Annotated in this window: 62 protein-coding genes, 3 pseudogenes and 1 other annotated feature (1 of these 66 running past the window's edge); of the genes and pseudogenes, 54 read left to right on the top strand and 11 right to left on the bottom strand. The window is 35.0% G+C overall.

The genetic code is table 11. From position 1 onward, the window contains the following. The 6 genes from AC1RNS_RS02495 to AC1RNS_RS02470 all read left to right on the top strand — a co-directional run. Positions 1-147 carry the 3' end of a ring-cleaving dioxygenase gene (locus AC1RNS_RS02495; protein ID WP_492990848.1) on the top strand. The gene continues 795 nt to the left of window position 1, outside the view, so the window shows 147 of its 942 coding nt (coding positions 796-942); the start codon falls outside the window, past its left edge; the stop codon is at positions 145-147. Positions 148-163: 16 nt separating this feature from the next. Then, positions 164-1,219, top strand: a complete 1,056-nt coding sequence (locus AC1RNS_RS02490; protein WP_492990549.1) for an LLM class flavin-dependent oxidoreductase — start codon at positions 164-166, stop codon at positions 1,217-1,219. A gap of 13 nt (positions 1,220-1,232) precedes the next feature. Next, positions 1,233-1,799 carry an NADPH-dependent FMN reductase gene (locus AC1RNS_RS02485; RefSeq protein WP_492990548.1) on the top strand — a complete coding sequence of 189 codons (567 nt, stop codon included), beginning with the start codon at positions 1,233-1,235 and terminating at the stop codon, positions 1,797-1,799. Between the two features lie 431 nt (positions 1,800-2,230). Continuing rightward, complete coding sequence (locus AC1RNS_RS02480) at positions 2,231-3,550, top strand: hypothetical protein (protein ID WP_492990547.1); 1,320 nt, start codon at positions 2,231-2,233, stop codon at positions 3,548-3,550. A gap of 264 nt (positions 3,551-3,814) precedes the next feature. Next, complete coding sequence (locus tag AC1RNS_RS02475) at positions 3,815-4,621, top strand: hypothetical protein (RefSeq protein ID WP_492990546.1); 807 nt, start codon at positions 3,815-3,817, stop codon at positions 4,619-4,621. A gap of 18 nt (positions 4,622-4,639) precedes the next feature. Then, positions 4,640-4,918: a YuzB family protein gene (locus tag AC1RNS_RS02470; RefSeq protein ID WP_492990545.1), complete on the top strand. Its 279-nt coding sequence runs from the start codon at positions 4,640-4,642 to the stop codon at positions 4,916-4,918. A 163-nt stretch (positions 4,919-5,081) separates the two neighbouring features. On the opposite strand, the gene namA is transcribed toward AC1RNS_RS02470, so the two are convergent. Beyond that, positions 5,082-6,092, bottom strand: coding sequence for an NADPH dehydrogenase NamA (namA, locus tag AC1RNS_RS02465; RefSeq protein ID WP_492990544.1), 1,011 nt, complete (start codon positions 6,090-6,092; stop codon positions 5,082-5,084). A gap of 45 nt (positions 6,093-6,137) precedes the next feature. Beyond that, positions 6,138-6,944, bottom strand: coding sequence for a pyrroline-5-carboxylate reductase (proC, locus tag AC1RNS_RS02460; protein WP_492990542.1), 807 nt, complete (start codon positions 6,942-6,944; stop codon positions 6,138-6,140). A gap of 345 nt (positions 6,945-7,289) precedes the next feature. Between proC and AC1RNS_RS02455 the strand changes: the two genes are divergently transcribed. The 3 genes from AC1RNS_RS02455 (at position 7,290) to AC1RNS_RS02445 (ending at position 9,929) form a co-directional block, all read left to right on the top strand. After that, the gene (locus AC1RNS_RS02455; RefSeq protein ID WP_492990540.1) at positions 7,290-8,279 is read left to right on the top strand and encodes an MBL fold metallo-hydrolase; all 990 of its coding nucleotides are present in this window, start codon (positions 7,290-7,292) and stop codon (positions 8,277-8,279) included. A gap of 8 nt (positions 8,280-8,287) precedes the next feature. Continuing rightward, a complete protein-coding gene (locus AC1RNS_RS02450) occupies positions 8,288-9,040 on the top strand; it encodes an SDR family NAD(P)-dependent oxidoreductase (protein ID WP_492990539.1) in 753 nt (250 codons plus the stop codon). Between the two features lie 94 nt (positions 9,041-9,134). Further along, positions 9,135-9,929 (top strand): MerR family transcriptional regulator, encoded by a 795-nt coding sequence (locus tag AC1RNS_RS02445; RefSeq protein WP_492990538.1) that lies wholly within the window; start codon positions 9,135-9,137, stop codon positions 9,927-9,929. Between the two features lie 297 nt (positions 9,930-10,226). Here AC1RNS_RS02445 and AC1RNS_RS02440 read toward each other — a convergent pair whose 3' ends face one another. Continuing rightward, the gene (locus AC1RNS_RS02440) at positions 10,227-10,679 is read right to left on the bottom strand and encodes an HAD family hydrolase (RefSeq protein ID WP_492990537.1); all 453 of its coding nucleotides are present in this window, start codon (positions 10,677-10,679) and stop codon (positions 10,227-10,229) included. 195 nt (positions 10,680-10,874) lie between these two features. Between AC1RNS_RS02440 and AC1RNS_RS02435 the strand changes: the two genes are divergently transcribed. The 10 genes from AC1RNS_RS02435 (at position 10,875) to AC1RNS_RS02390 (ending at position 22,756) form a co-directional block, all read left to right on the top strand. After that, positions 10,875-11,708, top strand: coding sequence for a CPBP family glutamic-type intramembrane protease (locus AC1RNS_RS02435; protein ID WP_492990536.1), 834 nt, complete (start codon positions 10,875-10,877; stop codon positions 11,706-11,708). A gap of 265 nt (positions 11,709-11,973) precedes the next feature. Beyond that, positions 11,974-12,429, top strand: coding sequence for a MarR family winged helix-turn-helix transcriptional regulator (locus tag AC1RNS_RS02430; protein WP_492990535.1), 456 nt, complete (start codon positions 11,974-11,976; stop codon positions 12,427-12,429). Next, positions 12,416-13,771 carry a serine hydrolase domain-containing protein gene (locus tag AC1RNS_RS02425; protein WP_492990533.1) on the top strand — a complete coding sequence of 452 codons (1,356 nt, stop codon included), beginning with the start codon at positions 12,416-12,418 and terminating at the stop codon, positions 13,769-13,771. The genes AC1RNS_RS02430 and AC1RNS_RS02425 overlap by 14 nt, the downstream gene beginning before the upstream one ends. 307 nt (positions 13,772-14,078) lie before the next feature. Beyond that, complete coding sequence (locus AC1RNS_RS02420) at positions 14,079-15,272, top strand: argininosuccinate synthase (RefSeq protein WP_492990531.1); 1,194 nt, start codon at positions 14,079-14,081, stop codon at positions 15,270-15,272. Between the two features lie 116 nt (positions 15,273-15,388). Beyond that, positions 15,389-16,762 (top strand): argininosuccinate lyase, encoded by a 1,374-nt coding sequence (gene argH / locus AC1RNS_RS02415; RefSeq protein ID WP_492990529.1) that lies wholly within the window; start codon positions 15,389-15,391, stop codon positions 16,760-16,762. Positions 16,763-17,015: 253 nt separating this feature from the next. Next, entirely contained in the window at positions 17,016-17,393 is a 378-nt protein-coding gene (locus tag AC1RNS_RS02410; protein WP_492990528.1) for a carboxymuconolactone decarboxylase family protein, read from the top strand. Positions 17,394-17,880: 487 nt separating this feature from the next. After that, a complete protein-coding gene (locus tag AC1RNS_RS02405; protein ID WP_492990527.1) occupies positions 17,881-18,258 on the top strand; it encodes a GntR family transcriptional regulator in 378 nt (125 codons plus the stop codon). A 7-nt stretch (positions 18,259-18,265) separates the two neighbouring features. Next, positions 18,266-19,348, top strand: a complete 1,083-nt coding sequence (locus tag AC1RNS_RS02400; protein WP_492990525.1) for a DUF1648 domain-containing protein — start codon at positions 18,266-18,268, stop codon at positions 19,346-19,348. Between the two features lie 13 nt (positions 19,349-19,361). Continuing rightward, positions 19,362-20,645 (top strand): alpha/beta hydrolase, encoded by a 1,284-nt coding sequence (locus tag AC1RNS_RS02395; protein WP_492990524.1) that lies wholly within the window; start codon positions 19,362-19,364, stop codon positions 20,643-20,645. Positions 20,646-20,782: 137 nt separating this feature from the next. Further along, complete coding sequence (locus AC1RNS_RS02390) at positions 20,783-22,756, top strand: ABC transporter substrate-binding protein (RefSeq protein ID WP_492990523.1); 1,974 nt, start codon at positions 20,783-20,785, stop codon at positions 22,754-22,756. Between the two features lie 76 nt (positions 22,757-22,832). On the opposite strand, the gene AC1RNS_RS02385 is transcribed toward AC1RNS_RS02390, so the two are convergent. Then, positions 22,833-23,321: a hypothetical protein gene (locus tag AC1RNS_RS02385; RefSeq protein ID WP_492990522.1), complete on the bottom strand. Its 489-nt coding sequence runs from the start codon at positions 23,319-23,321 to the stop codon at positions 22,833-22,835. Between the two features lie 249 nt (positions 23,322-23,570). Between AC1RNS_RS02385 and AC1RNS_RS02380 the strand changes: the two genes are divergently transcribed. The 12 genes from AC1RNS_RS02380 to AC1RNS_RS02325 all read left to right on the top strand — a co-directional run bounded on the left by AC1RNS_RS02380 (position 23,571) and on the right by AC1RNS_RS02325 (position 31,354). Continuing rightward, positions 23,571-23,999, top strand: coding sequence for an SRPBCC family protein (locus AC1RNS_RS02380; protein WP_492990520.1), 429 nt, complete (start codon positions 23,571-23,573; stop codon positions 23,997-23,999). Next, complete coding sequence (locus AC1RNS_RS02375) at positions 23,996-24,442, top strand: EVE domain-containing protein (RefSeq protein ID WP_492990518.1); 447 nt, start codon at positions 23,996-23,998, stop codon at positions 24,440-24,442. The genes AC1RNS_RS02380 and AC1RNS_RS02375 overlap by 4 nt, the downstream gene beginning before the upstream one ends. After that, the gene (locus AC1RNS_RS02370; protein WP_492990516.1) at positions 24,420-24,881 is read left to right on the top strand and encodes a MarR family winged helix-turn-helix transcriptional regulator; all 462 of its coding nucleotides are present in this window, start codon (positions 24,420-24,422) and stop codon (positions 24,879-24,881) included. The genes AC1RNS_RS02375 and AC1RNS_RS02370 overlap by 23 nt, the downstream gene beginning before the upstream one ends. Positions 24,882-25,056: 175 nt before the next feature. Continuing rightward, positions 25,057-25,194 carry a hypothetical protein gene (locus AC1RNS_RS02365; RefSeq protein ID WP_492990514.1) on the top strand — a complete coding sequence of 46 codons (138 nt, stop codon included), beginning with the start codon at positions 25,057-25,059 and terminating at the stop codon, positions 25,192-25,194. A 317-nt stretch (positions 25,195-25,511) separates the two neighbouring features. Beyond that, positions 25,512-25,928: a pyridoxamine 5'-phosphate oxidase family protein gene (locus AC1RNS_RS02360; protein WP_492990513.1), complete on the top strand. Its 417-nt coding sequence runs from the start codon at positions 25,512-25,514 to the stop codon at positions 25,926-25,928. Positions 25,929-26,138: 210 nt separating this feature from the next. Continuing rightward, complete coding sequence (locus AC1RNS_RS02355) at positions 26,139-26,861, top strand: ATP-binding cassette domain-containing protein (RefSeq protein ID WP_492990512.1); 723 nt, start codon at positions 26,139-26,141, stop codon at positions 26,859-26,861. Then, on the top strand, positions 26,858-27,607 hold the full coding sequence (locus AC1RNS_RS02350) for an ABC transporter permease (RefSeq protein ID WP_492990511.1): 750 nt from the start codon (positions 26,858-26,860) through the stop codon (positions 27,605-27,607). The genes AC1RNS_RS02355 and AC1RNS_RS02350 overlap by 4 nt, the downstream gene beginning before the upstream one ends. Positions 27,608-27,615: 8 nt before the next feature. Further along, positions 27,616-27,996, top strand: a complete 381-nt coding sequence (locus AC1RNS_RS02345; RefSeq protein ID WP_492990510.1) for a group-specific protein — start codon at positions 27,616-27,618, stop codon at positions 27,994-27,996. Positions 27,997-28,003: 7 nt separating this feature from the next. Then, on the top strand, positions 28,004-28,507 hold the full coding sequence (locus AC1RNS_RS02340; protein WP_492990846.1) for an RNA polymerase sigma factor: 504 nt from the start codon (positions 28,004-28,006) through the stop codon (positions 28,505-28,507). Beyond that, positions 28,500-28,748 carry a hypothetical protein gene (locus AC1RNS_RS02335; RefSeq protein WP_492990508.1) on the top strand — a complete coding sequence of 83 codons (249 nt, stop codon included), beginning with the start codon at positions 28,500-28,502 and terminating at the stop codon, positions 28,746-28,748. The genes AC1RNS_RS02340 and AC1RNS_RS02335 overlap by 8 nt, the downstream gene beginning before the upstream one ends. 121 nt (positions 28,749-28,869) lie before the next feature. After that, positions 28,870-30,516, top strand: a complete 1,647-nt coding sequence (locus AC1RNS_RS02330; protein ID WP_492990506.1) for a sensor domain-containing diguanylate cyclase — start codon at positions 28,870-28,872, stop codon at positions 30,514-30,516. Between the two features lie 487 nt (positions 30,517-31,003). After that, a complete protein-coding gene (locus tag AC1RNS_RS02325; RefSeq protein ID WP_492990504.1) occupies positions 31,004-31,354 on the top strand; it encodes a DUF2786 domain-containing protein in 351 nt (116 codons plus the stop codon). Between the two features lie 311 nt (positions 31,355-31,665). Here AC1RNS_RS02325 and AC1RNS_RS02320 read toward each other — a convergent pair whose 3' ends face one another. Beyond that, positions 31,666-31,845, bottom strand: a complete 180-nt coding sequence (locus AC1RNS_RS02320) for a hypothetical protein (RefSeq protein ID WP_492990502.1) — start codon at positions 31,843-31,845, stop codon at positions 31,666-31,668. Positions 31,846-32,026: 181 nt separating this feature from the next. Here AC1RNS_RS02320 and AC1RNS_RS02315 point away from each other — a divergent pair, with 181 nt between their 5' ends. From AC1RNS_RS02315 to AC1RNS_RS02305, 3 genes are all read left to right on the top strand, one after another. Continuing rightward, positions 32,027-32,347, top strand: coding sequence for a cytochrome C biogenesis protein (locus AC1RNS_RS02315; protein WP_492990501.1), 321 nt, complete (start codon positions 32,027-32,029; stop codon positions 32,345-32,347). Positions 32,348-32,563: 216 nt separating this feature from the next. Then, entirely contained in the window at positions 32,564-33,094 is a 531-nt protein-coding gene (locus tag AC1RNS_RS02310; protein WP_492990500.1) for a DUF3841 domain-containing protein, read from the top strand. Between the two features lie 53 nt (positions 33,095-33,147). Further along, positions 33,148-33,342 (top strand): hypothetical protein, encoded by a 195-nt coding sequence (locus tag AC1RNS_RS02305; RefSeq protein WP_492990498.1) that lies wholly within the window; start codon positions 33,148-33,150, stop codon positions 33,340-33,342. Positions 33,343-33,389: 47 nt separating this feature from the next. On the opposite strand, the gene AC1RNS_RS02300 is transcribed toward AC1RNS_RS02305, so the two are convergent. The 3 genes from AC1RNS_RS02300 to AC1RNS_RS02290 form a co-directional block, all read right to left on the bottom strand. Further along, positions 33,390-33,824, bottom strand: a complete 435-nt coding sequence (locus AC1RNS_RS02300) for a hypothetical protein (RefSeq protein WP_492990496.1) — start codon at positions 33,822-33,824, stop codon at positions 33,390-33,392. Positions 33,825-34,914: 1,090 nt separating this feature from the next. Beyond that, entirely contained in the window at positions 34,915-35,256 is a 342-nt protein-coding gene (locus tag AC1RNS_RS02295; protein WP_492990495.1) for a hypothetical protein, read from the bottom strand. A gap of 34 nt (positions 35,257-35,290) precedes the next feature. After that, entirely contained in the window at positions 35,291-35,893 is a 603-nt protein-coding gene (locus AC1RNS_RS02290; protein ID WP_492990494.1) for a DUF4879 domain-containing protein, read from the bottom strand. Between the two features lie 340 nt (positions 35,894-36,233). On the opposite strand from AC1RNS_RS02290, the pseudogene AC1RNS_RS02285 reads away from it, so the two are divergent. Both AC1RNS_RS02285 and AC1RNS_RS02280 read left to right on the top strand, forming a co-directional pair. Next, positions 36,234-36,815 (top strand): annotated as a pseudogene (locus AC1RNS_RS02285) (recombinase family protein). A gap of 46 nt (positions 36,816-36,861) precedes the next feature. Next, positions 36,862-37,035, top strand: a pseudogene (locus tag AC1RNS_RS02280) (MFS transporter); the annotation flags it as partial. 348 nt (positions 37,036-37,383) lie between these two features. On the opposite strand, the gene AC1RNS_RS02275 reads toward AC1RNS_RS02280, so the two are convergent. After that, complete coding sequence (locus tag AC1RNS_RS02275) at positions 37,384-38,121, bottom strand: hypothetical protein (RefSeq protein ID WP_492990492.1); 738 nt, start codon at positions 38,119-38,121, stop codon at positions 37,384-37,386. 276 nt (positions 38,122-38,397) lie between these two features. Here AC1RNS_RS02275 and AC1RNS_RS02270 point away from each other — a divergent pair, with 276 nt between their 5' ends. The 7 genes and pseudogenes from AC1RNS_RS02270 (at position 38,398) to AC1RNS_RS02240 (ending at position 42,898) form a co-directional block, all read left to right on the top strand. Continuing rightward, on the top strand, positions 38,398-38,745 hold the full coding sequence (locus tag AC1RNS_RS02270; RefSeq protein ID WP_492990490.1) for a hypothetical protein: 348 nt from the start codon (positions 38,398-38,400) through the stop codon (positions 38,743-38,745). A 52-nt stretch (positions 38,746-38,797) separates the two neighbouring features. Next, positions 38,798-39,505, top strand: a pseudogene (locus tag AC1RNS_RS02265) (ISL3 family transposase). A 186-nt stretch (positions 39,506-39,691) separates the two neighbouring features. Further along, positions 39,692-40,651, top strand: a complete 960-nt coding sequence (locus AC1RNS_RS02260; RefSeq protein ID WP_492990488.1) for an ETX/MTX2 family pore-forming toxin — start codon at positions 39,692-39,694, stop codon at positions 40,649-40,651. 94 nt (positions 40,652-40,745) lie between these two features. Beyond that, positions 40,746-41,162 (top strand): DNA polymerase beta superfamily protein, encoded by a 417-nt coding sequence (locus tag AC1RNS_RS02255; protein ID WP_492990486.1) that lies wholly within the window; start codon positions 40,746-40,748, stop codon positions 41,160-41,162. Positions 41,163-41,231: 69 nt separating this feature from the next. Beyond that, on the top strand, positions 41,232-41,384 hold the full coding sequence (locus tag AC1RNS_RS02250) for a YpzG family protein (RefSeq protein WP_283868410.1): 153 nt from the start codon (positions 41,232-41,234) through the stop codon (positions 41,382-41,384). A 284-nt stretch (positions 41,385-41,668) separates the two neighbouring features. Beyond that, complete coding sequence (locus AC1RNS_RS02245) at positions 41,669-41,833, top strand: group II intron maturase-specific domain-containing protein (RefSeq protein ID WP_492990484.1); 165 nt, start codon at positions 41,669-41,671, stop codon at positions 41,831-41,833. Between the two features lie 159 nt (positions 41,834-41,992). Beyond that, a complete protein-coding gene (locus AC1RNS_RS02240) occupies positions 41,993-42,898 on the top strand; it encodes an NAD(P)/FAD-dependent oxidoreductase (protein WP_492990483.1) in 906 nt (301 codons plus the stop codon). A 671-nt stretch (positions 42,899-43,569) separates the two neighbouring features. Here AC1RNS_RS02240 and AC1RNS_RS02235 read toward each other — a convergent pair. Then, positions 43,570-45,498 carry a sigma-70 family RNA polymerase sigma factor gene (locus AC1RNS_RS02235; protein ID WP_492990482.1) on the bottom strand — a complete coding sequence of 643 codons (1,929 nt, stop codon included), beginning with the start codon at positions 45,496-45,498 and terminating at the stop codon, positions 43,570-43,572. A gap of 521 nt (positions 45,499-46,019) precedes the next feature. Further along, a complete protein-coding gene (locus AC1RNS_RS02230; RefSeq protein ID WP_492990480.1) occupies positions 46,020-46,883 on the bottom strand; it encodes an IS110 family RNA-guided transposase in 864 nt (287 codons plus the stop codon). A 259-nt stretch (positions 46,884-47,142) separates the two neighbouring features. On the opposite strand from AC1RNS_RS02230, the gene AC1RNS_RS02225 reads away from it, so the two are divergent. The 11 genes from AC1RNS_RS02225 (at position 47,143) to AC1RNS_RS02175 (ending at position 56,271) form a co-directional block, all read left to right on the top strand. Next, complete coding sequence (locus AC1RNS_RS02225) at positions 47,143-47,340, top strand: hypothetical protein (RefSeq protein ID WP_492990479.1); 198 nt, start codon at positions 47,143-47,145, stop codon at positions 47,338-47,340. Between the two features lie 172 nt (positions 47,341-47,512). Continuing rightward, entirely contained in the window at positions 47,513-48,766 is a 1,254-nt protein-coding gene (locus tag AC1RNS_RS02220; RefSeq protein ID WP_492990477.1) for an MFS transporter, read from the top strand. Positions 48,767-49,022: 256 nt separating this feature from the next. After that, positions 49,023-49,544 (top strand): GrpB family protein, encoded by a 522-nt coding sequence (locus tag AC1RNS_RS02215; protein WP_492990476.1) that lies wholly within the window; start codon positions 49,023-49,025, stop codon positions 49,542-49,544. Positions 49,545-49,990: 446 nt separating this feature from the next. Beyond that, positions 49,991-50,446 carry a hypothetical protein gene (locus tag AC1RNS_RS02210; RefSeq protein WP_492990475.1) on the top strand — a complete coding sequence of 152 codons (456 nt, stop codon included), beginning with the start codon at positions 49,991-49,993 and terminating at the stop codon, positions 50,444-50,446. 154 nt (positions 50,447-50,600) lie between these two features. Then, complete coding sequence (locus tag AC1RNS_RS02205; RefSeq protein WP_492990474.1) at positions 50,601-50,864, top strand: hypothetical protein; 264 nt, start codon at positions 50,601-50,603, stop codon at positions 50,862-50,864. A 203-nt stretch (positions 50,865-51,067) separates the two neighbouring features. Then, entirely contained in the window at positions 51,068-52,003 is a 936-nt protein-coding gene (locus tag AC1RNS_RS02200; RefSeq protein WP_492990473.1) for a YolC/YozM family protein, read from the top strand. Positions 52,004-52,042: 39 nt separating this feature from the next. Beyond that, positions 52,043-52,288, top strand: a complete 246-nt coding sequence (locus AC1RNS_RS02195) for a VOC family protein (RefSeq protein WP_492990472.1) — start codon at positions 52,043-52,045, stop codon at positions 52,286-52,288. Positions 52,289-52,519: 231 nt separating this feature from the next. Continuing rightward, positions 52,520-52,735 (top strand) — a binding site (T-box leader). A gap of 122 nt (positions 52,736-52,857) precedes the next feature. Then, positions 52,858-54,138, top strand: coding sequence for a serine--tRNA ligase (serS, locus tag AC1RNS_RS02190; protein WP_492990470.1), 1,281 nt, complete (start codon positions 52,858-52,860; stop codon positions 54,136-54,138). Positions 54,139-54,540: 402 nt separating this feature from the next. Continuing rightward, on the top strand, positions 54,541-54,678 hold the full coding sequence (locus tag AC1RNS_RS02185; protein WP_492990469.1) for a hypothetical protein: 138 nt from the start codon (positions 54,541-54,543) through the stop codon (positions 54,676-54,678). 347 nt (positions 54,679-55,025) lie between these two features. After that, complete coding sequence (locus tag AC1RNS_RS02180) at positions 55,026-55,535, top strand: MepB family protein (protein ID WP_492990467.1); 510 nt, start codon at positions 55,026-55,028, stop codon at positions 55,533-55,535. Positions 55,536-55,770: 235 nt separating this feature from the next. Beyond that, complete coding sequence (locus AC1RNS_RS02175; RefSeq protein ID WP_492990466.1) at positions 55,771-56,271, top strand: hypothetical protein; 501 nt, start codon at positions 55,771-55,773, stop codon at positions 56,269-56,271. Positions 56,272-57,671 lie beyond the last annotated feature (1,400 nt).

Raw genomic sequence — 57,671 nt, 5'->3', positions numbered from 1 at the left:
AATGGTATTTTATTTGAAATGGCTACAGACGGTCCAGGATTTACAGTTGATTCAGCAGTAGAGGATCTTGGCAAGGAGCTTGATCTTCCACCATTTTTAGAAGAAAAACGCATAGAAATAGAAGCTATTCTAGAACCATTAGAATAAGGAGAGAAAACAAATAATGGAAAAATATCGTATAGATCAATCAAAGGGAATTGAATTTGGACTGTATTCATTAGGAGATCATATCCCAAATCCATTGACGGGTGATCGTATTTCTGCACAGCAGCGTCTTCAGGAGCTAATTGAAGCAAGTCAGTTAGCCGAGCAAGCAGGAATTGATGTATTCGGTGTAGGTGAAAGTCATCAATCTTATTTTACAACACAAGCACATACAGTTGTTTTAGGGGCAATTGCGCAAGCTACGTCAAAGATTAAATTAGCAAGTTCGGCAACCGTGCTGAGTGTTTCTGATCCAGTACGTGTTTATGAGGATTTTGCGACAATCGATCTAATTTCAGATGGACGCGCAGAAATAGTGGCTGGGCGCGGCTCTCGTGTAGGCGCATATCATTTACTGGGGGTTGACCTACAAAACTATGAAGAAATCTTTGAGGAGAAATTAGAGCTGCTGAAAAAAATCAATGAAGAGGAACTAGTAACATGGGAAGGACAATATCGAGCACCTCTTCACAATGCTCAAATTTTACCACAACCGAAAAATGGCTCTTTACCAATTTGGCGAGCAGTTGGTGGTCCTCCTGCAAGTGCCATAAAGGCAGGCTATATGGGCATACCAATGATGTTAACAACATTAGGAGGGCCTGCTATGAATTTTAAGCCATCCGTGGATGCGTACAGAGAAGCAGCAGAGCGCAGTGGCTTTGACCCTACCGAGCTACCGATTGCTACAACTAGTTTATTTTATGTTGCTGACTCGACGAAAGAGGCCTTACAAGGAATGTATCCACATCTAAATGGAGGATTCCAGGCAATTCGTGGCGGAGGCTATCCAAAGCAACAATTTGCACAAGCACCAGATACACGTGATGCGCTAATGGTTGGCAGTAAAGAACAAATCGTTGAAAAATTACTCTATCAATATGAACTGTATGGTATGCAGCGATTTATGGCACAAATAGACTTTGGTGGCGTACCATTCGAAAAATTAATGAAAAACATTGAAATCATTGGTAACGATATTATACCTGCAATAAAAAAATATACAGCAAAATAAGGAGATGTCCAACATGAAAATCGTCGCACTAGCTGGTTCAATTGTCGGCTCAAAAACGAAAACAGCCATTAGTAAAGTTGTTGACATTTTACAAGAAACATATCCAGCGCATGAGGTTACTTTACTTGATCTTGCTGAGTACAATATGGCGTTTAGTGATGGGCGTAATTATTTTGAGTATGATGGGGATACAAAATATGTCACAGAAACAATTATGGCTGCGGATGCCTTGATAATTGGAACACCTACATTTCAAGCATCTATTCCAGCAACATTAAAAAATATTTTTGACCTGCTCCCTGTGAATGCCTTTCGTGATAAGGTGGTGAGTATGGTTGTTACAGCAGGGACAGCTAAGCATTATCTCATGATTGAGCAGCAATTAAAGCCAATCCTAGCCTATATGAAGGCACATATCGTACCAACCTATGTATTTATAGAAGAAAAGGATTTTTTACGCAAGGAAATCGTCAATGATGATGTTCTTTTCCGCCTAGAACGTTTAGCGGAGGATACAGTAATGGTCACAGATGCATTCGCCGAAATTCGAGCTAAAAAAGATGCAGAATATGATTTCTAATTATCTATGAAGTTGCTTTATAAAGGGGGCGTTGCCTGTGAGGAATTTGGGCAACGTCCTGTTGTAATGTCCATAAAATGTTTTGTGGAAAACCATTATATTAAGTACTAATAGCCTCCTATCTAGTACAATTACTCGTCATTCGTGCATAAAATCCCATTAATTCAGCACTCTTCCCCTCAAAATGAAAATTTCCTTATGTAATTGACAATAAAAAAACTCACATGCACATCAATGAATTAAGATTTCCAGTATACTAAAACGGTAATCATCTTCGCATTGCCACAACACTATTTCGAATGCTGCTAGCGATTGTATAGTCATATCTTCTTGGCCGGTTTTACCTTTATATCAAAAAAATAGTATGATAGAATATTTTTTAACAAGCAATTTATTTAAAGTAGTTTAGAAGTAGAATTGGAGGGAAAAACATGAAGAAATATTTAATCGTATTGCTGGTCGTTCTTGCTTTTTTACTAAACCCTACAACCTCTAAGGCAGCAGAGGTAAAGTGGGATGGGGCACAGGTTGTTAAAGGACAAGCAGGTAAGATGACCTTTACTAAAGATGTAAAAGTATATAAAAAAAATACGGATGGTAGCTTTAGTTCGTTAACAGTGAAACGTAACAACTACTTCCGTGTTTACGATATTGAAAAATACGACAATATAACATTTTACTGGATGAGCTCAGGATACCGTGTACAGGCAACCGATTTAGTTGTTTTTAAGGAGGTACCACTCGATATTCGAGCTGCTTTTTATGATAATCCAGGTTTAATTTATATCAATCGTCAGAACGGAAAGCCTCTAGGATATGGGGATTATCTGTTAAGCAAAAATATACCTGGCAGCGCCGACTATAAACCCTACAATGATGTTGTACAATTTAAAATTGGGGAAAAATTATATTACTATTTCTACGCTGCTCCCTTTGAAGGTAATCCATTGGAGGTTTATATTGATAGCTCAGATATTCGCATTGTAGAAGCAATACCCCATGTTAAAGATTATTATACGTTAAATACTGATGCACAGCTGCTCAGTGGTCCAATGATGGGGGCAAGAGTGCTAGAACAAGCATCAAAAGGAGCAGCTTTTGAATTGCTAGGAAGCGAAATAAATGGCTATCTCATGGTGAAATCGCCAACAACCTTGAGATATGGCTATATCCCTATTAAAGCACTTCAGCCTGTACAAAAACAAGGTAAACGATTTATTCGTTATGGTGTTTATGTTGGAGGGAAGCACGGGGAATTAAAACGATTTGATGAAGTCACATTTTTATCAGAAGATACTACGACAGCTTTAATAGAATTCAAGGGAGAAAAATATACTGTACCTAAAAAAGCGTTAGCTACTATACGCCCAAACGAATCACCTGTCATTACATCTGGTTTTTTACCAAGTGATACGCTTCAGCAATTAACCTATAATATGGTATATACGAGAACTGGTAATCAGCGTTTTGACACGGATTATGATTTCCAATATATTACTTATCATGAAACAGATCAAGCCTTTTATTATGAGAAGGATGGCACGCAATATATATTTGAAAAACCAATTACAGAGGGATCTAAAGTTACGATAAGAGATAAAAATGAGTTTGTTCGTGCTATTCACTATACACTTACAACACCAGCAGGCACATTTAACAATGTTGTCGAAACATCCACTAGTATATTATATGCACCAGGCTACGGTGAGCTCGGTTCAGCATATGACCTTCAACTAAGGTCGTTTAAATAATGATTAGTACGCTGCATAAGAGTAATTCTTGTGCAGTGTTTTTTTATCTTAACCATTAGTTTTGATTGAAACATTTGAACTTCAATGCATGATCCTTTTAAAGATAAATTAATTTTCCAAGTGTTCAAGTTCCTGAAGAATAACCTCAGCTATTCCAAACTAGAGATTATTTGTGAAAATCAATAGCAATGATTTGTTCAACCAATTTGAAACCATTTATGGTAATAATCGTATATACAGTAATGGGACAATCGGAGGTTTGCGATGAAATTATATACTTATAAAACGTTTTGGATTGGACTTGTATTACTAGGGATATCTTGTATTGTGCTACTGTTGCAAAATAATAAACAGGAGCGACTTGTTGAGATAGATCTCCCTATTCAAATTGAACAAGCATGGACATTTCATGATGCTGATCGACAAGAAGAAAGATTTTACGATTTATCGTCTATTTTTTTGATTAATCGTATTCAATTACAGGATATTGAGGTATTGCAATCTATTATAAATGATGCCAAAGAGGCCTTCATACCAAATCAGAAGCTATGGCATGCTCAAGATGTGTGGCTCAATTTACAAAATGGTGAGAAAGCATATGTAAAGTTTGGCTATATAAATGACCAATATGTGATGCTAGATATGAAAACGAATCATACATATTACGTTTCACTCAACGACCAGTTAACTTTATGGGAGTTGTTTGATGGATCAAAGCATGAGATTGCCTTTTGGAAAAGTGCTCTTTTTTTTATTGTTTATTTGTCAATATGTTTGGCTATCATTATCCCTATTAATCGATTAAAAGAGGTAAGCGTTGATTCGCCAAAAATGGTAGAACCACAAGAGAAAGGTCAAAGTTTTTTCAGTTTTTCTACCCTTTTAGCCATTATCATTTTACCTAATTTATATGGTGCAAATCATTCTTTATTCATGTTCACATCACTTATGCTATTATATGGGATAAGTGAAATTATTTATAAACAACATCAGGCTTATAAAAATGTGATTTTTGGTATACTCATCATTCTTTATTATTATCTCTACCATTTTTATGCGCAGTTTGTTTAAAAGAGGGGGGTTACAAAGATGGTATTTTCTATCTTTAAGAAGAAGAAAGAGCCACAGCATTTAAAAAATAGAGTAGAATTTTGCATAACAAATCTATCACTTGGAGCAGCAGATGCCTATGATGTACTGGCTGAACGATCTAATATTGAAATTGAAGAATCTGGCTGTACCTCTCATTGTGAAATTTGTGAACAAGGAATATTTGCAATTGTTAATGGAGAAATCATAACGGCAGAGGATGCAGACGCATTAGTGCAAGCAATTGATGAGGAAATTAAACAAAATCCTCTGTATTAATCAAAGAACTATGGGATGAGAAAAGGATGATTCTTTCATAATGAATCCTTTTTCACTATGAGCTGGTTTCAATTAACAATAGTTTATCAGTGCGATAGAAAAATACTATAAAAATAAAAAAACAGCTAGTTGGTTAATGATCAACTAGCTGTTTTTTATGGATTTACCAACCTCGTATATACTGGGTCGGAGGTTTGACTTCTTCTCCTAAATCCTTTGCAGCATTTAGTGGCCAGTACGGATCACGCAATAGCACACGTCCTAGAAAAACTAAGTCAGCACGATTATTTTGTAAGATTTCCTCTGCCTGAATAGCTGTTGTAATAAGACCAACCACACCTGTTGGAATATCCGCCCCATGCTTAATTGCCTCTGCGTGTGGTACCTGATAGCCTGGGAAAACGTTAATATGAGCCTGCACAACACCACCAGTAGAAACATCAATTAAATCGACACCTTGTGATTTCATCCAGCGGCTAAAGACAACAAAGTCTTCCATTGTCGTGCCATCTGCGGCATAATCTTCTGCAGAAACACGTACAAGTAGAGGACCCTCCCATACACTACGAATGGCATCAATTACTTGGCGTAGTATGCGGTAGCGATTTTCCTGCGATCCTCCATACAAATCATTGCGCTTATTAGTTGCTGGTGATAAAAATTCACTAATAAGATAGCCGTGTGCCCCATGAATTTCAAGAACATCAAAGCCAGCTTTAGCAGCCCGAACAGCTGCTTTCTTAAATGCTTCTACAACATATTCAATGTCTTCTATAGTCATCTCAGTTGGTGTTTGGTAGTCATTACTAAAAGCAATAGCTGAAGGGGCAAATATTTCTCCCTCTACAGTTGCTTTACGTCCAGCGTGTGCTAGCTGGATGCCCGTTTTTGCTCCATATGCTTTCATTCCATCCACTAATTGACGTAGGCCTTCGATATGGGCATCGTCCCAAATACCAAGATCTTTATTGGATATACGACCTTCGGGTACAATACCTGTTGCTTCAAGAATGATTAAACCTACTTGACCCGCAGCCCGTGTTGCATAATGAACTTGATGAAAAGGCGTGACAAGTCCGTCATCCTGTGCAGAGTACATGCACATTGGTGCCATCACAATACGGTTTTTTAAAGAGATAGACTGTAGTTGATAAGGTTCGAATAATTTAGTCAAAATAAAGCCCCCTAATTCCTAGTGATAAACTCTATTTTGCACATTTTACTTACTATTTGCAAGTGAGCGAGATCGAGCCTCTGCTTCTTTAATACATGCTTCAATCGCTTCATTAAATTGATATTGTTCAAGTGCTTTAATCCCAGCTTCCGTCGTGCCGCCTGGACTCGTCACCTTTCTGCGTAGTACATCTGGCTCATCAACAGATTGCTTCAGCATTTCAGCAGTTCCGGCCAGTGTTTGTGTCATTAATTGACGTACAGTATCCTTTGAAAGACCAACCTTTGTACCAACTCTTTCAAATGCCTCCATTAAATAATAGATATACGCTGGACCACTTCCTGAAAGAGCTGTTACCGCATGTAATTGATCCTCATCCACCTCAATGACCGAACCAACTGCCTCTAGCAATTGTAAGAAAATCGTACGCTGTTCAGTAGACACTTCGTTATTAAAGGCAATGCCACTAGCGGACATCCCAATTGTCGCTGAAGTATTAGGCATAACACGAGCAACTGGACGTGTGCCTAAATGCTCTATAATGGTTTGAATGGCTATTCCCGCTAAAATAGAGAGGACGGCTGAGTGCTCTGTAATCTTCGCTTTCAACTCATTCATCGCTGCAATAGCATCCTTTGGTTTCATAGCTAAAATAATTAAATCTGCTTGTTTAAAAATTTCTGCATCAACTAAGCAATTGACACCATATGTTTCGTGTAAAAATTGTAAGCGTTCTTTGTCTGAGCGATTGGTGACGTAAATTTCTTGTGCTGTAAATACCTTTTGGTTAATCCAGCCCTGAATCAATGCCTCTGCCATTGAGCCTGCACCAATAAATAGTATTTTCTTCATGAACAAAACCTCCAGTTCAAAATAAAAAGCGCTCCCGTCCTTATCAAGAAGGACGAAAACGCTGTTGTTTCCGCGGTACCACCTTTGTTTGCCAATTGGCACAACTCTTAGCCCTTTTATCGCAAGGGAAACGGTTATGTTTGCATAACTGCTCAGAAGTAGGTTCAGTAATGGGAGCGGGTGATGTTACTTGCAGCAAATGTAACACTCTCTGAGACACCTTCACCAAATACGTACTTGGCTTCATCAACGCACATGAATAATTAGATTATTCAAAATTATATTGATAATATGTCAACCTGTCAACAGGAGGATGACGAAAAGAAGAAAAACTTGTAAAATAGAATGAATTGTTATTCACTAGTAGTACAAAAGGGGGAAACAACTTTGTCTATATACAAAATAGAAATACCAACACCCTATGAAGTAGGAGATGTCAATGCATTTGTTGTTAAGGGCGATGCACTAACACTCTTTGATGTTGGACCAAAAACAATGGAAGCCTATGATGCATTGAAATGGGGGATTCGAGCAGCAGGCTACGAATTAAGAGATATTGAACAGGTAGTACTCACTCACCACCATCCTGACCATGCAGGTTGGGTAGATGCCTTTCCACACGCAGAAATTTTGGGGCATGCCTATAATGATAAGTGGCTTCGCCATGATGAGGAGTTTTTACGATATCATGAACGGTTTTATAGTGAACGCTTATTTGAGCATGGCGTTCCTCAGGAATACATCCAGCCAAGTGTTCATGTACGTCGTGAATTAGAGCTTGTTGGTGAGCGACCATTAACACAAATTCTAGGTGATGGGGATGAAGTGCCTGGTCATCCAGGATTAAAGGCGATTGAAACATTAGGTCATGCACAAAGCCACTTGATTTTCTGGGATGAAAAAACGCATCATGTGATTGGTGGGGATTTATTGCTCGAGAAAATTACACCGAATCCATTAATTGAACCGCCATTGGATCGCACATTAGGTCGTACGAAGTCATTACTGCAATATAATGAATCACTTGAAATTTTAAGACAATTGCCCGTGAAAATAATGCATACTGGACATGGTGGAGAATTAGAGGATATTCCTTTATTAATCGATAAACGTCTAGAACGTCAGCATCTGCAATCGATGAAGGTATTAGAGTTATTAGGTGAAGATCAACTAACGGTTGTTCAAGTCACAATGCGTCTATATCCAGCCATTTTTCAGCGTAAACTTGGTTTAACCCTGTCTAAAACACTTGGACATTTAGACTATTTAGAAGCCAATCAGTATATTACATCTACGAAAACTGAAGAAGGCATTTATGTATTTAAAAGAAAGTAGGTGTTTGCATGGCCGATAAAAAGACGATCTTCGTTACGGGTGCCACAAGTGGAGTAGGGTTGAAAATTACAGAATTATTAGTAGCACAGGATCATACAGTATATGCAACAGGACGAAATACAGTTGCATTAAAAGCACTAGAACGCCTAGGTGCGAATGTGATTCAAGCTGATTTAACCAATTTAACGACGATTGATGAAGTTTGCGCCCAGCTACCGACACTTGATGTAGCGATACTCTCAGCAGGGATAGGTAAATTTGGTATCGCTCCTGTATTACCTGATGAGGCTATTTCCCAAATGGTGAACTTGAATGTTAGTGTACCAATGTATTTGGCCAAGCGATTAGCATTGCCAATGATACAGCGCCAGCAAGGTCACCTTATCTTCATTGGCTCACAGGCAGGGAAGGTAGCGACACCAAAAGCTAGTGTTTATGCTGCAACCAAGCATGCTATAGTCGGTTTTACCAATGGGCTTCGTATGGAATTAGCGCCTTATCATATTAAAGTGACAGCGATACATCCTGGCCCAATTGATACACCATTTTTAGATAAGGCGAGTGACGAAAGCGGCTATCGGGCTTCGGTAGGAAGATTTTTATTAACAGCAGAAGAAGTAGCTCAGGCTACGATTAAAACGATTGAACGCCCTGTTCGAGAGGTGAATTTACCAAAAATCATGGGGTTATCCAGCAAGCTGTATGCAATCGCTCCTGCAACCATTGAATTTTTTGGCAAATCATTTTTTAATAAAAAATAATAGGGATTAAACTGTAACCATTCTCAAAAAAGTAGGAGAGAGTGTTTACAGTTTTTTATGTAAATCTTCTTATAGAACAGGAAAGGAGAGCATAATGTATACAATTGGACAGGTAGCGAAATTTTTAGGCGTTTCAAGAGATACCTTAAAGTTTTATGAGGAAAAGGAATTAGTAAAGCCAAAACAAAATAGTGAGAACGGATATAGGGAATATAATCGTTTTGATATATATGATATAACAACAGTTAATTTCTATCGTGAAATGGATATTGAAATTAAAAAAATTCAGGAATTAAGAAAAGGTAAGAACATAGAGGGCATACAATCATTATTTGAGGAGAAAATGCAGGAGGTTATGGAGGAAATAGAGTATAAAAAGTTGCTAGTAAAAAAGCTTCAAACGGTTCAGGAAGATTGCGAAAAAGTTAAAAAATTTCTAGGCACATATACCATCAAAGAAATGAAGCCGATAGAGGTAAAGGGAGAAATTGAGCATCATACTGCATATGATAAATATGAAATAATAAAGGACAACTTAGAAAATTTAAAACAAGCAGTGACACTTACCTCTTTAAGAAGAGTCATTCAATTCAATGAAAAAGGTATGCAAGAAGATAAGTTTATTATCGTAAGAAAAGTAGAGGACTTTGATACAGAGTCAGCAGGTAAAATACTATATCATCCAAAATGTCTGTATACAGTTGTTGAAGATGGAAGGTGGTCAACTGGTGGAAAAAATACGGACCATAAAGTCGAGGCTAGTATAAAAAAAGCAGCAAAAGATAAAGGCTACGAACTTCTGGGACTAGTGTATATAAATCAATTACTTACTACTTATGAAGCTGGCTTAGAACGTGTCTTTTTAGAAATTTATATACCTATTAAGTGAAGGTAATTGCCGTTCCAGACTACTAATAATCTCAATACTGTGTTAGGCGAGGGCTTATATTTTGTCGAATATATAATGAAATCTTTGTTTTGAGTGGGGGATGAATTGATAGGAAGAATGTGCATGATTGAAGAGTATTTGTGCTGGATAGAAGGCTAGTTGTACTTAATTGAATGTCCCAACTTAAGGCTTTTTTGCCGCAGAGCAATGTGCTGTATAGAATAACTGATTTCATTGACATAATTATAAAAAATGAACCATCCACCAACGATAATGGTAGATGGTTTTTTGTAGTTTTTAAGAATTAGTACAGCTATTTAAACATTTAATAATTGAAGGTAATTCAGACAAATCTTGAACAATGGCATCTGCTTCAGCATTGTCCCAATGCATATCCTTTTTCCAAACGCTCATCATCCCTACATTTTGAGCACCTTTCAATGCTTCTAACAGGCTAATAAGATTAGGAAAAGCAACACAGCTATTTTTGAATTCATTCATATAATCTTGGAGAAGTTCTTCCCAGGTTATAGTGATAATAGAAAATTCATCAACTAATTGCTGGTATACTTGATCTTTCCAAACGTATCCTCGGTTATCTAATTGGATAAAACGTGATATATACCTTTCTTTTGAAATAGCATTTAATCGATTATGCAATCGGTCATATTGCTTATCAATAAATTTTTTGACAGATTCCTCTCTATTTAACAAAGTTCCATCTAAATCAAATAATGCAGCTTTAATCACCTATGACACTCTCCTAACGATAGTTGTTCTTAATACTATTAATACATAAAAATACAGATTTTAGCATCCTTTTTAAGTAACTATTTTATTTTTTTGATCTTTTTTATGTATTGACCTGTGGGTAACTCCTAGGTTTAAGCTGAAGGTATTCGTAATTTGATGCACGAAATACTTAGTTTGAAAGGAGAATATAGCTTGAATAAAGAAAAGAAATTAAAAAAACCAATAGCAAGTTTTATCCTACTAACCAATCTCATCTTCTTGCCACTTTTTTGTCTTGTAGGAGCCATTAAGATATTTCATTTGCCTACATGGTTATTTGTTGTAGTACATTGTATTTCATCATGGGCCTCAACCTTTGCATTTGCTATACTTTTTAAGAAAATCTATCCTGGTCGAAGCTTTATACAATTTGTAAAAAATAAATTCAAACCTAAAATTAAAGTTTCTGTGTTGCTTTCTGTAAGTACAATTCAAGCTCTTATCTTTTTGATGATAGTACTGATCGTCGTAAGCAAGGGTGAAGTAGACTCAATTTTCACTTTATCCTCATGGGGTATGCTGCTCTATTACTTTTTGAAAACATTACTGTCAGGACCATTGGGTGAAGAATTAGGATGGAGAGGCTTCGCGCTAATGGAGCTCCAAAAGAAGCATACACCATTAAAAGCGTCAATTATCATAGGATTCTGGTGGGGGCTGTGGCATTTACCCATATGGTTTACTACAGGGTTTATAGGTATTGATTTAATCAAGTATATTCTATTCTTTATGATTTCAATCATGTCCACAACAATCCTCATGGCAGCATTTTATAATTTAAATCAGAATTTACTTATTCCGATTACCATTCATCATAACTTTAATTTTTTTATTGGCATCATAAACGGACAGCTAAGTGATTTAATTCTGTATAACGCCATTTTTTATGGAATAGCAGCAGTTTTAATCATCATTATCAATCCAAAGAAGGTGTTGTATGGCAGGAATGAGAAAAACTTTCTTGGAGGAAAGCATACTGTTATCTAGATTAGAGGCTGTAGGTTATATGTGAGCGCTGAAAAAGTTTATTAAGGTACGGTTAAATCTGACATTTAACTGTTAGTAAAGGAGAAAGAAAAAGACAACTTCCTGTTCATATCGAATGAGAAGTTGTCTTTTTCTAAGTTTCATAAAAGCTTTAAGTTTCAATGCTCCCTGTTAAGGTGGTGAGCCTTTTAGAATTCCTTCTTATTGACAAAACATTTTAGTTAATTTAATATTTAAGTTAACTAAAATATTAAGGCTGATAAAGATGAATAAAAAAATTAAGCAAATTGTTGGTGACATTCATCATTATACTTATGAAATGAATGTAAAATTAGCGAAAGCACAAGAAGCTCTGTTTACAGATGATTTATCAATGAAGCAATCGATGGTACTTAATTTTGTACAGAAGCATGAAAAGTGTACAATGGGCGAAATCGCTCACTATATGGAAATTACTCCGAGTGCAATCAGTCAAATTGTGACTCGACTTGAAAAAGAAAACTATCTTAAACGTGACATTAATCCAAATAATCGTCGGGAAGTGGTAGTAATGTTGGATGAATTCGGACATGCGTATTATCAACGTGATGAACAAATTAACGAGCTTATTATTAAGAAGATTTATAGCAAAATGCCTGTGGAAGATTTAGAACAACTACGTAACTTAATTCAGCGGTTGTATCAAATTACTGAGGAGGAAATATCAAATGGATTGGAATAAAGTAAAAGTACAACTTGAAAATACGTTTAATGGTACCGTGTTACTTGCACAAGACGAGAAAATTTTATTACAAGGTGCCTATGGCGAAGCTTCGATTCAAACACATGCACCTATGCATCTCCATCAACGTTTTAACTTAGCTTCTGTATCAAAGCCTATGACAGCATTAGGGATCTTACTTTTAATTCAAGAAAAGAAAATAACATTCGATGATGATATTACCAAATGGTTCGATAATTTGCCTTACACAAATATAACAGTACGCCACTTATTGCAACATACATCAGGTTTGCCTGATTATATGGAATTATTTTCGAATTGGGATGAAACAACGGTTGCCACAAATGAAGACGTGCTGCAACTATTAACTCAATATGCGCCGCCTCGACTTTTTGAAGCTGGTGAGCGAATGGAATACAGCAATACAGGTTATGTCTTATTGGCTCTTTTAATCGAGCGTGTAACTAATAAAAGTTATACTGAATATATGGATGAAGCTATTTTTAAACCGTTAAATATGAAAAACACAACTGTAACATCAACTACTTTTACCAAGCAATATACGAATGAAATTGCATATGGCTATGTATTTGATGTGTATGCTGGGCAATATGTGGCCCCTTCAGAATTTGAAGAAACGAAAGGCACTACTTGTTTGAATTATATTACTGGTGATGGTGGGATCTATTCAACAGTAGAGGATTTATGGAAATTAGGGCGTGCGGTTATTCAGGCACGGCTTTGGGATGAAGCTTTACTTGAGCAAGCCTTTACTCCTTCATCTCTTACAGCAGAACAAACTTTTTCTTACGGTATGGGCTGGATTATATATGAGGATGAACAACTTGGGAAATGTGTATGGCACAACGGTGGATGGCCAGGGTATGCAACTACATTTAAAATTTATCCACAATCTAAGACAATCTTTGTATTTTTACGCAGTAAAGAGCAAGATTTGGATTATGAAATAGCAATCGGAGGAGCGATTGAAAAAGCATTATCGATACAGGAATTCCATTTGCCCAAAAAGCCTGAGCAATATAAAGCTGTGCATTTATCAGTCGAAATTTTACAGGGCTATGAAGGTAAATATCAACTTCAAGAACATCCTGAACATACAGTGGAAATAGCCTTACAAGAGGATAATCGGTTATACATTTTTCTACCATCTACAATGCCACTTGAGCTACATGCGATAAAAGAAGATGAATTTTTCTTACGTGGTATAGGCGTTCTAGTCACGATAAAGCAAAACAAACTAACGGTTATCAGTGAAGGTCAATCAACAATCGCTAATAAAATAAACGCCCCAAAACTTAAGGAAAATAACATATCTTTGTAGTTTTACATTTTGACAACTGTCTGAAAGAATTCATTTTACACAATGGGTTCTTTTTTATTCCCTAAAATTAATAATGTATACATCCATGTAGAAAGTAAAAAATCGTTTTTCCGAGTTAAAATATTCATAGTTAGTATAACGACTATAAGTATTGAAATGACTTACTTTTTACAATAAACATAAATGTCTACAAATTTATAAAAATACACTTGTATTTATTTTTATAACGTGATACTATTCGTGTATAAACTTTTATATGAATGTATAAACATACATATCTCATAGATTAATTGGAGGCGCATTTTTAATGGCAAATAAAAAAGTAGTACTAGCATACTCAGGCGGTCTTGATACTTCTGTAGCAATTCCGTGGTTAAAAGAACAAGGTTGGGACGTTATTGCAGTTTGTCTTGATGTTGGTGAAGGGAAAGATCTTGAGTTTGTTAAAAATAAAGCTCTTCAAGTAGGGGCAATTGAATCTTATATGGTAGATGCAAAGGATGAATTCGCTGAAGGTTATGCACTGATTTCATTACAAGCACATACTTGGTATGAACAAAAATATCCATTAGTATCAGCGCTTTCTCGTCCATTAATCTCGAAAAAGTTAGTAGAAATTGCCAACCAAGTGGGCGCGGACGCAGTAGCTCATGGTTGTACAGGAAAAGGGAATGACCAAGTTCGTTTTGAGGTTTCTATTAAAGCATTAAATCCAGATTTAGAGGTATTAGCACCTGTACGTGAATGGGGCTGGAGCCGAGATGAGGAAATCGAATATGCTATGAAACATAATGTACCAATTCCTGCAACATTAGATTCACCATTCTCTATTGACCAAAACTTATGGGGTCGTGCCAACGAAGCGGGAATCATGGAAGATCCATGGGTTTCACCACCAGAAGAAGCTTATGGTTTAACTGTTTCTGTTGAAAATGCACCAGATGAAGCAGAGTATGTAGAAATCGAATTTGTGGCTGGTAAACCAGTTGCATTAAACGGAAAAGAAATGAAGCTTGCTGATTTAATTCAAGAACTAAACGCAGTAGCTGGTGCCCATGGTGTTGGTCGTATTGACCATGTGGAAAACCGTTTAGTGGGTATTAAATCTCGTGAAGTATATGAAATTCCTGGAGCGAAAGTGCTGTTAACGGCTCATAAAGAGCTTGAAGATTTAACACTTGTAAAAGAATTAGCGCACTTCAAGCCTGTTATTGAGAAAAAGCTTTCTGAATTGATTTATGATGGTTTATGGTTCTCGCCATTACGTGATGCACTGGAAGCATTCCTTGCACAATCACAGCAATATGTAAATGGTACAGTACGTGTGAAACTATTCAAAGGTCATGCGATTGTAGAAGGACGTAAATCACCAAATTCATTATACAGTGAAAAGCTAGCAACATACTCAAAAGAAGATCAATTCAACCACGCTTCAGCAGTAGGCTTTATCGAGTTATGGGGTCTACCAACAGTAGTGAACTCTTCTGTCAATAAAAAATAATTTTGACAAGTAAGGTGTAGTGTGGCAATGCGCTGTGCTGCACCTTTTAACCTTTTATCAGCAATATATCCAAATAGAAGCATAATTGATAAAGATAAACGAAAGGGTGAGCTGTTATGACAAAACTTTGGGGCGGACGTTTCCAAAAATCAGCCGAAGCATGGGTGGACGAATTTGGCGCATCGATTGGCTTTGACCAACAGCTTGTTCTAGAAGACCTAGAAGGTAGCGTTGCACATGTTACAATGCTTGGTGCAACAGGTATTTTACCAGCAGCTGACGTTGAGTCTATTCTTGGCGGTCTTGCACAGCTAAAGGAAAAGGCAATTGCAGATGAGCTTGAATTTACGGTTGCTAATGAAGATATCCATTTAAATCTTGAAAAAATGCTGATTGACTTAATTGGTCCTGTAGGCGGGAAGCTTCACACAGGTCGTAGCCGAAATGATCAAGTAGCTACTGATATGCATATTTTCTTAAAGAAACGTGTAAATGAAGCCATTGGATTAATTGAAACTTTCCAAAAAACATTACTTGAAAAAGCTGAGGAGCATGTAGAAACAATTGCTCCAGGCTATACACATCTACAGCGTGCGCAGCCAATTTCGTTTGCACATCATTTAATGGCGTATTTCTGGATGCTAGAGCGTGACAAACAACGTTTTACAGAATCCATTAAGCGTATTGATATCCTACCTTTAGGGGCAGGTGCCATGGCTGGGACAACTTTCCCAATCGATCGATTAAAATCCGCAGAGCTTTTAGGCTTTAGTGAGGTTTATGCAAACTCCATGGATGCGGTAAGTGATCGTGATTTTATCGTTGAATTTTTAAGCAATTCATCATTATTAATGGCGCATTTATCACGCTTTGCAGAGGAAATTATTTTATGGTCAACAGATGAATTTAAATTTATCGAGTTGGATGATGCCTTCTCAACAGGCTCTTCCATTATGCCACAGAAGAAAAATCCTGATATGGCTGAGTTAATTCGTGGAAAAACAGGACGTGTTTATGGAAACCTAATGGGCTTACTAACAGTTCTAAAGGGCACACCATTAACATACAACAAAGATATGCAGGAGGATAAAGAAGGTATGTTTGATACAGTTCATACCATTCTCGGCTCTCTAAAAATCTTTGAAGGTATGATTCGCACGATGACTGTTAAGACAGAGCGCTTGCATCAGGCAGTACATGCTGACTTCTCCAATGCGACGGAGCTAGCAGATTACCTTGCAACAAAGGGTATGCCTTTCCGTGAGGCGCATGAAGTGACAGGAAAGCTTGTGTTCACTTGTATTCAAAAGGGTATCTATTTATTAGATTTACCACTTGAAGACATGAAACAAGAAAGTGAACTAATTGAAGCAGATATTTATGATGTGCTAGCACCAGAAGCGGCAGTTCGGCGTCGTCATTCGTTAGGTGGTACTGGCTTTGATCAGGTGAAAATCCAAATTGACAAAGCAAAGGCTTGCCTTGCTTAACTTCAGACACAATTATGCCGAGGCATAATTGATATTAAATTTTGCGTGCATGTCCCTGTGACTTTTGCATAGATATTCATTAAAGCTGTCCAGTGAGGCACTATGAAAAAACAATTTCCTTTTTCAACGGAGCCAGAGGGTGAAGTGAAAAAGAGACCCTTACATATGTGAAGGACAATCCCCAATTCTGGAGACGCGGAATTGGGGTTTTTGTATAAGGAAATACAATGATTATCTTTTGGGGGGATTGGAAATGAACGATCGTTTTAAAAAGGGGTTAGAAACAATTAAGCAATATGTTACAGAGCAAGAAGCAGACCGAATGATTGAATCAGATGCACTGGCTGACGTAGCACCAGATTTACGTAAAATGATTATTGAATTTGCCTATGGTGATGTCTATTCGCGTTCAGGACTAGATGCTAAAAGTCGTGCTCTTGTTGTTATTACCGCAGTGGTAACACAAGGCGCTGCACCACAAACAAAAACACATATAAAACGTGGCTTACATGCTGGCTTAACACAGACAGAAATTGTGGAAGCCTTATTACAGCTAGTGCCTTATATTGGCTTCCCACGTGTTCAAAATGCATTAACTATTGCACAGCAGGTTTTTAATGAAGAGGCTTAAAGCAACTTTTATCTACATAAATAATGTAGATTTCATGAATAAATAGTTGGTATATGGCTCATATTAAGAACGGAAACACTTATTAATCTAATCTGATGAGGAGGATGTAGAATGAGTAGTCAAACACCCAAAGACCAGGAATCTCAGGAAAGTCCGCCACAACTGTATCAGGTGAGCTTCTAAAACTTAAGTAAAAGGTGAGGCAGAAAATTCTGTTTTGCTGTAGCTTAAGATGAAGCAAAAAACAATACAGATAAAAATCAAATAGAAGCCATAAGTGTCCAAGGATCCAGAATTATTCTGGGTCCTTTTTTAGATTCTGAGGAAACCAGCTCAAAAAGGGTTAGAAAGAAACTGCGCTGAAAAAATAATGTTAAAATGATATAGAAAAGACAAATACCTTCATTTGACATTTCGAGAAATCTGTATTACTCTGTACATGACAGAAATCTGTTATGTTATAAGTGGTACAGATTGGAGGTGTGATATGCAAATACGTTTAGATCCAAGTGATGAATTACAGCTCTACAAACAATTAGCCAATCAATTAATTGAATTAATTGCTAAAGGAGAGCTCAAAAACGGTGATACATTACCATCAGTGCGTACTATGGCTACAGATTTAGGTATCAATGTCAGTACAGTGAGTAAGAGTTATCATGAACTTGTAGAAAAAGGCTTAATCGAATTAAAGCCGAAAGCGAAAGCTGTCATTATAGGTGGTCAAAAGAGGGAGCTTGAAGAAATAGAGGTTGAAAAAGTAGAAAATGCCTTAAAGCCTATAATGGCAGAAGCTTTTGCACGTGGTCTAGAAAAAGAGCAAATGACAAGTTTGTTCCAGCGAATTTTAAAACAATGGAAGTAGGGGAAATATGCTTATAACAGTAGGCATTTTTATCATTGTCGGGGTTTTGGAAGCGATGACACCACATTTGGCAAGAAAAACAAACGTTTTTGGCGTCTCTATACCAGAACCCTACATCAAACATTCGCAATTAATTCAGTGGAAAAAACGTTATAGCCAATGGATAGGCGGCACTGCTGGCTTATGTTTACTAGTACAAATTGGGTTGCATCTTTTGACTGCAATGCAGGGGGAGAAGGTGACATTACTATCCTTTATTCTGCTTTATATTATGCTTCTTCTATCATCTAGTCTTTACATGTTTTATCATGTCAAAACAAAAAAATTAAAAGGGCAAGAGCAGTGGGAGACACAGGCAAAAACGGTGTATATTACAGATTTGTCAGTGCGCCAAAAGGATGAAACGCTGTCACCGATTTTTTTTAGCATACCCATAATTATGACAATCGCGTTGATGACTTTCACGTACATGAATTATGATTCGATTCCAGATGTTTTTGCAACACATTGGAATTCGGCAGGCAAGGCTGACGGCTGGACAGAAAAATCTCGTTTCTCTGTCATCAGTATGCCGCTTATATTATTGGCTATACAAATTAGCTTTTTCATCATGGGGCGAGGCATGAAAGAAGCCAAATTACAACTGAGTGCACAGGCCAAAGAGGCGTCGATTCATCGAGAGCTGGCACAACGCAAATATGGTAGCTGGTATTTAGTGGCGATTAATTTTAGTATGACTATTCTTTTAGTAGTCTTACACTACACCACTGTTATTTTAAAGAACCAAACAGCACCATACTTTTTCCCACTTTTTATTGTCTTTAATGTGGTCACATTAGGAGGCTTATTAGTATTAATTTGGAAGCTTAGTAAAAGCAATGAACGATTTGATGATTTACATACAAATGAAACAGCTGCAACAGATGATCGATATTGGAGATGGGGTATTTTTTATTACAACAAAAATGATCCCTCAATAGTAGTACAGAAGAAATTTGGGATTGGTTGGACTGTGAATTTTGCAAATAAGTGGTGCTATATCATTATCTGTCTTACATTAGGTCCCATTTTATTGCTTATCTTTATATAGAAAGGGAGATTATATGAAAAAGTTATTTGTGCTTTGCTGTGCTTTTTTACTGTTAGTAGCCTGTGGGCAAAAAGAGGTAGTTGCGGAAAGTAAATTGACAAAGGAGAAACGTTCAATGAGTGAACAATTTATCGGAAAATGGGAAGGGAATATCGAGATACCAAATGGCGCACTACCTATTATTGTTGAGCTAAAACAGGATAGTGGGACATTATCAGTACCTGCACAAGGCTTATCGAATTTACCATTAAAAAAAGTTACGTATTCAGGTAATAAAGTGAGTGTTTCCATTAACTTAAATGGCTCTACGATTGCTATTAATGGAACTTTCAAAGATGATCAAATAGAAGCAACGTTTCAACAAAATGGCGGTACATTCCCACTTATCTTAAAATCTTATAAAGAACAGCCAATTACGTATGAGACAATGAAGATACCGGTTCAAAATGGTGAATTAACTGTAGCACTTCAAAAGGCTAGCAAGATACCATCTCCCGTAGCACTCATCATTGCTGGCTCTGGACCAACTGATAAAGATGGCAATTCCACTTTAGCTGGCAAAAATAATAGCTTAAAAATGATTGCGGAAGGTTTGGCAGATGAAGGAATCGCAACTGTTCGCTATGATAAACGAGGATTAGGGGATAATCAAGCTCTTTTAACAAAGGAAGAGGATGGAACATTTGATCAATATGTAGATGATGCTGTTCAAGTGATAAATACGCTACTAGCTGATAAATCCTATTCAAGTGTGCATATTATTGGACATAGTGAAGGAGCACTTATTGGTTTACTCGCAGCACAAAAAACAAATGTAGCGTCCTTTGTTTCAATTGCAGGTGTTGGAAGACCATTAGATGAGGTGTTATTAGAGCAATTAAATGGTCAATTGACACCAAAACTGTATAAAGAATCAAAGACTATTCTGACATCTCTCAAACAAGGTAAGCAAGTGAAAAACATTTCTCCTAAATTACAAGCAATTTTCCGTCCTGCTGTACAGCCTTATTTGATTTCCATGTTAAAATATAATCCAGCAGATGAGCTTTCCAAAGTAGAAAGTCGTGTATTACTTGTACAAGGTACCAATGATTTACAGGTAAAGGAAGCAGATGCAGAAGCCTTAAAGAAAGGGAAACAAGAGGCCAAACTGCATTATATGAAAGACATGAACCATGTGTTGAAAAATGCCCCAACAGATCGTGCTGGGAATTTAGCAACCTATGCTGATCCTACATTACCGCTACATGAAGAATTGCTACCAGCACTTCAGCAATTTATTATAAATGAGAAATAGGAAATTTTAGCTAGATGAAGTTGTACGATAACTTCATCTAGTTTTATTTTTTCTATGAGAATCGTTATCAATTAGTTGAATTTCTGTTAAACTAGATAATTGACAATGGTTCAAGATAGAAGGAGTGCGTTAGCTCGATGAAATTAAGCGATCATATAAATTTGTGGAATCACGCATACATCAAAATAATGGATGTACGCTTTATTATAATGGAGCAAGGGGAGGGTTTTGGTCCTTACCGATTGCCTTCCAGTGCCTTTCTCTATACAAAAAGAGGAAGTGCACAAATTTGGATGGATAAAAATAGGCATATGGTACATCCATTTCATGTCCTCCATTCAGGAAAAGGAGTAAATATAGAGATTGTTGCAGAAAGAAATTTTGAATACTTTATGATTTTCTATAAAGCGACAATCCCATTACCTAAACGACAAGATATTGTAGCCTTATTGGAAAAAAATAATTCATTCCAATATCAGTATACTTTTGCACCCTATAATCCACTTGCTCTTTTTGACAAAGTAGAACAGATGAATAGTATTTGGTTACAATCATCTGAAAAAGAGCTAAAAAATTTACATATTAAATCATTATTTTATCAATTTGTCTATGAACTTATACGACAAATGCATACACAGGAAATTCGTCCATTAAACCCAGATATAGTGGAAGAGGCAGTTCGTTATATAGAAGAGAATTATCATAAACCCCTTACGCTTGAATTGTTAGCGCAGGAGTTAGCCTGTAGTGTAGGCTATTTATCAAAACTATTTAAAGAAAAAATGCAAACGAGTCCTATTCATTATTTGGGTGAAATGCGGGTAAATAAAGCGGCGAAAATACTTTTAGAAACAGATACGACGTTACAGGAAATTGCTGAGCATGTTGGGTATCCTGATGGACATTCATTGAGTCGCAGCTTTAAACGACATAAGGGCATATCACCAGCCAAATATAAAGTAGAATGGAGACAAAAACGGCAAGGTGAAGATTTGCCACTTTGGAAAAGAAGATATGCTATTCTCCCAGATCCATTCGAGTGGTATATTGATGATGAAATTGAAAATCATTATCAACGAAAGGGAGCAATGGAAATGTCGAAGTACAAAAACATGAAATTAAAGGCCATGACCTTGTTTATGTGCCTCTCATTGTTGCTAGCAGCATGCTCAAATGCAACAAATACAAATACTTCACAATCAGTATCAAATCAAGTGGAAACACAAGCCAATAGCGGACAAGAGGCAGTGCAGGAAGGTAAAACAAGAATTGTTTCTACACCAAGAGGTGATGTAGAAGTGCCAGCGCAACCACAACGAGTAGCCTCAGATCAGTATATGGGACAACTATTAAAGCTAGGTATTATTCCAGTTGGTGTGCGAGAAGGAATGTTACAGGAAGCTTGGATTGAAAAATCAGATATTTCTAAAGAGACATTAGCTAAAATAGAGAATTTGGGTAATTTTCCAATGAACCCTGAAAAGCTGATTATGTTGGAGCCAGATTTAATTATTGGATCGATAGAAGAAAATATTGAACAGTATGAAAAGATTGGTACAACAGTCTTTATTCCCTATTGGGAGGAGCTGTCGACTGCAGGCCCATTAGAAAAATTCAAAAGAATTGCTGAGGTATTTGGAAAGGAACAAGAAGCAGATCAGTGGATAAAAGAATATAAGAACAAGGTTGAGGAAGCACGTAAACAAATAGATGGTATTATTAAAGATGGAGAAACCGTTTCAGTCGTTCAATTAAGCCCAACAGGTTTGTATGTGCTAGCTGCTGAAGGTGGAAATTATGGTAGTAATACGATTTATCAGATGTTGCAATTACCTCCTACTGAACAAGCTTTAAATATGAAAGAAGGGTTTGAAAATATTTCTTTAGAGGTATTGCCACAGTATTTAGGTGATCATGTATTTGTTTATGTAAATTCACAAGAAGATGCAAAAGAGGTTTTAAATAGCCCAATTTGGCAGGGAGCTCCTGCTGTTAAAAATGGCAAAGTATATATGTATGGTGAATTTGACGATGAATTTGTGATGGAAGATCCTTACTCATTAGAAATGCAGCTTGATAAGATTGTTAAAGTTTTATTGGAAAAAAAGTAAGACCATTTAAATAATCGTTAAAAATAGACTTGCTAAGCTAAGAGGCAAGTCTATTTTTGTACACATAAATCCTGAATTAGCGCATATTGCCGATAATGGATGATCGGCTGTCCTGCATTTTCTTCACAAAATTTGTCATTGCATCAAAAGCTTCATTTCGTTTACTATTCATACTTTGCAGGCGCAGCATATCCATTTGCTGTGAGTTGTTTAGGGAATTGATTTGACCCTGTACTGTTTGAAGCTGCCCATCAATTTCTGTTTGCCTTGCTGTATCAGTTGTAGCTGTTTTTTCTGCATTCAATTGGTTAATTTGTTCATTTAAGCTAGCGAGTTGTTCATTTCTTCCTTGAACTTCTGTCAATTGTGTTTGTAATTGACTTTCTAATAGGTTAGTTCTTTGCTGTTGAACCATTATTAAGGCTGTTTCTAAATCGACAGAAGATAAATCAATGGGAGCCATCCCCTGATAGCTTACTCCTTGAATGGAAGCTGCAGATGATTGGTCTGCTCCTGCAAATAATAAACCAACGGCTAATGTGCTACCAATAACTAATTTTTTCATACGAATATCCTCCTAAAAAATGATAAGGGAAGAATTAAACACTATTTCTACATTCCCTAAAAAAATAGTTTAGCGTACCAAGGTTAAATTTAGTTTAAAAAAATTTAGGACTTTAGAAGGGAAATTATGAAAAAATGTTGATTTCGCTTATGACTACTCCCTCTACATCAAATTTTATTGACAAAGATAGTAAGCGTACTTATTATTATTAATAAGTGCACTTACTAATTTAAGAATGGGTGAGTAATTATGTGGAAATATGAAAATTCGATTATTACTGAAGCTACACCAGAAGCTATTTGGAAGCTATATAACAATGTTGATAAATGGAAAAAATGGGACAGTAGTATAATGGAAGTAATAATTGATGGGCCATTTGAAGAAGGTATCACAGGGTATTTAACACTTCTAGGACAGGAACCTTTACTATTTACGCTTACAGAAGTGAAAGAAAATAAACTTTTCACCAATACCACAATTCTCGAACAGTTAAGCATTAAGATGGATTTTCGTCATGAAATAGAAGTTCTTGGTTTGCAGACAAAGGTGACACATAGTGTTATCCTATCAGGACCGAATGCGGGATTGATTGGCAATAAAATTGGCCCTATGATTACACAAGGAATTCCGAGTAGTATGTCCAATTTAAACCAGCTTGCTAGAGGTGACCTCTCATGAAGCAAAGATATTGGATAGGGGTTGTATCCGAAGAACATGTTAAAATAGGTGAAAAAGCTGGGTTTGCACAACTATGTCATGGAAAATATGAACCTTTAAAGAGAATGAATGCAGGAGATTGGTTAATATACTATTCGCCAAAAACCAAATATCCAGAAGGAAATCCTCTTCAAGCTTTTACTGCTATTGGAACGGTTAAGTCAGGAAATATTTATCGAGTGGAAATGGCTCCTCAATTTATTCCCTACAGGTTGGACATATTGTATCAGCCTTGCCACAATGTAAGTTTTGTACATATCAAATCAAAGCTAACATTCGTATCTGAAAATGCCAATGTAGGTTTACTATTTCGTAGAGGACATTTTGAAGTAACTAAACAAGATTTTATAACAATTGCAAATGCAATGGGGGTGGATTTTAGTGGAATGGAAATCAAAGTTTAATGATCCAAAAGAAAGCTCAGGTTTTTTATTATGGCAAGTTACACAAGCTTGGCAAAGGATGATTACAAAGGAACTGAGCAGGATAGATCTGACACATGTCCAGTTTGTGCTATTAACTGCGTGTGATTATCTACATGTAAATGGTGAAACGGTTACTCAAAAAAGACTCGCAGATTTTACAAAATTAAATAGTATGATGGTTTCAGATGTTGTCAGAACACTTGAGGCTAAAGGATTTATTTGTAGAAACAAAAACCCTTTAGATAAGCGTGAAATACTACTTTCACCAACAGAGGAAGGTTCTAATAAAATTAAAATAGCGTTACCAATTGTTGAAAATACGGATGCCCAATTTTTCATGCCTATTCAGGATAAACAACATAGTTTTAACAAGGAGCTACTCTCACTGCTATCTCTAAAAGCAGAAGTGGATGAGTGAGAGTTTTAATGTAGAGAAAAATCATTTATGTAAAACCTAATTTGTGTGAGAAATCAATTTGGGAGACGTTGATTTCTCGCGCTTTTTATTTAACAGAAATATACATATTCCAACCTCTTTTATGATACGCTAAACCAACATATTAAAATACAATAAATGGCGGAGGTGAACATAGATGAAAATGAGAAATCAATATACTTGTCCGTTAGAATTAACACATGATATAACACGAGGAAAATGGAAGCCTATCATTCTATGGCAACTTGCCAAAGGACCTACTTCACTTTCACAACTTGTTAGAGATATTCAATGAATTACTCAAAAAGTGTTATTAGAGCATCTAAGCGATTTAATGGAATTCAACAGTATAGAAAAAACCTCTTTTGAAGGATATCCATTAAAAGTAGAGTATCGTTTAAGCTAGAGAGGTAAAAAACTCTACGAAGCAGTAGAAATTATGCAAAATGTGGGCATTCAATTGATGCAGGAGCATGGAATGGAAGATTTCTTAAGAATGAGGGGATTCATTGAATAAAAAAGATACTTACGAAAAAGTGGGTACTGTTCGATAGTTTCAAAGCTCCGTATACTATTTCTAGACCATTGAATTAGAAAGGAGTATATACCTAAATGAACAATTTACAGAATTCAGTTAACAGGCTGCTAGAACAGCAAAATACGGCATTCGTAGGCTCCATCGATCATGAGGGGTTTCCTCAAGTGAAGGCCATGCTTGCACCACGCGTAAGGGAGGGCTTTCATGCTTTTTATTTTACAACGAATACGTCCTCTATGCGGGTAGCTCAATTTCGTAATGAACAAAGGGCAAGCGTTTACTTTTGCAATCAAAAGCGTTTTGAAGGGGTAATGTTCAAGGGAACTATGGAAGTGTTAGAGGATCCGGCATCTAAGGAGTTAATCTGGCAAGATGGCGATACACTTTATTATCCACTTGGTGTAACGGATCCTGATTACTGTGTATTAAAATTTACCTGCTTGTCTGGAAGATACTATAACAATTTTTCTTCCAAAACCTTTGAAGTGTAAATAGAAAATTCCTCGTTCTACGGTATGCTAGAAGCTATGAAGTCTGCATAAGCGTGTGGACTTTTTTTAATGCTTTTTCCTATTGAACGTGAAGGTTTGAGTGCGTAATGGTGATAGAAAAAAACTTTTTTTGTTTTTTTAAAAATAAAATGAACTTTTTATGATCCCTGTTTGTATAGTAAGTGAAATACAATATAGGGAGGTTATATTTTGGAACTTATTGTTAAGGATATTGTGAAAAAATTTAATGGTGTAAACGTATTGGACGGTGTATCAACTACATTTAAATGGGGCTACTGCTATTTATTGCTAGGTCAAAATGGTGCCGGGAAATCTACATTATCAAAGTGTATGGCAGGCGATCTAAAATCAGATAATGGTTCTATACAAATTCAGGGTTCGTCCGTTAATGTACACGAGCAGGTAGCGCTACAATATCAATTTTTTTCGAGTTATCAGCATCTTAAAATTCGCGAAGTGATTGCTCTTTTTACTACATTGACGAATAATAGGGTTGATTTGGGTGAGCTATATGAAATATTAGGGTTACCGACGTATGATCATATTTTGTTGAAAAATGCGTCAGGTGGTCAGCGAAAAGCAGTATCCATATTCCTTTCTTTTTTATTAAATAAACCAATCATCATATTAGATGAGCCATTTGCTGATTTAGATTTAACAAAGAAAAAGCAATTGATGTTTTACCTACAAAAGGAAATTAGTCAGCGTAATAAATTGCTCATTATTATTAGTCATGATGTGGCAGGATTAGAGCCATTATTTGATTATGTTGTCATCCTAAAAGAGGGTAAAATCATTGAAAATGCTACGCAAGATGAGCTTTATCATAAATATACAGATGCAAGATTACCGGGAATTGAAGGTCTTTATTACGAAGCGACAGGTCAAATTTTAGGAGGAAAAGCAGGATGATTAAGAAAATTGCACGTATGTATATGTTGGAAAGTATTCGTAACCCAGGAATGGCTATTGGAAATTTGTTACCAGGATTTATGTTTATGACCGTATCATTTTTTGCTAAAAGCGTGATGACTGAAGAATCATTTAATTTTTTGATTAAAGGTCAGTTTTTACCGATTTCTATAATTATGCTAATCTTCTTCTTTTCTTTTTCTAGTGCTACAATCTATTTAGCTGATATGAAAGCCAATAAAACCCTCCAATGGGTGCAACGAACAGGCATTAAGCCACACACTTACTATATAGGGATGGGAATTGGCGTCTTTACCTTATTAAATCTATTTTTAGTGTTACTACTCACTGGTTACTCATTTATTATTGATATTTCATTATCATCATTTTTACTAATTATTTTAATAAGTAATTTTGTATTACTAGCACTGTATCCATTGAGCTTTATATTGGCAGGTCTATTTAAAAATGAAAAAGTGGCAACAAGTATGCTTGTACCGATTATGTTGTTATTTATGTTTTCCATACAAATGACATCGATGTTTTTAACATTAGCGGAGAAAAATCCCCAAGATTATTTTATTTTCCTAATTTGGAATCCGATGCTATATTTATATGATAGCTTGCAAGTGTCTTTAAATTTAATGGGTGAAACATGGCTTCCACAATATCAATATTGTATAATTTTAGCAGTTCTAAGCTTGGTGTTAGCTACCATTGCTAAAAAAGTATATACCAGTAAGTAGGTGATTTTATGGGAATTGGATGGATTGTGTCTCTTATTTTTGGAGGCATCATGATGGTAGTAATCATAGTGATTGCTATTTCACTAGAACGAAAATATATTGTACGTGAGAATGGGAGAATTAACTATAAAAAAACAACTATTTTTTTACGCTGGAATGTGCTTGATACATTAACGCTTGTCTTATCTATTTATACAATACTTTGTGTACAGGCACTAAACATGCTCGTATCTTCTGGTCAAACAGTCGAAAATCCATATGTGCAATTTTTTACAAATCAATCACAGGTATGGGTTACTGTTGACATCCTTTATTTAGTAACTCGCGTTTCAAATACGATGAAGGCCATTAAGGCTCATTGGGGGGATGAGCTAGATGATGAGCAATGAGGAGTGGATGGAGGTCTATAAAAGTGGCGGTATTGAGGGCTTTGAACAGCTCTATAGTCGTTTGTATGAGCCTCTGTACTGCTTTTTATTTCGCTATACTCGTGAGGAGCAGCTAAGCATTGATATTGTACAAGATGCCTTTGAGCGTTTACAATATATAAAGCAGGATTTTGATCAACAAAAGGGAACGGTGAAGGCATTTTTATTTCAAATCGCGTATCGTTTAATGATCAATAAATTAAATCGACGTAAAAAGTGGCGCACACTCTTTCCGTTTTTAGTACCAACAGAAAGCCGTCGTCTATCAACTGATGAAAAATTAACGATTCAAGAAGCCATACTTCAATTACCTGAAAAGCAACGAGCTGTTATTTTGCTTGTGTATTATCATGATTTGCCACAGGAGGAAATTGCACAAATCTTGTCCATCCCACTTGGTACCGTTAAATCCAGATTACATAATGCGATAAAGACTTTAAAGGAAGAGCTAAAGGAGGATTTCGATGCTTAAAAATGAATTTCACAAGGAGCAATGGCTAAAAGACAGCTTAGATCATGATAAAGTAGAGATTCCCAAGCAGCTAATAACACATAAGAAAAGTCGCTGGCAACGTTTTATCCAGTATTTAGCCTCTCCTACAAAAGATCCATTAGAGCCTATTTGTTCATCCTCAGTCGGCTACACTTCTTTGAAACTATTGCCCATCGTCACGGCTGTATTTATTACAATTATTCAAATTTTGTTACAATAAAATGAATAACTCTTAAATATTTCACTGCCACAGTCATTAGATTGTGGTATTTTTAATGAATAGAGTACTATTTATTGTATAAATTAAGGGAATATATGGATTTGTCTTGGGGGTGAATACTTTGAAGGTTTTTAGAAACATACCACAGCCAAACAAGATAAGAGGTCAGCTTCATAGAGCACTTATACTCATTACTTTTATCATTGGACTTTGTATATTTATTCCAACGCTTTTCATTGAATTTCGGCAAACCATTCATCATCAAAATGAAGAGATGGTGAATTATTTAAATACTCAAACATATTTTTTTGAAAGCTGGTTAACAGAACGTTCCGGCGATATACATACTATTGCTAATTTAGACTTCGTAAAAGGTTTTGATTATAAAAAGGCTCAACCTTTTTTTCAAGACTTTAAAGATAAAACCGATTTTGCTGACTTGATCTTTGTCAATAAAGATGGCATTGTGCAATTTGATACCGTTACTGAATTTACAACAAATGGGACGGGTGTAAATGTACAAGATCGTGAGTATTTTCAGATTGCTAAAAAAACACAACAACCCTACATCACAGATATTTTAATCAGTAAAGTTACCAATCAGCCTATTGTTGCATTTGCTTCACCTATGTTGAATGAGCAGCAACAATTTAATGGAGTAGTTTTTGGAACCGTGAATGTCCAGACAATCAATCAACTACTACATGAATCAAGAGTCGGCTTTCTTGGACATGCCTATATTATGAATCAGGATGGCATGATGCTGACTGCATTAAATGTCAAAAAAAATGATAACTCATCTGAACATTTCAAAGTGGATGAGCATATTCTTAACTTTGCTGTCAATAATACTGCAAATGACCTTCATATTTATAAAGACATGAACAGGAAATGGGTGTTTGCGAAAAGTAAGCCGATCAATCAAGGGAAATGGTTTATTATTTCAGAAATTGGTTTATTCGATGCATTAAAGCCACTCATTATTAGATTTCTCCTTATAGCCTTATGCATTGTCATAGGCTCATTCTTTACCATTAGAGTTATGCTTCAGCTTTCAAAAAAAATTGAAGAACCTATTCAACAGCTTCTTACAGGTGTTGGAAAGGTACAGCAAGGAAATTATGAGTATCAAATAAATGAACAGCAGCTGGCGCCTTATGCACAGGAATTTCAAGAGCTTTGTTCATCCTTTAATGACATGAGCACCAAGGTCAGACAGGATACAATTTTATTGAAGGAATTATCAGTAACCTGTCAGCTGACAAAGCTCTATAACCGCCGTTATTTGATTGAGCAGGGAGAACTTGTTTTTGAGAAATGTTTAGAAGATGAAGATGCATGTTCATGTATAGCCATTGATATTGATTTTTTTAAAAAGGTTAATGATACTTATGGACATTTAATTGGTGATGAAGTGTTAAAGCATGTGGCCAACATCATTTCTAATTCCGTGCGAAGAGTTGATCTGATTACAAGGTATGGGGGAGAGGAGTTTGTTATTTTATCACCAGATACAACAATAGAAAGTGCCATAAAAATAGCAGAAAGAGTTCGCGAAAATGTAGAAGCAAATCCATTTACGAACGACCAGTTAAAGATCAATGTAACAGTGAGTATCGGCATTGCAGAATACGGTCAATCCAGCGATGTTTCAACATTTTATGAGCTGCTTGATAAGGCTGATCAAGCTCTTTACATTGCCAAGGAAAGTGGTAGAAATCAACTTAGAGTGTATGATAGTACTAATCAAGTAGACACGAACATTTAAATAGCTAAGAAGGTATTTTAGATGAAGGAGATTATATTAAATATATTACAAGAAATTGAAAATAAGCATCAAATAAAAATTCTTTATGCAGTAGAATTTTAAAGGTAATGTTTGCCTAAATATAGCGGTTTGAGTGGGGGTTAGTTATAAACTAGCCCCAGTTTCGATAGCACAATCAAACGTGTCGATAATTTTTCTTCCATTTCTCTCAGTACATGCCTTAATGCATGAACGGCATCGCTTTTGAAAGATTATGTGGAGAAAGTGAAATTTCATGAAAAGGCTAGGGCTAAACAATAAGTGTATTAGTTGTGGGGCAGACGAAAAAGCACCTCAGTGTGATTACAAGTGGACTTGTAATTGTGGTTATCCGGAGTGTTGGATAAGAGAAGATGGTACTTATCATTGTAATAATTGCGATCACGACACAAATCCAAGAGCATACGTATAGCTTGTACATAAGGTTAATAATAAAAGAGGTATAAATTTGGAGGAATCCATTAAAATCAAAATTCAAAAGCTTCTCACTTTAGCAAAAGATGCTACGGATGAAGAATCACAAACGGCTATGTTACATGCAAGAAAGCTTATGTTGAAACACAATATTCAGGAATTAGAATTAGTTTCTAGTTTTGTTAATGATAAAACAGTAGTTAATGAAAGAGTATATAGAAATAAATTAATTTGGTGGCATAGAAAATTGGCACAAATTATAGCCCGTCATTTTAGATGCAGCTACTATCGAAATACATATGGGGTTGGGGAATACGAACCTACCATGAAAGTACGTCAGAAAGCGTTAGAAACTGGATTTATGCAGAGTAGATTATCCTCATAAACGTTGGGGCGATTGAAAAAAATGCATAGAAGGAAGGATGGAGAAAATGGGTTATAATATACTTTACCATGTAGTTCCGAAAGAAAATTTCAAAGCAGGAGATAGGGTTTTCTTAAAAGGTGAAAAATAGCCTGTATACGATAAAAATGGACGTTCTTTATTGGTTGCAGAAAATGGAGAATTTCTATTTACTAACGAGTTAATGAATTAAGCCGTTAATGAATGGGAGTTAGAAGCAATCGAGAATTGCTAAACATTCTGAGCATTAGGTTTAAAAAAGGGCACTTGTAAGTGCCCGCAGAAAAATATGGTTATTTACGATTGTCGTCAGTAAATGATGTTATGTCATTTGTCATTTTGCCAACAGAAGTAAAAGTTTCATCTAATGCTTTACTGATTTCATCTAATGCTTTGTCGATTTTTTCTGATTGAGGATGATTTTTATCAATCTTACCAATAATAATATTTTTCCATAGGAAATTTTTTTTCATTACCATCGCCTCCTAATAAGGAGTATACAATATAAAGCTATGTGAGTTTCAAAAAAATGTAGTTTCATAAGAGAAATGTTTTTTTCAGAAAGGATTAAGGAGATGGAATTAATCTAGTTACTGAACACTTTGAGAAAATTATGTATCATTTAGAAAAATACAAAAATTATTGAGGTGTAAAATGGATATAAAATTTGTAAAAGTTGAAGTCTTATTACCAGAAGAATACATTGAACAATTAAGAAATGAACTAAATAAATTAGGAGTTTTAACAGTCGGTAATTATGACCATGTTGTTTCTTATACTGTTACAAAAGGGTATTGGAGACCACTTGACAAAGCTGTACCTTACGGTGGAGAGATTGGAGAAATTTCATTCGGAACTGAATGTAAGTTGGAATTTAGATGTCTATATTCAAAAATAGAAGAAGTAAAAAATATAATAAATGTTATCCATCCTTATGAGGAACCTATTATAAATGTAATTCCTTTAATAAACTAATAGGTCTGATGTAGTTACATTTATGAAATGTGCCAAATGAAGAAAATAGCTATCGAATAAAAGGGATGGCAAAAGAGAGAATCTTATAATGAGTGATAGTCTATGTATATTCATGATAGTAACTTTGTAAAGGAAGTTGCCTATTGTAAAAAAGACGTAGTATTGTCAAACCACTGAACAATGTGAAGAAGGCTTACAGCATGAGGAGGATTATTTTTGATTGTATACACTGTTCAACCTGAATTTATTTATAAAAGAATGCGAGAGCAAGGATACTTAGAAGGTGATAAGAAAATTGCTATGTTTCCCAAAGCCTACGAATGGATGGTATTTCAAATGGAAAAACGTATAGCCAATTGTAAAGTGGAAAACAACCCAATATGGTTATGGCAAAGAAGACCAAGCGGAAATGAAAAAGCACTTGCAACAAAAGGAGAAAGATGGGTTATTTTAAAATTAGATATTCCAGAGAATAGAATTTTATGGTCGTCATTCGAACAATGGCATTCGATCTTAAACGAAAGTCCAATAACTTATAATGAAAAAGAATTTGATTATTTTAAAGAAAGAGGATTTCCTAAAGAAGAAGTTTCAAAAACTTGGGAACGATTATTTGACCATGAGTGGTTAGCAAGTAGACCAACTGAATGGGGAGGTAATTATAAAGAGCATTGGATGCAAGGTGTTACTCCGCGAATTACAATGGAGCAAGTTAAGAAAGTTACACGCTTTATAGGCAAAGGATAACGTTTGAAGATTGAAGAATAGTAGAAAAAATTTTGTGGTAAGGAGAATTAATTATGAAAGTGCCGAAAGAAATCCAAGAAGCGATTAAGGGAGCAGGTGCGTTATTTGAGATAGCAAGAGAATATGAAAAGATTGTTAGAGATTGGCTTGATAGCAAAGGGCTTAAGGAAAATGATACAGTAGCAGACCAATATATTGACTGTATCGAAAACGGAAGTAACTGGACAGAGCCTTTATTGATTTTTTGAAAGCTTACTGAACACTGGATAAAAAATGTGCAGTAAAAATTTGTGAGTTAATTAGTGAATTTAGATAACTTATCAACTTCTTCAGGAGTAATATTTTTAACCTTATATGAAATTACGGCCTTATTTGAAATCATTTTATACTTTTCTGAAGATTCACCATGCGGTATACGAAAAGTGATGTTAATTAGTTTAAATGGTGGATTGTGTGCACCTTCAAAAGAAATAACCCTTAAACTGACATCATAGTAGTCATTTTGTCTATTTCTTTCAATTTTTTCGATTCTTCCATAATCGAATAATTGATTATCACCGTATGAAGACATTGTTTCAAGGATTGGTAGACCTAAATCACGTAAAAAGGCTAACTCTATCACACTCGGGGGTTGATCTTGAGGAAAATATTCTATATCTGATTTAGCAAAAGCAGAATTTATTGCCAGGAAACTCAATAAAAGTAACGAGATGATTATTATTTTTCTCATATAAAAAGTTTCCTTTCAGTATTTGTTCTTGTTATTTGCAAATTAAAAAATTTTATGTATCTGATTTCAAATAAAAATCAAATTAAACTGAACATTATGAGGTTCATGACTATTAATAGGGCACTTAGTCGAAAGTAACCCTATAAAGGAGAGCCCTTATGGTCACGGGCGGAAGTGACCATAAGTAACAGATTGGGAGGTACCTAGTTAAACTAGTTTAGCTTAACACTACTATTTATATGATTAGATAACATGGGCTATATAGTTCATTGCCTTTGAAATAGATAAAAAATAAAAAAGCTGCGGCGGTCAACCAACGCCACAGCCTATATAAAGTGCGTGCGATACACTTAATATTATTGTGTGTAAAATAGGGTTCTCTATACATTAAAAAACCCCAGCTTTAAACTGGGGAACGGTTTGTCTTAGATGAAATTGATCATGAAATGGGTGAACTCTTATGGAAAATAGAAAATAATGAGTACTACCATGAATACTATGAAAGAATCCCTGTGACGATTGTCTCTCCGCAAAATTGGATATTAAACCAAGACAACAGGTCAATAAAATTTGTAATAAGTTAAAAAAACAAGGACTTTTAAAAGGAGAAGTTAAATAATGTTGTTCTTGCTCCAAAGGCAAATTTCGCAAATTAAACTATACAAAGGAAGATGAACAGAATTGTCATAAACCACTACATTCAATAACAGTCAAAGGTAAAAAGGGTTACAAAACTTTTTGTGATGGAACGGCCAGTTTACGTAATGCTGTTGAAACCTACTTTGAATTTAAAGTGAGGTAAAATGTCACGCCTGTTGATCAACCAAATTCCTCCAAAATCTTTTTACTGTGACAAGGCTCTCATATTTTTATATCAAAAATAAATAACTTTATTATCATTTTACAAATATCAACTGATGTTCCTGGCATGTTTAATATGTGAATTTTAGGTGAGTTTCTTCTATTATATAGACCTTATGTTAGCAGTATGCTTTTGATTAATACTATTAATGGTTTACATAACAACTGAAAAAAGCATTAACAAGAAAGGGAAAATCCTTATCGTTAATGCCTTTTATTTTCACTTTTACTAAATGGATCTTTTATAAGCATGCATTGTCGAAGTATATTGGAATACTTTAGGGTTGACTAGTCCCTCACGTAAATCCATCATCCCTAACTGTCCCATTCTATTCAGTAAAGGAATCAACCAATTACCACTTGGTGCACCTTGTAACACTTTAATTTGATCAGATGATAACTTTGAAACTTTACTAGCATCAATCGGTTCTTTGGCATTTTCTATCGTTTCTTGAAAAGCTTTCGTATCAACTTTATACATATTTTCGCCAACTTGTTCAGTAAAACCTTTGTATCCGTAAGCTCCTCGAAGTATAAATAGCCTTATACTCATATCTTCCATAGAAACCATTTTTAAATACACCTCTCTTCAATGGATTCTTAAATTATAAATGTGGAATATTTAAAGTTCTTTCAATGGTGTTCCAAGGGTAACTACTTGAAGTACAATTAAACTTATATAATGCAGAAGTTCCACTTGAGATTTTTAAGTCTGAATTAAAAGTTACTGTATAATAAAACCCATCTACAATTCTGTCATTATTAGAATCTATGGAAGCAACATTAATTTTATAATCACGATTTTGATAAGTAATACGTTCATCATCTAACCATTGATTTTCACTTCCATAACCAACTTGCATCACTCCTATGGAAACTTTGCCTGAAACTGCATGAGAAGTTTGCGTGCGAAGATCCTCAGTATATTCATTGCTTGTTCCGACTTGTGATGCTATTTGATCAATATAGAGAGCTGTTAATGGTGGCGCTGGACCTCTTAGAACTGGACTATTATTTACTTCTTCTTTAATTTTAGTAGCCTCATCTGAAGTTACTAATGTAATTGTCCAATCAGGATGTTCTGTTTTTAGATTTTCAATTAATGGATCTACTTCAAGCTTATCTTTTTCTACTTCTGAAGCTTCAGCTGTATTTAGCCCCAAAAAGCCACTTGTTAAAATTCCAACAGCTAGTAAATATTTCTTCATATACAACTTCTCCTTTTACATTATTTGTAACACATTGTAATTATCGGATAAAAAATAGGATACTTAACAATATTTAACAAAATTAATAATTGGTTATTTAATAGACTTATTATCACTTCAGAAAATGTTCTTTTAAGTAGATCTTATCTGAACAATTTAGCGTGTGTTTTGTTCCAAAACTCTCCCTTTTCTGAACACATGTGTTTTTGATTAGAAAGGGGAATTTTTTATTGCTTTAAATGTAATAAAACCCTGTTCATTATTCTATGTTCAATAACGAACTCAATTTCATCTTATGTTACCATGAAATCAAAGCAAAAAGGAGAAAGAGTGATACTTGATGTTAATTGGATATGCACGTGTGTCGACAGGATTACAAAATTTAGATTTACAAACAGATGCGTTAACACAATATGGTTGTACAAAAATTTTTCACGATAAAATGAGCGGGGCAAAAAAACAACGTCCAGGTTAAGAGGAAGTACTTCAGTATGCACGTGAAGGCGACACAATTGTCGTTTGACGATTGGACCGACTAGGATGTAATATGCAAGAATTGATTCAAATTGTGAACAGCTTAAATGAGCGTGGTGTTGGCTTTCATAGTCTTCAAGAAAATCTAACAATGGACAAAAGTAATGCAACGAGGCAACTAATGTTTCACTTGTTCGCAGCATTTGCAGAATTTGAACGTAATCTAATCGAAGAACGATCTGCTGCAGACCAAGCAGCTGCAAAGGCGCGTGGACGTCTGGAGAAGTATGGACAAAAAGATATTGAAATGATGAAGGCTTTAATTGAAAGTGGTACACCGATTAAAGATGTTGCAGAAAAGTGGGGCGTGTCTCGGACGACAATTTATCGCTATTTAGAAAGAGAGAAGCCAGATACCTCTATAATACACGATCCGGTCAATTCCTGAAGTCTGCTTATGCACCACCGAAAACACCAGGTACACAGCTGGTATTGCTGATAAATATACAATGAAAATACTGATGAGCGGATTGATTATTTTAATAGTAGCATTGTCTTTATTTGCTTTAGGTACAGAGAATAAATACATTGCAGTTATTTCGATGATTTTTATTGGTACTAGTGTAGCATTGAATCCTGCGATGGTTGCGAGAGTAATGAAAACAGCTATTTTTACTACAGAAAGAAGAATTAAATGGTTTAAAGTTCGTAACACTTTCTTAATCAAACTTTATTTTAAACCAACACCACTAAAAAAAACAACGTCTATTTTAGGGGCTTTATTATTTATTGATATAAATATAGATAAACAATAGTGAGAATATGACAATGTAGAGTAATACCTTCAATTTGGTAGGTTTTTTATAAACATCATAAATTGATAATAGAATAAGAGTTGCTAATACAATTATTAGCGTAATTGTATTTAAATAAAAAATAATTAACAAACCTATTAATATCAATAAACTAGTTCTTATAGTTGTTTCTTTCATCTCTACATGCCCTCTTTCTTTAAATTAAGGAGTGCGAATAGTAGTAATTGGACCTTTAAGTAAGGTTTTTCTTGCAGAATCTTCATAAACATATGCAACCTTTTTTTCACTTACTGGAATGACTCCTTCATACTTATAATACCATTCTGTTGAGTAATATAAGTTTTCAAGGCTCATTTGATAAGCTAAATTCGCAATTTGGGAAACTATACTTACAGAAGCAAATGGTATTGTTGCAGATATAACAATTGTGATAGCACCAACAGTAAACCCTTTGATTTTATCTGAAGTTTTTGTTGTCATTTGATAAATCCAATCTGTAGTAGCTGCAAATGGTGTTATTTTAGAGTCTAAATTAATATTACTCTCATCTTGTATAGTATCACTATTTACTTTAATAATTTCTGTTGAAGTTTTGTCCTCGATTGTTGTTGTTATTGCTACTTCATCTACACTTATTGTAGTTGTTCTTTGTTCAGATTGTAATTCAAAATTACCTAAATTGTCCTTCTTGAAAATTTTACTAGAAACACCTTTAAAATCTTCATCAAATTCTTCTAATACTTTAAATGACTCTCCATTTTGTTCATACGTATACTCTAGTTTTCTATAGTCTGATGATCTAGTATCTTGAAAATTTGTTATTTCATCAGAAAATTTTAATGTTGATGCTGATACTCCACTATTGGGAAGTACGATAAGAAACGAAAATGCTACTAAAAAAACTAGTGAAACAATCCTAAACTTACTTTTTTTAATCAATTCAATCTCTCCTTATCATTTTAGAATAAAAACAATATAACATAAAACTTAGTAAGTATGTAAGAATTATAATAATAAAGGTAAATATAGGATGAATAGGTATAAAATATATTTAAATTAAGAAAATAATGGTTATTAATTTATTTTTTGGTTCTTCACCAAAACTTGTGGTTTATTTCCCATTAATTAAATAATTTTACATTTCCTTATAGAAGAAAAGCGAAAACTCACGTATCGTAATTGTTGCCTAAACAAACCACGAGAGGAGTTTTCGCTTTGTACTGCAAGTTTATCAAAATGCTATTACCGTTACCATCTTTTTTCGAAGTTTCTTTTCCATCTGATGAAGAACCAAATGTATTTCCTGTTACAGTAGGTGCTTATTCAGTGTCATGTCCTATTTGCCTGAGAAAAACAATTCGTCATGCACAAACATTACGTCGTTTTCGTCATGGCTATGCTTGGCACCTCGGATTGATTTGGATTAAGATGGCGATTCCATGTCATCGTTGTGTTGCTTGCAACCTCACATTTACCTATGACTTCGGTTTAGGAATTGTACAAGTGTCTTCGGCTATGTTTCGTAAAGAACTTGTAAGGCATTGCCACGGTCGCTCCATCTGATGTAGCACGTGAATATGAACTACCCTACACGACTGTTGAGCGTTGATATTACTTGCTGGCAGCTAATGAATTAACGGAAGAAATTGCCACAACTATCTGTGTAGACGAGCTCGCTTTGCGCAAAGGACATCATTATGCGACCAGTGTTTTAAATGCCGACACGGGTCGTATTTTGGCGATTGTTCCTCATCGAAATTAAGACGCCATTACTGCTACTTTACAGAAAGTAACAGGTCCAATTCGTACGGTGGTCAGTGATTTCGCTCCAGCGATGGCGAATGCGATACAAGCCGTTTATCCAACTGCGATTCATGTGCTGGATCGCTTTCATCTCTTGCAATTTTTCACCGATGCCCAGCAGCGAAGACGACGGTATTTAGGAGAAGCCAAAAAACATCATAAATCGCGATTCATTGACCGTTGTTTGGCACGAAAATCGGAACAATTAACCGATGAAGAATGTGGATTTGTTGCACAGTGGCACCAGGAAGATTTGCCTACAAAATACATTTATCAAGCATTGAATCATATGCGTTATGTACTGAAAGCGACAACGATGACATAAGCAAAACGACGATTAACAGAATGGTTTAAACGGTATCAATTTCATCTTTGTGGTGCCGTTTCTAAAATCGCAAAAACATTGATAACACGTGAAAAAGCATTGCTAGATACCATTATTTCACCGCTATCAAATGGCATGATGGAAGGCACAAATAATAAAATTAAACTCATCAAAAGACGTGGTTTTGGCTATTGAAATGAAGACCGTTTATTTCTTCGTTTACGTTTAGAAACAGGTTGCTGATCTTGTCACCCACGATTTTTGGTGAAGAGCCAATAAAAAGGAATTTTGGTCGGTAATACCCAACAAGATTTATGCATAACCTCTCTCTATAACAAAAATATAGATGGTTCAAAAAACATAAAAAAAGGTGGAAAATTTATGACAATCGTTGATATTGAGCAAAAAGCTTATGAAGAATTGAAATGGTATGCTATTAGAGAATTAAACGCACAAGCTAATTCATTTACAAACCCTAGTTTATATAGTTATAACATTAATAATGCAGATGCTGTGCCAGATATAGTTAATTTTAAATCTAATCCTCAAATATTATTAACATCTGTTCAAGTTTTATCAAATGATACAAGTATACAGCAATCCCAAACTCTTAAATTTTCACAAAAGTGTACAGAGACTACTACAACAAGTACCACAACTGGATATAAGATTGGCACAAGTATTAAATCTACTACTAAAGGTAAAATAAAAGTAGGATTTTTAATGGCTGGAGAGATCGAACAAACTGTAGAAGTATCTTTAACAGGGGAATATAATCATAGTACTACTCAAACTACAACAAGTAGTCATGAAGAATTATGGGAATATACTCAACCTGTACTAGTTCCTGCTAGAAGTAAAGTTATCGCGACAATGTATATTATGGGAGGCCCTGTTACAGTTCCTATGACCTTATCTGCAAATATTGCTGGAACTGGAGTCTCCCCAAAAGGGAGTCCTTATTCTTTATCCAAAATATATTTTAAAAAACAAAATTCTTCAGCTAATTCTTCTTTATCAGCTAGGGCATCGGTCCTTTATAATCCAAATTGGCCTGGGTATTCTCCTGTGTTTACAGGAGTAGGAGAAAATTATTCATTAAATGTAGAAGGCGCATCTATTAGTTCAAATACAGTTAGCTTATATTCTTATGTAGAATTCAAAGAATATCCATTATCTACTGATACTGCTAATCTTGTTGCCGTTCCAATGAGAAAATATTATTCTATGCCAATTCTGAGAGATGGTACGCCTGCTCTTATTCCAGCGGATTCATTTACCCCATATTCAAGATTTGCCTCTGTAGATCATAATGCACATTCAATGAGTGAAGAGGAGTGAATAATTTATTTGTAATAAAGCAGTTTCTTAAATCGTATCGATCAAGCCAGTTACCTTCTGCAGCATCCGATCCAGCCAATGCCTGAAGTTTGCTTTGGACCACCAAAAACACCAGGTATCAGCTGATAAACTTGTTCCTTATGAGCACATCGATCAAATTAAGTACCTTCTGCAGCATCCAATCCGGTCAAAAGCTGAAGCATGCTTATGGACCACGGAAAACACCAGGAAGCTGATAGATTTTCCACCAATTGATTTTCAGGAACTATTAAATGAAATAATCTCAAATGGTCCTTTAAAAATGGATATTCAGCAACTCTTAAAGAGGAAAATTGCAGGAGAAGAGCTAAATATAGAGCCATCAATTGAAAGTATTCATGACTATCTAGATAAAGAAATAAAGCATATTGAAACTTACTGTAGAAACCTTACAGTAAAAGTGGACGATCCTACACATAAATTAGATGAATTGTTTAGATGTACATTGCAAGAAGTGTGGGAAAAAGAATAATTTTTAATTCGCAGGTCATACTAAATAGGATTTCACTTATGAAATCTATAATGATGAGGAGGATGGAAAATGAGTAGGTTTGAACAATTAGACCCCAAATCTCAAAAAATCCACCGCAACTGGTCAAGGATTAAGCATTCTAAATCTCAAGTAAATGGTGAAACGGAGATTACTCTCCACAACCGTATCTTGAGAAGTGAAGCAAAGGCCCGACAGTTTTAATCATGCTAGAAAAGTAAGTGTCATCAAGCCCAGAATTTATTCTGGGCTTTTTATGTGCGCCTGGCATGCGTATGTATTATAGGGTGCAAGCCCAAAGACAGAAGTAGAGGTTAGCCAAGAGAAAGGGTGTTCGTGACAACGAAGCTGGAGGCAAAACACTGGTCCAAGGAACACGAATCTCATACAAGGCTAGGTATGATTGGATGAGTGTGTCTAACAACACAAAGTCCTTTCTGTCGAAGGTCATATCAAGTAAATGAGACGGATAGATGGTGTGAAAGTGCATGCGCGCAGATACCCCTTCAGTATTCAATAAATTAGACAGTTGGTTTAAAAGAAGGTTGCGAATGTGTCTCTGGAAGAATTGGAGGAAACCTTTATTGTTATTCGTTTTCATGAAAAAAATAGTTCCTGCACACTATACTATTGATGCTCAGATTGAGGAATAAATATAAAAGCAATGGCTCCTGATGTTGCTAAACACACCGTCACTTCTTTTCATATAATATTAGTTTGTAAAGAATGGAAATCCATGATGGGGGAAATAATGTAGTTCTCTTTTGCAAATAACAATTCAAAATAAAACAAAATCAATACGGAGGTAAAAAATGAATGTCCTTGATTGTATCATTATAGGTGGAGGTCCTTCTGGGCTAAGTGCTAGCTTAACTTTGGGAAGGGCTAGGAGAAACATTGCATTATTTGACAATAGAACGAATAGGAATAGAGTGACACAAGCGTCACATGGATTTATTACTCGAGATGGGATAGAACCACAAGCGTTTAAAGAAATAGCGTTAAAAGAGTTGGAGAATTACCCGTCCGTATCATATTTTACTGCAACAGTTACTGAAATCATAAAGGATATAGGTAATGAACGATTTACTGTCAAAACATCTACTAGTGAGGAATTTGTTTCAGAAAGAATAATACTCGCCACCGGTATTCAAGAAATATTTACTATACCAAGTATAAGAAAGTTTTATGGGAAAAGTCTATTTAGTTGTCCGTATTGTGATGGCTGGGAGCAAAAAGATAAGCCATTAGTGGTTATTGCAGAAAAAAAAGAGCATGTACTGCATTTGACTAAGTTGATTTATAATTGGTCGCAGGATTTGGTTGTCTTAACGAATGGAGTTCAATTATCTAAAGAAGGTAAAATAGAGTTACAAAAACACAATATCAAAATTATATCCGAAAAGATAAAAGACTTAATAGGTAATGACGGTTACTTACAAAAAATAGAGTTTGAAACAGGAGCAACAATTATAAGATCGAGTGGATTTGTTGCCCCATCTTATTATCGCCCAAATCAGTTTGCTGAGAAGCTTGGCTGTGAAATTCATGAAAATGGAAAAGTTATAACAGATGGTGTTGGTAGAACAACCCAAAAAAACATATATATCGCAGGGGAAACAGAAAAATCTAAACCATCCTCTTTAATGATTTCAGCTGCTAAAGGTAATAAAGCTGCGGTTTCAGTAAATACTGATCTAACGATGGAACGCTTTTGATTACGTCATAACACCTTCTGCTTCAACTAAATAGGAGCTTAGCTAATATAATTAAACACATCAGCGCCAATGTGTAGTCACATATACTCCAAACATTGTGTTAGAGTTAGTATAAGAATTTACGAAGAACGGATTTTGCTTTTAGAATTCGTTTTTTCTTGTTGTTTAAAAGCATAAAAGTTATTGAACTAACGGTACAGCTTAGTTTATAGACTTATTCAACAATCGGGCGCTTTCCTGGAATAAGGAAAGAGCTTTTTTCATTAAAGGGCCAGATTATTGAAGATCAACATTCCTAAAAATGAGAATATTTGAGATGATTGGTATTAAACAAACGGAGTAGGTTAGTTCAATAAGGAGTTTGTTATATCATTTAACAACAGAGATAGATGGACGAAGAATAAGAATTAATACAGTTTAATATTAGTTTCGATGAGCCGTATCATAAGCAAGTGCGGTTTATGAGAAGAACCACCTAGAACATTGATGTAATAAGTTTTTAGGTGGTTTTCTCTATATAATGAATAGGAGAGTTTTTAGTTTGATAACATTAAGCTCAATATAAATTAGATTAAATTTGGTATGAAAAGATAACTTGGTATGGGTCTCTTTGTTTCATTTGTAGGCTTTTAAAAGTTTTATATTCTCGGGGCTATTTTACTCCGCTTTATTTAAAGTTTACTGACGATAAGTTGTCCTGTTGTTGCATCTATACCAACAATCCGTTGTTTTGTTTCCGATTGTCCCAATCGATATTGTAATACTTCATCGTTTTTATTTTCATCATACTGTCTTGACCATTGTAAAAAGGCATCGGCCTCTTTTAAGGCAGGTATTACGTTCTCTATAGGTTGAATAGTTGCAGAATCATAGGAGTAAAGAAGTTCTAGGTCAATACGAGGAGACCCTAATGTATCGATGAATCCCGTCGTTTTGTTTACGCCAACGTAAAAATGTTCCCCCTTTATTTGTAAGCCATGAGCTACGTGCAGCGGAAAAGTGAAAAATGCACGGTTCACTTCATTAAAGGATGGTTTCTCGATTTGCAATTGTAAATAAGGAACATATTCTTTAAAATGTGTCGCAATAAATGTACAAGCAATATCGCGACAAGTTTCGAACGAAAGATCCAGTTCACCTGTACGCTCTTTAAACCATATGAACTCCATTAATTTCCTTGAATGCTTATCAACCTTCGCCTTCACCGTATCCTCCATACGTTCAAGCAGGAAATTTTCCATCGATTTATCTTTCGGAGCTTTCCAATCTTTTTTTCGCCATACAATGCCGAGTGTATTTTCATCCATTTCGACTTCCCTTAGCTTTTTCATACAATCTGTTACACCTATAATATTTTCAAGTGTCTTCTGCTTTTCGAGTGGTTGTACATTTGGAAATTTGGTGAAGGAAGCTACATCTTCCTCAACTTCCTCTTCAAATAATGCTTTTCCATCAATTGCATTAAATGACTGGTATACAATTGGACTCTCGTAAATCGGGTACAGACCAGACTGTGCAACAGAATAATTGTCACTAACTAAATACTTCATCGATAAAGTCCATGGGGCTGTAAATGCTTGTTGTAAAATCCTGTCGTTGCTAGCAAGCTGCGTTGGGAACTTTGGTGGAGCTTTCGTGTAGCCATTGTACTTAAAATCAATGATTTCTCCGTACTTGGAAACGATTATTTTTGTGTAGTAGCTTGCAAGAGGATAGCCTCCCACAAATTGTTCATATAAAAATTTTGTTTCATCCTCTTTTTCAATGATAGTAGACACAGTTAAATAATCTAATGCTTCAGTGTATTGCTCTGTTAAAAATTGTTCTGCAATGGCTTGCTGCTGCTGCGTTGTGACAAGTGTACCTGTTGTCGAAGGAGGCCTAGTTAAATCTAATAATTTTCCGTTCGGATCAAGCGACACTTCAATTCCTTCTTCTAAATCGTCTGTCGACCACATAAATGTAGCTTGTTCGTTTGAATAATCCTCTACTAGTAATTGATAGTTATCAGGAATTGACACAAAGTTTAACGCTAATTTCGCTAGTTGTTCCTTTAGCATATGTATCACTTCTTTCTGTTTAATTGGCTTGTTCATGCGTTGTTCTAGTTGCTTTTTTAATTGGATACGACCACGATGTAAATACATTTTGATCGTATTGATTGGCTTATCTAGGAGATAGGCGATTTCTTGTACTTTAAAATCATAAAAATAAAATAATATAAATACGGTTTGATAATCTTTTCGAAGTAAAGACAATGCCTCATGGACAAATTCGTAGTTCATTGATTGTTCTTGTTCAATTAGCTGTTGCTGTATAAGCTCGGTTTCCACTACTAGTATTCGCTTTTTTTGTCGTAGAAAAGTAAAACATTGTCGTATTAAAATCTTAAACAGCCATGTAGAGAAATATTTTGGTTCTTTTAATTGATGCATTGATTTGAAAGCTTGCAGCAATGTTTCTTGTACAATATCTGATGCGTCTTCTCTGTTACCAACATAGGAGTAAGCTTTTGCGAGAAGCTTAGACTTTTCAGCTTCTACTAGCTGCTCAAATGCAGCTTGCTGACCGTCGATAGCTGCTCTTACTAATTGTTCCATTTAAATACCTCCTATTATTGTAAGAGTAACATTTTAGATGAAAAGGTTTCACTAAATAATAAACTTTTTTGTTTTTTCTTATATTTTGTAGAGAATTGCAATAATGGACGACTAAACGACACTTTATCAAGGTGAATGTATGTTGAAAAAATATTTTGACTAATCAGCATTCTCGGTGAAAAAGTAAAAAATAGATACGAGCGATTTTTCATTATGAGAGATTGCTTTTTCTATTGCAGCTAACGGGGTAGCATTCCTTTAATAATTGAACTAATCTGCTAAGTAAAGCATTTAAGTTTATGAATAAATGCACTTAAACTCCCATGAAAATAAAATCTCGGGCATTAAAAAAGTCCATGCTAAAATAAACGTGACCTTTATTCAAAAAAATGGTAGCGCCTAAATAGAAATTTTATTTTAGATTGTATTAGGAAGCACCAAGTTCAGTGATGGTCACATAGTAACCCAAACTTTCAAGTCTCCTAACAGAATATCGAATAATAGATTGTTCTTTTTGTTTATCAAAGTAGTCTTCGCTTAAGTCTACATACATTTCTTTCCGTGTTAAAAGGTAATAAGCAGTGCGTAAGATGGCATGAGCAACGGATATTCCAGCTCATATTTATTGCCTTTCTCCATAGTAGAGAGGATTTCCTTTTGCCTGCACTTTCATTGTGTCCAGGTACTAGGCCTGCCCAAGAACAGAGATGTGCTGCACTTGGAAATTGCTTGTTTACATCAGTTCTGATTTCAGCTAGGATTTGTTCTGCCATTCGAGTGGCGATTCCAGGAATAGAATCCAATCTTTCGATATCTTCTTGGTGTGTGGAAAGTCGGCAAGCTACTTCTTGATTTAACAATTCAATTTGTGCAGTCAGAAAGTCAATATGAGTAAGAATGGTTCTGATCATTAGTCGTTGATGTGGTTGAACATAGCCACGAAGTGCGAGTTCCAGCTCTGCTTTTTTCTTTTTCATCGTCCGTCTAGCGAAGCCAGCCAACTTTTCTGGATCATCCTCACCTTCGGCAATCGCACGAAGCATATCAAAAGAGGAAACACCCATCACATCTGATACAACAGAACCAAGTTTAATATTCGCACCTTCGAGTACTTTTTGAATGCGGTTATGTTGTCTCGCGCGTTCTTCAATCATACTCCGGCGATACCGAACTAATTCTCGCAATTCACGTTGGGTGCGATCTGGAATGAAGCTAGCTTTGAGTAATCCATGACGAAGTAACTTGGCGATCCATTCCGCATCTTTAACATCAGTCTTACGACCAGGAACTGCTTTGATATGTTGGACATTTACAACTAAAAATCCGATACTCTCAGCCTCGAGTATGTTTACAATAGGCTTCCAAAATACATCTGTACCTTCCATAGCTACGTGCGTATAACCGTGTTCTTTAATCCAATCAATTAATTCAAAAACCAGCGCTACACCATAGAAGATGAAAATGTATTCAGAACGGGTATTGAATACTACGGCTGGGAGAGGAAGGTAGAAAAACTATGATGCCTTGAGCCCTCGGTGTATCACTGACTGTCGCTCCCTCAAGGGAAGCACTCATGGGAGATTCATCCTACTCAGGTTGCTGCACCAGCCTCTAATTTGATTGGCCGTAGAAAGGATATTTCTAATGGAAGTCATCATTGAACCTGCATGTGGCATGGATATTCATAATGATTCGATTACCGCATGTATTATGACATCAGAAGGTAAAGTGATTCAAACATTTTCTACTAAAACGGTTTTTCTATTCGCTACATGGATGGCTAACAGGCGCGTTTATTTAGGAACGCGTCTTTTTCTTTTAAAGGGTCATTTTGTTGAATAAGAGTGGGAAATATAAATCCAAATATATAGTATTATCGATTCTAAGGAATATTCTATGTAATAATATATATATGAAGTTTTGTAAGGAGGAGATGCTATGAGTATAGTAGATTGATTACTCAGATTTTAAATAAGAGGAAGGTGGTTAATCAAATTTTATAGAGGTGTTCAAATTGAATAATTTAATGATTAATGCTGATTTTAGTAAATTATGGTGTCATAATATATCTAAAATCCTAAGTGAACGTTTTCGCGAACTAATCATACCTATTATCATATTGGGTCTGTCTGGATCGCCATTAATGACTTCATTAGTGCTTTTATTTCAGAGAATTAGTTCCGTGTTTTTTTCTATTCCAATAGGTACTTGGATTGAGAAAAAGAACCTTGTTTTGATTTCTTCAATCTGTAATTTAATATATGCTATATTATTGTTTCTATTGGCATATTTAGTAACAATCGATATAACGAGCCTTTTTGTTATTGGGCCAATATTATTTTTCATGGGTTTAGTGGGATTGATGTTAAATATTGCCCTTTCAGCTATGGTACCTAAAATTGTTGGGAGGCAACGTTTATTAAGTGCTAATAATTCATTAGAAGCTGCTGATGCGATTGTAACCTTAATTGGTCCAGCCTTAGGTGGAATTATACTTGCGAAATATGGCCCGAACATTACCTTAACTATTTGTGGTAGTTTATTACTTATTTCAATGTTATTTATTACACTCATAAAATACCGAAATATAAGTGAGGAAACGGATGATAAGCCCATGAAGGGAAAACAGAAACTGAAGAGTTTCATTCGGGATTCCCAAGAAGGTGTAAAGTACCTCTATGCTAATGGAGCTCAAATTGTATCGACGATTTCGGCTTTGGTACTCGGATTTTCAACCAGTTTTATTGTGCTTAGTGTTATCATTCATTCTAAGTATACTCTCCATTTTTCAGAAGAGTATATTGGAATACTGTTATCTTGTGCTGGTATAGGCAATGTCGTTGGCGTACTTATAATGAACAAATTTAAAAATACAAACTGGTTATACTTTCTCAGTACTTTAATGATCATATCTTCATTTGGAATCTTATTATTGATATCAAATTCATTTATCGTCATGTGTTTCGGAATGATAATCTTTGATGGGGCACTTTCTATGGCATTTGTTGTTCAGATAACTGTTCAACAGGGCATTACTCCAGACCATTTGATCGCCAGGGTTCGAAGTTCCATATACGTTTTAGGTGGAATTGCAGCAATGTTAGCGACTATACTATCTGGTTTGATTTCTGAATGGAACTCTATGGTAGCCTTGGCATTTGGATCATTGGTTTTATTAGTCAATGGCTTGTTTATTTTTAAATATAAAAAACAAGGAGTAGCAATGGATAAAATCAGTCCAATTTATGCAGCATCCAAAAGTAGCTGAATGATGGATTTAATAAAGGTAAGGAATTATACTTCATTGTTCTACCGTTAAAGTTATTAGTAAATACAAGAGGAGTCCACGTTGAAATGTATGTATTTAAAGACCCCAAACACGTTCCTTTTTCTATAATGTTTTGAGCAAAACTATATACTTATTGCAAATGAATTCTAATAACGTTATCAAAAATCAAAGGAACTTTCTAAAATAAGAGCTTGCTATCCATGCATTTATATAATGAGGAAAAGGGGGAGATTAGATGGAACGAGTAAGCTTTTATAATCAAAAAAGGTTTGAACGTGATGTAGAGAAAACTTTCACTTCTCAAAGAGACATCATCCAAAGACTTATTCCGGGTGCAGATATACAACACGTTGGTAGTACTGCTATACCAAATAGTCTTACTAAGGGAGATTTAGATATACAGGTTCGTGTTTCTGAATTCCAATTTAATCAAGCTGTTGAAACACTCTCTACCGTATATGAATCCAACGATGGAAGTATAAAAACAAATGAGTTTAGGGCATTTAAAGATGATGCGAATATTCCACCTTTAGGTATACAACTTACTGTTATAGGCTCAGAATTTGATTTCTTCTGGAAGTTTCGAGATGTTTTACTGCAAAATGAACTATTTAAAATAGAGTATGATAATTTGAAAAGGGAGTTTGAAGGAAAAGACATGGAAGCTTATAGAGAAGCGAAAAATGATTTCTTCAGCAAGATAATACAGACTTCTGAATTCAGGCAATTGAAAACCAATGTTGATAGAAATGTCTAAAATTTATTCTAAGTTTGAATATATAATTATTCAATAAACGAGAGAATTGTGAAATGATGTACTTAAATTAAAGGGTGCTTTTCTTGAAGAACATTGAATTGCGTAAGCAACTCTTTTTTCTTTATTGAACTCCCATGAAAGAACTTAATCATCTTCCATTTTCTGTAGTGTAGTGCTGATTTTTGCGCTTCATGGATGACTAACGGGCACTTTTCCGTAATAAGGAAAGTGTCTTTATTCATGGAAAGGGCCATATTATTGAATAAGAATAACAAATTTTTAAGATTTGTTACCAAACGATGGTTTGGAGGCTTTATTTAATTCAAATAACGAAGCAGAATACTTTATTAAAGCGAAGATAAATATTTAAAACAAATGAATGAACATTATATGAATAAGATGGTTATTAATACATTAAATGGTTTTAATTCGTATGGAGGGTATTTATGCATGATTTTTATTTAATAAAAAAGACCGAAACACAAGATGAAGATTTTTTCGAATATTTTTGGAGAGATAAAGAGCATTACAAAGATTTAATTGTTGATTACATTGGACTTGAAGATAACATAGTTGAATATATCTATGATTCACTTACATGGATTCCATGCAGGAACCCTTGCTTGCCTGGAATGCCTAAACACATAGGCTTTAATAACATTGGCGTCACCCTATTTGATGAGCATTCGGCTACTTCCCTTATTTCTATTTTTACTGCTTGGAGTGATTTATTAAAAAATGGTCCAAAAGAAATCCTAAAAATGATTTATTACCATAATTACTCCGAGGATGAATTAGTGCGTTTCGATAGAGACTATACGATAGCGAAATTTGATAAATTCAGTTCTATATCCAAACAACTGTCTGAGGGCAATTATTATATATATCATTGTGGGATATGAAAATCAAAAACTAATTTTACTTTGAGCAGAAAGCGATAAGAGTTTATCCTGATTAACAATCATTAAGCAAAAATCGTTACCAAACACTGTTTTGGGAAGGTTATATATACTATAGACTGGAATTCATTAAGTATTTAGAAGGTGGTGTTGTTAATTGGAAAACAAAGAAATAATACTTAATATCTTAAATGAAATCAAAAATGGAAATATACCTGTTCATACAGATTACAATTTAAACTTAGACATGTGGGCAGATCTTATTGAATATATGCATGATAGAACGTATATTGCCGATGTTTCAATTTATTGGTTTGGTGATGATGATACATATAACGATGAAAGGGTTCACTCTGTTGATCTAACTAAAGTCAGACTGACAACTTTTGGAGAGAGATTTTTAACTAAAGAAATGAATTAATTATACAAATTAAATCAAAATAACCCAAATGAAGTTAAGGAATAACCCCCCATTCATTGAATTAGGGGTTATTTTGGTTGCTAGTGATCAGTATGTCCCCAAACCATGCTTTGAGGACGTTTTATATTCAACTAACGTAATCCAAATAGTTCAATAAAATATGGATTAATTTGGTAAAATAGATTCGGAAGGGAGGAAATGTAGTGAGAAATTTTATTTCTGTTTTCATAATAATTGTTGTAGTCGTCTTAGTAATTAATATAAACATCGACAAAAATGATAGTTTCTCTATTAATAATGTTGAGAAACAATGGAACCGTATTGCATCTGTGCTTGATAATACGTGGGATGAATTTGGTTTATTTAGTTTTCAAGTAACCCCAGATTCAACAATTTTAATTGAAATGGATGAAACTAAAAGTGAATTACAATTGATAAAGTATTTAGAGGAAAATGTAAATAAAACAGATTTGAACCAATACAACATTGAAATTACTAAAAGAAGTTTACATGAAGTTGAGACAGAGAGTTTTATGATGGAGGTTTCAGGTATTGTATCTGATTATTTACAAGAAAAAAATTATCACGATGTGGACCTTTACCACCCTTCAATGGAACCTACACCGATACTAAAAATATCAATTCCTAAGTCCAGTGAACAATCTAGCGAAAACATGAAAAAGGAGCTAGAAGATGTATTAGCTTCCAAGAGCGCCGAACTACCAAACAAAGATATTTCCTATGAAATCCAGGTGATAGAGAATGTTGATGAAAGTACTATTGAATCAGATGCCTTAATCAGTGATGTTGTTGAAGATATTCAAGGAACAGAAAACCATTTAATTATTTCTGATACAGATATTTTTAAAGGAAATGGTATCTATAAAATGTCTTGGGCGCAACCATCAGATTCGAAGGACTATAAATTTCATGTTACAAACAATACAGGGACAAAAGTAACCGTGCAAATTCAACAGAGTAGTCACACGCAAACTTATAATTTAGTGGCTAATGGTTCTACTACATGGGTCCAATCAGCTGCTTCTTCTGGTGACCATGCAATAGTGGTCACAACATCTGATGGACGGATTTTTAAAGGGGATGTTTTTGTCAGTAGATCTGATGTTCCATTGAACTAATTAGAAAGACTTTAACAAAGTTAATTTTTTAACAGGGGATTGAGTGCAACAAAGATTTATAGCGTATACATAAATAAACCTGCCAATTCAAATAGTGAAGGGCTTGTTCATTTCAATTTATGGGTAGAGAATCTTCAACAAGAGGTTGAACGATTAGCAGAATTGAAGTACTGTTTTATTTTAAAAAATGGTGAGGTCATTTATCGTGTAGAGAATGGTTATTTGTGTAAGATTAATGCACCTGAAGGAACAATCATTGAATTACGTGATAACAAAGAAATTTAAGGACTATTAATTAATTGGATTTTGTAGATCGTTCGGGCTTCTCATATTAAAGCAGTCGGTAAAATGTTGAAAATGAGGGGGAAATTATCTTAACGCGAAATAGTCATTTATTGGGTTGTGCATTTCATCCGGAATTAACCGTGATTCAAGAATTCTAGAATATTTTGTATCCTATGGTATGACTTGCGAAATCTGTTTTCATATAGTACAGTATGGTTAAAATGTAAATAACTGAACACGATGATGGGAAGTAGTAGCAAGCACGTTTTTTTTAGAGAGTCAGCGTTTGGTGGAAGCTGATAGAAGCACTTGTGAATCCGTCCTGAAGTTGCACAGTCGAAGTAATGTAAGTAGGCTGTAGCCGGCTAAAATGCCGTTATGAAATAAGTGGATTAGGTATATGCCTAATCAATTAGGGTGGCAACGCGGGTAGCTCTCGTCCCTTTTTAGGGATGGGGGCTTTTTTGTGTTTATTTTGATTCAAAGCAGAGCTATTCGAGTTTAGCTTGCAACGCAATTACACCAAGACTTAATGGATGCAGTGTCATTAAACTACTGGAGGTATGACTATGTTAGATATTAAACGCGTACGCGATAATTTCGCGGAAATTAAAGAAATGCTATTAACACGTAATGAAGATTTAGGCAACTTAGATGACTTTGAGGATTTAGATACAAAGCGTCGTGAGTTAATTGCTAAAACAGAAGAATTAAAAGCAGAACGAAATAAAGTATCTGAACAAATTTCAATTATGAAACGCAACAAGGAAAATGCAGATGAAGTTATTGCTCGTATGCGTCAAATAGGCGATGAAATTAAAGAGCTAGATGTTCAACTAAATGATGTTGAAGAGCGCTTTAAAGATATGATGATGCGCTTGCCAAACGTTCCACACAAATCTGTACCAGTAGGGACAACAGAAGACGACAATGTAGAAGAATATACTTGGGGTGAAATGCCAACATTTGATTTTGACATTAAAGCACACTGGGATCTTGCTACAGATTTGAAGATTGTTGACTTTGAACGAGGTACAAAAGTAACAGGTAGCCGTTTCTTATTCTACCGCGGGCTTGGAGCTCGTTTAGAACGTGCATTAATGACATTTATGATGGATTTACATGCAGAGGAGCATGGTTATGAGGAAATGCTACCACCTGTCATTGTTAATCGTAATAGCTTGACGGGTACTGGAAATCTTCCTAAATTTGAAGAAGATGTATTTAAATTAGAGGAAACAGATTATTTCATGATTCCAACGGCAGAAGTACCTGTAACAAACTTCTATCGTGATGAAATTTTACTGGCTGAGGCTTTACCACAAGGCTTTGCTTCCTATAGTGCGTGCTTCCGTTCAGAAGCAGGCTCTGCGGGTCGTGATACACGTGGTTTAATCCGTCAACATCAGTTCAACAAAGTAGAACTAGTTCGCTTTGTAAAACCAGAGGAATCATACGAACAATTAGAGCTATTAACAAATCATGCGGAAAAAGTATTGCAATTACTAGGCTTACCATATCGTAAGCTAAAAATGTGTACAGCTGATTTAGGTTTTACTGCAGCGAAGAAATATGATTTAGAAGTTTGGATTCCTGCACAAAACATGTACCGTGAAATTTCTTCTTGCTCTAACTTTGAGGATTTCCAAGCACGACGAGCGAATATCCGCTTCCGTCGTGAGCAAAATGCAAAACCAGAATTTGTTCATACATTAAACGGTTCAGGTCTTGCCATTGGTCGTACAGTTGCCGCTATCCTAGAAAACTATCAACAAGCTGATGGAAGCGTAGTAATTCCTGAAGTTTTAAGACCATACATGGGTGGTAAAGAAATAATTACGCCAAAATAAATAACGAGTAAAAGCAATTTTAGATATCCTTTAACAGGTAATTGTATTGCCTTTTTATCGATTTACAGATGCTTTTAATAGTATCAGGTGGTGTAAACCCCGTGGAATTGAAAAAAATCCTTTATTTCTTAAAGGAAATTTAGCGACAAAAAAGATGTTACTATAATCAAGGATGGGGTGCATTAGAAAAAATTTAGAAATGACATTTTGCAGCTCTTTCGCATTTTCCACTATTCTGCAATCGAGCGCTTTTCTGTAATAAGGAAAGCCCTTTATTCATGGAAAGGGACAGATTGTGACATAATAATACATTTCATAATTGGGGATTTATGTTAAAATATAAAAAGTTATGAAATAATGAACTAAAACTAAAGTCTGTCTTAAAATTGAGGGAGAACTAAGTTGAAAATTATTATAGTAATGCTTGCTTTAATTGTAGTAGCGATTTCAATGTACGGATTAATGACAAAGGATTTTTCATATGGTCCAATATCATCTTTATTGCTTGGAATTCTCTTTGCAATTATGGGAATTGAATAATATAAAATGAAAGGAAAAGATGGTTGGGGAATGTTTCTTATAATAGGATCTTTGTTAATTATTGTGATGGCTCTTTTTAGTTTTTAATTATGTTTGAGTGGCATTAACAACTAATGGAGTACTAATGAACAATTCGAAAACATTGTAAGTTGTTATTCTATAATTGGGCACAATTCTTGTACATGGAATTGTGTCTTCTTTAGTTATGTGGTATTTCTTACTTAATTGTGCATTAAATCAAAATGAAGAGTCTAATAAAATAAAGCTAAAGTTTTTAAAAAGCAATTATGGTAACAAGTCCGAAGATGATATATTGGTATTCGTAGTATAAGATAAGGAGTAAGACTATGAATGAATTTAATAAAACGTTGACATTTGTAAATGAATTACTTTATGAACCGAATCATTTAACTATAAAAAACATCCGAGAGGAATCCCAAAATTCAGATTACGGGGCTGGGGTATTTCAGTTAAATTCTATATCTGTTAGATTTAGAGTCGCAAAAATAACACCTAACAAGGTAGGACAATTTGTTTCCTTTTGGGAAAAGGATGAAGCTAATAAAAATCAAGCATTCTCATACGATAATGCCACTGATTTACTAGTAATAAACACTTTTAATAATACTGGTGATTTTGGCCAATTTGTTTTTCCAAAAGAAGTTCTTTTAAAACAAAACATCCTTAAAACTGCTAATACAAAGGGGAAAATGGCTATTAGAGTTTATCCTAGTTGGGATACTCCCACAAGCAAACAAGCAATAGCAACTAAAAAGTGGCAATCACCATATTTTGTTAAAATGGAAGCTGCTACTAGTTTATCAATACTTGAGCTATTAAAATTATACTCCTTCTAAAATTAGATATCTTTAACTGTGTCATTCAAATATTTACTGTACATTTCGAGGGCATATACAGTAGTTTATTCCACAATTGGGCACAGTTCTTTAATAAAGAATGCGTCTTTTTCCATAAAAGGGCAGATTGTGGAATAACAAACTTATAAGAAATGTTTACCAAACGACGGTTTGGGAACTATCCAACTCTGATATAATAAATAAATTTTAATAGAAAGGGAGGGAGGGAAATTTAGTGATAACTCTAACTGAATTAGGTGTCGATTTTAACGATGAACTAACACCTTTTTTTCAAGTAAATTCAAACAATAGAATTCGCTTTGGATTATCTGAAATTTCATACGTAGAATTAAAAAGTATATTAGACTACATTTTTAAAAAAGTTGATACTGTTGATATGGTTTATTTAGTTGCCAATATAATATCTAATAAATATATCTATACTAAAACAGCCGTAAGAAAATCTATTTTTATTCGAAATTGGGAAGAAATAGTTGAAGAGAATGAAGAGGATTGTAACGTCTATGCAATCGTTAAAAATATAGATATAACTCAAGTTCAAAAATATGCTTTATCTATTTATAAAGGCCGACGTGCAGCATACTTGGCTTTCTATCTTAAAGACCGATTGGTGTATATTAGTACTGATGTAGTTGATATTATATCTGATGATGTACAATTTATAAGCCATTTAAAAGAGAAATTCTCAAATCTTTATAATAAATTTTATGAGTGATTATCTTCATAAAATCATATTCAAAATAACGTTCCCAAATACAAGTTTGGAGAAAGCGCGAAATCTAAGAAATGCTGTTAAACCAACATTTATTGGATTTTACTTTGAATATTGTTTATACATCTTTTTAAGCAAATATATAAACAGTGCTACGATAGTACTTTTCAAGATTATGCAGAGTGTGTTATCTGAATAAAAACCTGTATATTGACGCTTTAAAACTGCATTTTTTATTGTTCCTATACTTCAATTACAGGGCCTTTTATTCTTGAAAAGGGATTGTACCTTCTTCTGCTAAAGGGCTATTTTATTGAATAACATTTTTGTGAAATATTACTTATTTTTCATCTTTATTCATGAGCTACATCAGAAGCTTATCTTAATAAAAAAACAGTGGAACTCTTTACATTTATTGAAATGATGGTGTACGAAAACTCCGGTTTATCATAACTAGAAAGGAATATTTTTCACAGTAATTTTTGTATACTCTGATTCCGTTCTTTTTATTTACGCTATCTACTTGACGGGAAGTAGTTCAAACTGTATTACTTGCAATATTTAAATGTTTTGCAATTTGTGCGATCCTTAAACCTCGCTTTTTTAATGGGTGAATCTCAATATATAACACTAGCTTCTCCTCCATTGATACAGCCTCCTATAAACAGAATATTTCTAGTTTATAAGATTTGGCGAATTTTTGGCGAAAAGTGTTCATTCGATTCAAACAGTTTCTGTTGATTCTATTTTAGCTGTTACATTCATCTCCTTTTTCATATACATTGAATAAAAGTATACTTACGATATACTGATTATCTTGAATCCATTGATTATAAATTCCACCATGCTCTTCTACAATTCTTTACTGATACTTTTAGTGTAAAAGGTTCTATTCAATGGAAAAATACTATTATATCAATAAATGATGCCAGAACTGTAGGTGCGATTGCGAACATTCCTGCAAATGCTAATAAGCAAAGTTGGTTAGGGGTTTATTCTGATTTTCTCTCTCGATACTATAATGTAACGAAAAACCCTATTGGCCAGGTTATTAATTCTTATTATAGTAACTATGCTACACCAATAAGCGATTCTCTTGTTCAAGTCACATATAGGTAATAAAAAAAAGGGGAAGGCTCTGTGGTAGTGACCTCTTATTGATAGGGAAATTAACTATCCCAGTAATCTCCTCGGTACTTTTTTTCATGATTAACGGAGATTACTCTCCACAATCGTATCTTGAGAAGTGAAGCAAAGGCCCGTCATTTTTAATCATGCTAGAAAAGTAAGTGTCATCAAGTCCAGAATTTATTCTGGGCTTTTTTGTTGTATCTTTTGAAAACCCCTTGCTATGCGAGGGGTTCTAAAGAGCTTCTAGCTATGGACAAGAAAAAACCCCCAGC

The sequence above is a fragment of the Lysinibacillus sp. GW821-FHT14F06 genome, assembly GCF_058803665.1.
Note: the sequence above shows the minus strand (reverse complement) of the source record. Positions and strands in the feature narration are given on the sequence as shown.

Bases quoted from the DNA above. Each gene is read 5' to 3' on its own strand.
- AC1RNS_RS02445 (WP_492990538.1), top strand. From the start codon at position 9,135: ATGTATACAATTGGACAGGTAGCGAAATTTTTAGGCGTTTCAAGAGAT.
- AC1RNS_RS02210 (WP_492990475.1), top strand. From the start codon at position 49,991: ATGCATGATTTTTATTTAATAAAAAAGACCGAAACACAAGATGAAGAT.
- AC1RNS_RS02455 (WP_492990540.1), top strand. From the start codon at position 7,290: ATGAATTGTTATTCACTAGTAGTACAAAAGGGGGAAACAACTTTGTCT.
- AC1RNS_RS02405 (WP_492990527.1), top strand. From the start codon at position 17,881: ATGCAAATACGTTTAGATCCAAGTGATGAATTACAGCTCTACAAACAA.
- argH (WP_492990529.1), top strand. From the start codon at position 15,389: ATGACAAAACTTTGGGGCGGACGTTTCCAAAAATCAGCCGAAGCATGG.
- AC1RNS_RS02300 (WP_492990496.1), bottom strand. From the start codon at position 33,824: ATGAGAAAAATAATAATCATCTCGTTACTTTTATTGAGTTTCCTGGCA.
- AC1RNS_RS02400 (WP_492990525.1), top strand. From the start codon at position 18,266: ATGCTTATAACAGTAGGCATTTTTATCATTGTCGGGGTTTTGGAAGCG.
- AC1RNS_RS02345 (WP_492990510.1), top strand. From the start codon at position 27,616: ATGGGAATTGGATGGATTGTGTCTCTTATTTTTGGAGGCATCATGATG.
- AC1RNS_RS02475 (WP_492990546.1), top strand. From the start codon at position 3,815: ATGAAATTATATACTTATAAAACGTTTTGGATTGGACTTGTATTACTA.
- AC1RNS_RS02360 (WP_492990513.1), top strand. From the start codon at position 25,512: ATGAACAATTTACAGAATTCAGTTAACAGGCTGCTAGAACAGCAAAAT.
- AC1RNS_RS02335 (WP_492990508.1), top strand. From the start codon at position 28,500: ATGCTTAAAAATGAATTTCACAAGGAGCAATGGCTAAAAGACAGCTTA.
- AC1RNS_RS02230 (WP_492990480.1), bottom strand. From the start codon at position 46,883: ATGGAAGGTACAGATGTATTTTGGAAGCCTATTGTAAACATACTCGAG.
- serS (WP_492990470.1), top strand. From the start codon at position 52,858: ATGTTAGATATTAAACGCGTACGCGATAATTTCGCGGAAATTAAAGAA.
- AC1RNS_RS02315 (WP_492990501.1), top strand. From the start codon at position 32,027: ATGGATATAAAATTTGTAAAAGTTGAAGTCTTATTACCAGAAGAATAC.
- AC1RNS_RS02180 (WP_492990467.1), top strand. From the start codon at position 55,026: ATGAATGAATTTAATAAAACGTTGACATTTGTAAATGAATTACTTTAT.
- AC1RNS_RS02235 (WP_492990482.1), bottom strand. From the start codon at position 45,498: ATGGAACAATTAGTAAGAGCAGCTATCGACGGTCAGCAAGCTGCATTT.
- AC1RNS_RS02365 (WP_492990514.1), top strand. From the start codon at position 25,057: ATGAAAATGAGAAATCAATATACTTGTCCGTTAGAATTAACACATGAT.
- AC1RNS_RS02490 (WP_492990549.1), top strand. From the start codon at position 164: ATGGAAAAATATCGTATAGATCAATCAAAGGGAATTGAATTTGGACTG.
- AC1RNS_RS02470 (WP_492990545.1), top strand. From the start codon at position 4,640: ATGGTATTTTCTATCTTTAAGAAGAAGAAAGAGCCACAGCATTTAAAA.
- AC1RNS_RS02320 (WP_492990502.1), bottom strand. From the start codon at position 31,845: ATGAAAAAAAATTTCCTATGGAAAAATATTATTATTGGTAAGATTGAT.
- AC1RNS_RS02225 (WP_492990479.1), top strand. From the start codon at position 47,143: ATGGAAGTCATCATTGAACCTGCATGTGGCATGGATATTCATAATGAT.
- AC1RNS_RS02450 (WP_492990539.1), top strand. From the start codon at position 8,288: ATGGCCGATAAAAAGACGATCTTCGTTACGGGTGCCACAAGTGGAGTA.
- AC1RNS_RS02350 (WP_492990511.1), top strand. From the start codon at position 26,858: ATGATTAAGAAAATTGCACGTATGTATATGTTGGAAAGTATTCGTAAC.
- AC1RNS_RS02260 (WP_492990488.1), top strand. From the start codon at position 39,692: ATGACAATCGTTGATATTGAGCAAAAAGCTTATGAAGAATTGAAATGG.
- AC1RNS_RS02340 (WP_492990846.1), top strand. From the start codon at position 28,004: ATGGAGGTCTATAAAAGTGGCGGTATTGAGGGCTTTGAACAGCTCTAT.
- AC1RNS_RS02240 (WP_492990483.1), top strand. From the start codon at position 41,993: ATGAATGTCCTTGATTGTATCATTATAGGTGGAGGTCCTTCTGGGCTA.
- AC1RNS_RS02430 (WP_492990535.1), top strand. From the start codon at position 11,974: ATGAATAAAAAAATTAAGCAAATTGTTGGTGACATTCATCATTATACT.
- AC1RNS_RS02290 (WP_492990494.1), bottom strand. From the start codon at position 35,893: ATGAAGAAATATTTACTAGCTGTTGGAATTTTAACAAGTGGCTTTTTG.
- AC1RNS_RS02410 (WP_492990528.1), top strand. From the start codon at position 17,016: ATGAACGATCGTTTTAAAAAGGGGTTAGAAACAATTAAGCAATATGTT.
- AC1RNS_RS02295 (WP_492990495.1), bottom strand. From the start codon at position 35,256: ATGGTTTCTATGGAAGATATGAGTATAAGGCTATTTATACTTCGAGGA.
- AC1RNS_RS02420 (WP_492990531.1), top strand. From the start codon at position 14,079: ATGGCAAATAAAAAAGTAGTACTAGCATACTCAGGCGGTCTTGATACT.
- AC1RNS_RS02245 (WP_492990484.1), top strand. From the start codon at position 41,669: ATGCGCGCAGATACCCCTTCAGTATTCAATAAATTAGACAGTTGGTTT.
- proC (WP_492990542.1), bottom strand. From the start codon at position 6,944: ATGAAGAAAATACTATTTATTGGTGCAGGCTCAATGGCAGAGGCATTG.
- AC1RNS_RS02395 (WP_492990524.1), top strand. From the start codon at position 19,362: ATGAAAAAGTTATTTGTGCTTTGCTGTGCTTTTTTACTGTTAGTAGCC.
- AC1RNS_RS02215 (WP_492990476.1), top strand. From the start codon at position 49,023: ATGGAACGAGTAAGCTTTTATAATCAAAAAAGGTTTGAACGTGATGTA.
- AC1RNS_RS02480 (WP_492990547.1), top strand. From the start codon at position 2,231: ATGAAGAAATATTTAATCGTATTGCTGGTCGTTCTTGCTTTTTTACTA.
- AC1RNS_RS02250 (WP_283868410.1), top strand. From the start codon at position 41,232: ATGAGTAGGTTTGAACAATTAGACCCCAAATCTCAAAAAATCCACCGC.
- AC1RNS_RS02385 (WP_492990522.1), bottom strand. From the start codon at position 23,321: ATGAAAAAATTAGTTATTGGTAGCACATTAGCCGTTGGTTTATTATTT.
- AC1RNS_RS02425 (WP_492990533.1), top strand. From the start codon at position 12,416: ATGGATTGGAATAAAGTAAAAGTACAACTTGAAAATACGTTTAATGGT.
- AC1RNS_RS02485 (WP_492990548.1), top strand. From the start codon at position 1,233: ATGAAAATCGTCGCACTAGCTGGTTCAATTGTCGGCTCAAAAACGAAA.
- AC1RNS_RS02380 (WP_492990520.1), top strand. From the start codon at position 23,571: ATGTGGAAATATGAAAATTCGATTATTACTGAAGCTACACCAGAAGCT.
- AC1RNS_RS02390 (WP_492990523.1), top strand. From the start codon at position 20,783: ATGAAATTAAGCGATCATATAAATTTGTGGAATCACGCATACATCAAA.
- AC1RNS_RS02375 (WP_492990518.1), top strand. From the start codon at position 23,996: ATGAAGCAAAGATATTGGATAGGGGTTGTATCCGAAGAACATGTTAAA.
- AC1RNS_RS02305 (WP_492990498.1), top strand. From the start codon at position 33,148: ATGAAAGTGCCGAAAGAAATCCAAGAAGCGATTAAGGGAGCAGGTGCG.